Origin of the sequence: Streptomyces sp. NPDC001868 (assembly GCF_040297125.1) — a bacterium.
In the GTDB taxonomy this organism is placed as follows: Bacteria; Actinomycetota; Actinomycetes; order Streptomycetales; family Streptomycetaceae; genus Streptomyces.
In genome coordinates this window covers 1-57,671 of record NZ_JBEOYO010000037.1, presented here as the reverse complement: position 1 = coordinate 57,671, position 57,671 = coordinate 1, and the positions used below count along the sequence as shown (strand labels likewise).

Annotated in this window: 35 protein-coding genes and 6 pseudogenes (1 of these 41 running past the window's edge); 32 read left to right on the top strand and 9 right to left on the bottom strand. The window is 70.8% G+C overall.

The features are described 5' to 3' along the window. The 8 genes from ABT147_RS32775 to ABT147_RS32740 form a co-directional block, all read left to right on the top strand. Window positions 1-1,532, top strand: partial view of a fatty acyl-AMP ligase gene (locus ABT147_RS32775; RefSeq protein ID WP_351413006.1) — the 3' portion only. Its footprint begins 214 nt before the window's first position; 1,532 of the gene's 1,746 nt are visible here — the last part of the coding sequence; its start codon lies beyond the left edge, outside the window; its stop codon occupies window positions 1,530-1,532. Next, the gene (locus ABT147_RS32770) at window positions 1,529-3,187 is read left to right on the top strand and encodes an acyl-CoA dehydrogenase family protein (protein WP_351412953.1); all 1,659 of its coding nucleotides are present in this window, start codon (window positions 1,529-1,531) and stop codon (window positions 3,185-3,187) included. The genes ABT147_RS32775 and ABT147_RS32770 overlap by 4 nt, the downstream gene beginning before the upstream one ends. After that, window positions 3,184-4,902: an acyl-CoA dehydrogenase family protein gene (locus ABT147_RS32765; RefSeq protein WP_351412951.1), complete on the top strand. Its 1,719-nt coding sequence runs from the start codon at window positions 3,184-3,186 to the stop codon at window positions 4,900-4,902. Before ABT147_RS32770 ends, ABT147_RS32765 begins: the two co-directional genes overlap by 4 nt. 184 nt (window positions 4,903-5,086) lie before the next feature. Then, a complete protein-coding gene (locus tag ABT147_RS32760) occupies window positions 5,087-5,371 on the top strand; it encodes an acyl carrier protein (protein ID WP_351412949.1) in 285 nt (94 codons plus the stop codon). A 2-nt stretch (window positions 5,372-5,373) separates the two neighbouring features. Continuing rightward, window positions 5,374-21,726 carry a non-ribosomal peptide synthetase gene (locus tag ABT147_RS32755; protein WP_351412947.1) on the top strand — a complete coding sequence of 5,451 codons (16,353 nt, stop codon included), beginning with the start codon at window positions 5,374-5,376 and terminating at the stop codon, window positions 21,724-21,726. A 201-nt stretch (window positions 21,727-21,927) separates the two neighbouring features. Then, window positions 21,928-22,137 carry an MbtH family protein gene (locus ABT147_RS32750; protein ID WP_351412944.1) on the top strand — a complete coding sequence of 70 codons (210 nt, stop codon included), beginning with the start codon at window positions 21,928-21,930 and terminating at the stop codon, window positions 22,135-22,137. A 31-nt stretch (window positions 22,138-22,168) separates the two neighbouring features. Then, on the top strand, window positions 22,169-23,170 hold the full coding sequence (locus ABT147_RS32745) for a TauD/TfdA family dioxygenase (protein ID WP_351412942.1): 1,002 nt from the start codon (window positions 22,169-22,171) through the stop codon (window positions 23,168-23,170). Window positions 23,171-23,230: 60 nt separating this feature from the next. Beyond that, window positions 23,231-24,499 carry a diaminobutyrate--2-oxoglutarate transaminase gene (locus tag ABT147_RS32740; protein WP_351412940.1) on the top strand — a complete coding sequence of 423 codons (1,269 nt, stop codon included), beginning with the start codon at window positions 23,231-23,233 and terminating at the stop codon, window positions 24,497-24,499. 637 nt (window positions 24,500-25,136) lie between these two features. On the opposite strand, the gene ABT147_RS32730 is transcribed toward ABT147_RS32740, so the two are convergent. Both ABT147_RS32730 and ABT147_RS32725 read right to left on the bottom strand, forming a co-directional pair. Beyond that, window positions 25,137-26,129: an aldo/keto reductase gene (locus ABT147_RS32730; RefSeq protein ID WP_351412938.1), complete on the bottom strand. Its 993-nt coding sequence runs from the start codon at window positions 26,127-26,129 to the stop codon at window positions 25,137-25,139. Window positions 26,130-26,162: 33 nt separating this feature from the next. Next, window positions 26,163-26,375: pseudogene (locus ABT147_RS32725) on the bottom strand (IS5/IS1182 family transposase); the annotation flags it as partial. Between the two features lie 564 nt (window positions 26,376-26,939). Here ABT147_RS32725 and ABT147_RS32720 point away from each other — a divergent pair. The 7 genes from ABT147_RS32720 to ABT147_RS32690 all read left to right on the top strand — a co-directional run bounded on the left by ABT147_RS32720 (window position 26,940) and on the right by ABT147_RS32690 (window position 31,547). Next, window positions 26,940-27,155, top strand: coding sequence for a DUF6243 family protein (locus ABT147_RS32720; protein ID WP_351412937.1), 216 nt, complete (start codon window positions 26,940-26,942; stop codon window positions 27,153-27,155). Between the two features lie 289 nt (window positions 27,156-27,444). Next, entirely contained in the window at window positions 27,445-27,837 is a 393-nt protein-coding gene (locus ABT147_RS32715) for a SpoIIE family protein phosphatase (RefSeq protein ID WP_351412935.1), read from the top strand. A 15-nt stretch (window positions 27,838-27,852) separates the two neighbouring features. Further along, window positions 27,853-27,978 (top strand): ATP-binding protein, encoded by a 126-nt coding sequence (locus ABT147_RS32710; RefSeq protein ID WP_351412933.1) that lies wholly within the window; start codon window positions 27,853-27,855, stop codon window positions 27,976-27,978. Window positions 27,979-28,696: 718 nt separating this feature from the next. Further along, the gene (locus ABT147_RS32705; protein ID WP_351412930.1) at window positions 28,697-28,900 is read left to right on the top strand and encodes a cold-shock protein; all 204 of its coding nucleotides are present in this window, start codon (window positions 28,697-28,699) and stop codon (window positions 28,898-28,900) included. 346 nt (window positions 28,901-29,246) lie between these two features. Continuing rightward, complete coding sequence (locus tag ABT147_RS32700; RefSeq protein ID WP_351412928.1) at window positions 29,247-30,737, top strand: DEAD/DEAH box helicase; 1,491 nt, start codon at window positions 29,247-29,249, stop codon at window positions 30,735-30,737. Between the two features lie 46 nt (window positions 30,738-30,783). Next, entirely contained in the window at window positions 30,784-31,188 is a 405-nt protein-coding gene (locus ABT147_RS32695; protein ID WP_351412926.1) for a CBS domain-containing protein, read from the top strand. 50 nt (window positions 31,189-31,238) lie between these two features. Further along, the gene (locus tag ABT147_RS32690; RefSeq protein ID WP_351412924.1) at window positions 31,239-31,547 is read left to right on the top strand and encodes an SCO5918 family protein; all 309 of its coding nucleotides are present in this window, start codon (window positions 31,239-31,241) and stop codon (window positions 31,545-31,547) included. A 101-nt stretch (window positions 31,548-31,648) separates the two neighbouring features. Here the strand turns inward: ABT147_RS32690 and ABT147_RS32685 are convergent. Continuing rightward, window positions 31,649-32,006, bottom strand: a pseudogene (locus ABT147_RS32685) (hypothetical protein). A gap of 39 nt (window positions 32,007-32,045) precedes the next feature. Between ABT147_RS32685 and ABT147_RS32680 the strand changes: the two are divergent. The 5 genes and pseudogenes from ABT147_RS32680 to ABT147_RS32660 form a co-directional block, all read left to right on the top strand. Next, a pseudogene (locus ABT147_RS32680) lies at window positions 32,046-32,210 on the top strand (MerR family transcriptional regulator); the annotation flags it as partial. A gap of 251 nt (window positions 32,211-32,461) precedes the next feature. Then, complete coding sequence (locus tag ABT147_RS32675; RefSeq protein ID WP_030052720.1) at window positions 32,462-32,665, top strand: cold-shock protein; 204 nt, start codon at window positions 32,462-32,464, stop codon at window positions 32,663-32,665. 1,049 nt (window positions 32,666-33,714) lie between these two features. Then, window positions 33,715-34,297 (top strand): annotated as a pseudogene (gene trhA, locus ABT147_RS32670) (PAQR family membrane homeostasis protein TrhA). Window positions 34,298-35,434: 1,137 nt separating this feature from the next. After that, a complete protein-coding gene (locus tag ABT147_RS32665) occupies window positions 35,435-35,791 on the top strand; it encodes a PRC-barrel domain-containing protein (protein WP_283974520.1) in 357 nt (118 codons plus the stop codon). A 37-nt stretch (window positions 35,792-35,828) separates the two neighbouring features. Then, window positions 35,829-35,996 carry a hypothetical protein gene (locus ABT147_RS32660; protein ID WP_351412921.1) on the top strand — a complete coding sequence of 56 codons (168 nt, stop codon included), beginning with the start codon at window positions 35,829-35,831 and terminating at the stop codon, window positions 35,994-35,996. A 78-nt stretch (window positions 35,997-36,074) separates the two neighbouring features. Here ABT147_RS32660 and ABT147_RS32655 read toward each other — a convergent pair whose 3' ends face one another. Then, the gene (locus ABT147_RS32655; protein ID WP_351413004.1) at window positions 36,075-37,313 is read right to left on the bottom strand and encodes a PP2C family protein-serine/threonine phosphatase; all 1,239 of its coding nucleotides are present in this window, start codon (window positions 37,311-37,313) and stop codon (window positions 36,075-36,077) included. A gap of 1,369 nt (window positions 37,314-38,682) precedes the next feature. Then, window positions 38,683-38,961 (bottom strand): annotated as a pseudogene (locus tag ABT147_RS32650) (YhjD/YihY/BrkB family envelope integrity protein); the annotation flags it as partial. 309 nt (window positions 38,962-39,270) lie between these two features. Here ABT147_RS32650 and ABT147_RS47445 point away from each other — a divergent pair. The 3 genes and pseudogenes from ABT147_RS47445 (at window position 39,271) to ABT147_RS32630 (ending at window position 42,600) form a co-directional block, all read left to right on the top strand. Further along, a pseudogene (locus ABT147_RS47445) lies at window positions 39,271-40,366 on the top strand (IS110 family RNA-guided transposase). A gap of 560 nt (window positions 40,367-40,926) precedes the next feature. Continuing rightward, window positions 40,927-41,415, top strand: a complete 489-nt coding sequence (locus ABT147_RS32635; RefSeq protein WP_351412917.1) for a GNAT family N-acetyltransferase — start codon at window positions 40,927-40,929, stop codon at window positions 41,413-41,415. An 846-nt stretch (window positions 41,416-42,261) separates the two neighbouring features. Next, on the top strand, window positions 42,262-42,600 hold the full coding sequence (locus ABT147_RS32630) for a MerR family transcriptional regulator (RefSeq protein WP_031144137.1): 339 nt from the start codon (window positions 42,262-42,264) through the stop codon (window positions 42,598-42,600). Window positions 42,601-42,978: 378 nt separating this feature from the next. On the opposite strand, the gene ABT147_RS32625 is transcribed toward ABT147_RS32630, so the two are convergent. Beyond that, on the bottom strand, window positions 42,979-44,664 hold the full coding sequence (locus tag ABT147_RS32625) for a ribonuclease J (protein ID WP_351412915.1): 1,686 nt from the start codon (window positions 44,662-44,664) through the stop codon (window positions 42,979-42,981). A gap of 848 nt (window positions 44,665-45,512) precedes the next feature. Then, a complete protein-coding gene (locus ABT147_RS32620) occupies window positions 45,513-46,382 on the bottom strand; it encodes an NAD(P)-binding domain-containing protein (protein WP_351413002.1) in 870 nt (289 codons plus the stop codon). Window positions 46,383-46,408: 26 nt separating this feature from the next. Between ABT147_RS32620 and ABT147_RS32615 the strand changes: the two genes are divergently transcribed. The 5 genes from ABT147_RS32615 to ABT147_RS32595 all read left to right on the top strand — a co-directional run bounded on the left by ABT147_RS32615 (window position 46,409) and on the right by ABT147_RS32595 (window position 49,417). Then, on the top strand, window positions 46,409-46,840 hold the full coding sequence (locus ABT147_RS32615) for an MBL fold metallo-hydrolase (RefSeq protein ID WP_351412913.1): 432 nt from the start codon (window positions 46,409-46,411) through the stop codon (window positions 46,838-46,840). 504 nt (window positions 46,841-47,344) lie between these two features. Next, window positions 47,345-47,617 carry a tyrosine-type recombinase/integrase gene (locus ABT147_RS32610; RefSeq protein ID WP_351412910.1) on the top strand — a complete coding sequence of 91 codons (273 nt, stop codon included), beginning with the start codon at window positions 47,345-47,347 and terminating at the stop codon, window positions 47,615-47,617. A gap of 72 nt (window positions 47,618-47,689) precedes the next feature. Next, window positions 47,690-48,283, top strand: a complete 594-nt coding sequence (locus ABT147_RS32605) for a ferredoxin (RefSeq protein ID WP_351412906.1) — start codon at window positions 47,690-47,692, stop codon at window positions 48,281-48,283. A gap of 320 nt (window positions 48,284-48,603) precedes the next feature. Further along, complete coding sequence (gene panD, locus ABT147_RS32600) at window positions 48,604-49,023, top strand: aspartate 1-decarboxylase (RefSeq protein ID WP_351412903.1); 420 nt, start codon at window positions 48,604-48,606, stop codon at window positions 49,021-49,023. A 49-nt stretch (window positions 49,024-49,072) separates the two neighbouring features. Then, window positions 49,073-49,417: a GNAT family N-acetyltransferase gene (locus ABT147_RS32595; protein WP_351412901.1), complete on the top strand. Its 345-nt coding sequence runs from the start codon at window positions 49,073-49,075 to the stop codon at window positions 49,415-49,417. A gap of 535 nt (window positions 49,418-49,952) precedes the next feature. Here the strand turns inward: ABT147_RS32595 and gnd are convergent. Then, window positions 49,953-51,392 (bottom strand): NADP-dependent phosphogluconate dehydrogenase, encoded by a 1,440-nt coding sequence (gene gnd, locus ABT147_RS32590; RefSeq protein WP_351412899.1) that lies wholly within the window; start codon window positions 51,390-51,392, stop codon window positions 49,953-49,955. Between the two features lie 335 nt (window positions 51,393-51,727). Here gnd and ABT147_RS32585 point away from each other — a divergent pair, with 335 nt between their 5' ends. After that, on the top strand, window positions 51,728-52,870 hold the full coding sequence (locus ABT147_RS32585) for a transglycosylase family protein (RefSeq protein WP_351412897.1): 1,143 nt from the start codon (window positions 51,728-51,730) through the stop codon (window positions 52,868-52,870). Between the two features lie 75 nt (window positions 52,871-52,945). Here ABT147_RS32585 and ABT147_RS32580 read toward each other — a convergent pair whose 3' ends face one another. Further along, on the bottom strand, window positions 52,946-54,094 hold the full coding sequence (locus ABT147_RS32580) for a DMT family transporter (protein WP_351412896.1): 1,149 nt from the start codon (window positions 54,092-54,094) through the stop codon (window positions 52,946-52,948). 228 nt (window positions 54,095-54,322) lie between these two features. Between ABT147_RS32580 and ABT147_RS32575 the strand changes: the two genes are divergently transcribed. The 3 genes from ABT147_RS32575 to glgC all read left to right on the top strand — a co-directional run bounded on the left by ABT147_RS32575 (window position 54,323) and on the right by glgC (window position 57,579). Continuing rightward, window positions 54,323-55,063, top strand: coding sequence for a (2Fe-2S)-binding protein (locus ABT147_RS32575; protein WP_351412894.1), 741 nt, complete (start codon window positions 54,323-54,325; stop codon window positions 55,061-55,063). Between the two features lie 96 nt (window positions 55,064-55,159). Continuing rightward, window positions 55,160-56,311, top strand: coding sequence for a glycogen synthase (gene glgA, locus ABT147_RS32570; protein ID WP_351412892.1), 1,152 nt, complete (start codon window positions 55,160-55,162; stop codon window positions 56,309-56,311). 47 nt (window positions 56,312-56,358) lie between these two features. Next, window positions 56,359-57,579 (top strand): glucose-1-phosphate adenylyltransferase, encoded by a 1,221-nt coding sequence (gene glgC, locus ABT147_RS32565; protein ID WP_351412889.1) that lies wholly within the window; start codon window positions 56,359-56,361, stop codon window positions 57,577-57,579. Window positions 57,580-57,671 lie beyond the last annotated feature (92 nt).

The window sequence follows — 57,671 nt, the reverse complement described above, 5'->3', positions numbered from 1 at the left end:
TCTCCGCCTGTGTGTACGCCGGAGTCATCGCCGTGCCGGCCCCGCTGCCGGGCCGCTACCGGCACGAGCGCCGTCGCCTCGCCGCCATCGCCCGGGACGCGGGGGTGCGCGTCATCCTGACGCAGCGCGGCGATCTGCCGGACGTCGAGAAGTGGGTGGCCGAGGAGGGCATCCTCGGCGCGGTCTGCCACACCACCGACACCGGCGAAGGAGACCCGGACGCCTGGACCGCTCCCGAGGTCTCACCCGACACCCTGGCACTGCTCCAGTACACCTCCGGATCGACCGGCGACCCCAAGGGCGTCATGGTCACCCACGGCAATCTGGTCGCCAATGTCGAGCGGATGGTGGACGCCTTCGGCAACGACAGCGGCACGAGGTACGGCGGCTGGATCCCCCTCTACCACGACATGGGCCTGATCGGTCTGATGCTGCCCGGCATCCTGTGCGGGAACGGCTATGTGCAGATGGACCCCATGTCCTTCCTGCGCCGCCCGTACCACTGGCTGCGGATGCTGGACGCCTGCGGTGTCGGATTCACCGCCGCGCCCGACTTCGGCTACGAGATGTGCGTCCGCCGCGTCACCGACGAGCAGCTCGCCGCGCTCGACCTGTCCCGGGTCAAGTTCGCCGACGGCTCCGAACCGGTCCGCGCCGACGTGGTCACCGCCTTCACCGAGCGGTTCGCCGCGGCCGGACTGCGGCCCGACGCGCTCATCCCGGTGTACGGCCTGGCCGAGGCGACCCTGCTGGCGTCGGGCACCTCTGGGCGGCCACCGCTGCGGACCACGGTCGACGCCACGGCACTGGAGAACCGGGTGCTCAGGCCGGCCACCGGCACGGAACCGTCCCGTGTGCTCGTCGGATGCGGGGCGCCGTCGGGGTCCGACGTGCTGATCGTCGACCCCGACACCGGGGAGGCCCAGCCCGACGGCCGGATCGGCGAGATATGGCTCAGCGGCCCGTGCGTCACCGCGGGCTACTGGGAGAACGGGCGTGCCACCGACGCCACGTTCCGGGCACACACCGACGACGGACGCGGACCGTTCCTGCGCACCGGCGACCTCGGAACCCTGTTCGACGGTGACCTGTACATCACCGGCCGCAGCAAGGACGTCCTGGTCCTGCACGGGCGCAATCTGCACCCCTCGGACATCGAGTACGAACTGCGCTCCCAGTACGAGGAGTTGGAAGGCCTGCACGGTGCCGTCTTCATGGTCGGTGACGACGACGGAGCGGACATCGCCCCCTCGGTGGTAGCCGTCCACGAGATCCGCGCCCACTGGGGTGCGGAGCGGCTGGGCCAGATCGCCGTCGACATGAAGCAGACCGTGGCCCGGGAGTTCGGCGTCCCCGTCGCGGCGGTCGCCCTGGTCCGGCCCGGCGGCGTCCGGCGCACCACGAGCGGCAAGGTGCAGCGCGCGGCGATGCGCGCCCTCTACCTCGCCGGGGAACTGGACACCCTCCACCTCGGCGAGGACCAGCTGCTCACCGCCGCCCTGGCCGAACACCGGCGGGTGACCGCGCGATGACCACCACGGCCGACCTGGAGACCCTCCTCACCGCCCACGAGAGCGCCGCCTTCTCGCCCGCCGCGCTCGCCGGGCTCGACGACGGGGAGGAGTTCCCCGACGGTGCCGTCCGCGTCCTCGACGACGCCGGGCTGCCCGCCCACTATGTGCTGACCCCGGTCGGCGACTTCAGCGAGACGGTACGGCTGCTGCGATCGGTCGCCCGCCGCGATCTGACCGTGGCCATCGCCCACGGCAAGACGTTCCTCGGGGCGGCACCGGTGTGGGTGGCCGGCACCCCGGAGCAGGCCGCGCGGCTCGCCGCACGCGTACGCGCCGGCGAACCGGTCTGCTGGGGACTCACCGAGCGCGACCACGGAGCCGATCTGCTCGCGGGGGAGTTCGCGGCGGTTGCCGATGCCGAGAGCGGCGTCCATGGCGGAGGCTGGCGGCTCACCGGCGAGAAGTGGCTCATCAACAACGCCACCCGCTCCACCCTCGCCTGCGTTCTGGCCCGCACCGACCCGGCGGGCGGCGGACGCGGCTTCAGCCTCTTCCTCGTGGACAAGCGCCGGCTGCCCGAGGGCGCCTGGCGGAACCTGCCGAAGGTCCGTACGCACGGCATCCGTGGTGCCGACATCAGCGGCTTCGCCCTCGACGGAGCCCCGGTGCCCGCCGACGCCCTCGTCGGCGAGGAGGGCGAGGGGATCCCGGTGGTCCTCAAGACGCTCCAGCTCACCCGCGTCGCGTGCACGGCGCTCTCCCTCGGCGCCGCCGACCACGCCCTGCGGCTGGCCCGCGACTTCGTCACCGAACGCGAACTGTACGGCCGCCGCCTCGCCGACGTCCCGCACGTGCGCCGCATCCTCGGCCGGGCGGCCGCGGCCGCGCTGACCGCCGAGGCGGTGAGCGTGCTCTCCGCCCGCTCGGTGCACACCCTCCCCGGGGAACTGAGCGCGATCTCGGCGCTCACCAAGGCGTACGTCCCCACACTCACCCAGGAGACGCTCGGCTCGCTCGGCGAACTACTGGGCGTACGCGGCTTTCTCACCTCACCGCCCGGTCGCGGCTTCGCCAAGCTGGAGCGCGACCACCGCATCTGCGCGATCTTCGACGGCAGCACGGTCGTCAACCGCGCGGCCCTCCTCAACCAGATGCCGCGCCTGGTCCGCCAGTTGAAACGCCGCCGGGCCGACAGCGAAGGCCTGCGGGCCGCCGCCGACCTCACCGCCCCCCTGCCCCCGTTCGCACCGGACCGTCTGACGCTGCTCTCCGTCACGGGATGCAGTGCCGTACAGATGCTGCCGGACACGGCGGCACGCATGGAGGAGGAAGGGCCGCCGGAGACGGGCCCGCTCATGGCCCGGATGCTCGCCGAACTCGCCCTGCTGGAGAGGGATTCGGTGGACTTCGTGCCGATGACGGGCGGACTGCCCAGCACGGCCTTCGGCCTTGCCGAGCGCTACGAGCGTGCCTACGCCGCTGCCGCCTGCCTGCTGCTGTGGCTGGAGAACCCGCCGCTGCGCACGGGACGGCTCGGTGCCGACGGTCTGTGGGTGCGGGCCTGCCTGACCTCCCTGCTCGGCGAGGACGACAGCGACGTGTTCGGCGCCCTGGCCGACGTCGTACTCGGCACGTCCGCAGGGGAGTTCACTCTGTGGAGAGGTGTCGTATGACCGACACGACCGGCCTCGCACCCAAGCGCGCCGACGAACTGGAGCGCTTGCTCGGCAGCCTCTCCGATCCGGCCAATCCCACCGGTGCGACCGCGATCCTCGCCGCCGACGAGCGTGCGGAGATGCTCTCCGCCGGAGAGTCACTGCTGGACTCCTACGGGCTGAACGCCGAGTTCGTACCCCCCTGGCTGGGCGGCCGGCTGGAGCGGGCCGACCACCTCGCCGAGGTCATGCGTGCGCTCTACCGACGCGACCCCGCGCTCGGCCTCGGCTACGGGGCCAGCTCTCTCATCGCGGGAGTCACCCTGTGGACCGCGGGCGACGAACAGCAGACCGGGCATGCCGCCCGTCTGCTCCTGGACGGCCGGCGTATCGCCATCGCATTCCACGAACTGGCCCACGGCAACGACATGGCGGGCACGGAGTTCACCGCCGCCGCGACTGCCGAGGCCGACGGCCCGCTGCGGCTGAGCGGCCGCAAGGAGGTCGTCACCAACATCGCGCGCGCCGACGCCATGGTGGTCCTCGCGCGTACCGATCCCCGGTCCGGTCCGCGCAGCCACTCCCTGGTCCTCGTCGACCGGGCGAATGCCGACCCCGCGCGCCTGACCGACCTGCCGCGCTTCGGTACCGTCGGGATGCGGGGAGTCCAGCTCGGCGGCCTGCGCTTCGACGAACTGTCCGTGCCCGCCTCCGCGGTCCTCGGCCCGCGGGGCTCCGGCCTGGAGACCGCGCTGAAGGCGCTCCAGATCACCCGCACTGTCCTGCCCGCGATGGCCAGCGGCATCCTCGACACCGGACTGCGCATCAGCGTGGACCACCTGACACGGCGTCGGCTCTACGGCGGCCCGGCGACCGCCCTCCCGCACGTCCGTTCGGTGCTGGCCGGTGTCTTCGCCGACCTGCTGCGTGCCGAGGCGCTCGGCGCGGTCGGCGCCCGCGCGCTGCACGTGGTGCCCGGCTCGTCGAGCGTGTACGCCTCCGCGGTCAAGTTCGAGGTGTCCCGGCTGCTGCTGGAGGCCATGGACCGGCTCGCGGAACTCCTCGGCGCCCACTTCTATCTGCGCGAGGGCCCGACCGCGCTGTTCCAGAAGCTGCTGCGCGACCTCGCCCCCGTCGGGTTCGGGCACATCGCGCGGGCCGCCTGCCAGATGAGCCTGTTGCCCCAGCTGCCGCTGCTGGCCCGCCGCACCTGGGCCCGCCCCGGCACCGAGGCGCCGGACGACCTGTTCGCGCTCGCCGAGCCGCTGTCGCCCCTGCGGTACGACCGGCTGGCCCTGCACGCCGCGGGCCGCGACCCGGTCATGGGCTCCCTCCACGCCCTGGCCGACGCGCCCTGGGCGCCCGAGCACGACGACCTACGCGCGATGCTCCGGGGCGACCACGCCGAACTGGCGGAACTGGCCGCCGTATGCGGGCAGTTGTCGCCGGTGGAACTCGGTGTCGACGCCCGCCCCGAGCACTACGACCTGGTCACCCGGTATGTGCGCGTCCTGTCCCGCACCGCCTGCGCGCAGGTGTGGCGGCACGCCCGGCCGGAGAGTTTCCTGGCCGACCCCGCCTGGCTGCGCGCGGCCCTGTGCCGCTCGGCGCCGGGCCCGCACCGGCCGGGTCCACTGCCCGCCCAGGTCGAGGACACGCTCTTCGCCGAACTCCTGGACCGCCGGGACACCGGTCGCTCCCTCGGCCTGACCGGGAGGCCGCTCGCCGTGTGAGAACGGCCGGCGACACCGCCCGAGGTTCGCCCACCATCCGAACGCCGTATGCCGTAGGCGTCGGACAACCCTCACTCGTGACGGGCGGCGCCCGTCCGACGTACGGCCGCCGAGTACCCGACCCCGCCGCTGCTCCGCGCTCCGGCCTCCTGTCTCTCCCTCCGCTCAAGAAAGAGAACCCCCCATGACCGCTGGCAACCGAGACGTGCACACCTGGTTGACGGAGCGCGTGGCGACCTACCTGCGCCGTTCGCCGGAAGACATCGACACGTCCGTCCCGCTGGCCGACTACGGTCTGGACTCGCTGACGGCGCTGGCCATCACCGCCGACATCGAGGACGAGTTCGAGGTGACCGTCGACGACGCGCTGACCTGGGACCACCCGACGGTCGACGCGTTGAGCGCGGTCCTGTCCGAGCTGGTCGGCGGGCAGCCGGCAGCGGCACCGGCGAGCGAGAAGCAGGTCTGACCATGAACGACGCCGCTTCGACGAACCCGGGCCTGCCGCTCACGTCGGCCCAGCACGGCGTGTGGGTCGCCCAGCGCCTCGCCCCCGACAGCCCCATGTACACCTGCGGCATCTACTACGACGTCCCCGCACAGGTGGACCGCGCCCTGCTCGCCCATGCCGTGGAGCGGGCCGTGGCCGAGACCGAGGCGCTGCGGGTCCGCTTCCACGACGACGGGGTGACGGTCCGGCAGACGGTCGACCCGTCCGTCACCGGGGAGTTGGAGTACGTCGACCTGAGCGGCGAGGCCGATCCGGCCGGGGCCGCCCGGGCCTGGATCGACGCCGACCAGGCCAGGCCCGTCCCGGTCATGGGCGACCGGTTGTTCCGGCACACCCTGCTGCGACTCGGCCCCGACCGGCACTGGTTCCACTTCCGCTACCACCACATCCTCCTCGACGGCTACGGCCAGGTCCTGCACTGCCGCCGCCTGCTGGAGGTCTACACGGCCTTCGCCGCGGGCGAGGAGCCGTCCGCGAGCGGCTTCGGCACCCTGCGCGAGGCCTTGGCCGAGGAGAACGCCTACCTCGGTTCCGCCCGCCGGGAGCGTGACCTCGCCCACTGGCAGCGGGAGTTCGCCGATCTGCCGGAGTCCACCGAACTCGGCTCCGGCGCCACCGGACTCGCGCCCAGCCTCCCCAGTGCGACCGGCCGACTGCCCGAGGCCGCTGCCGCGCGGGTGCGCGGGCTCGCCGGGTCCCGCTGGTCCCTGCCGGTGATCGCCGCCATGGCGGCCCACACCCACCGTGTCACCGGCGCCCACGACGTCCTCGTCCGCGTCTTCATGGCCGCCCGGCTCAGTCCGCACGCCCTGGCGACGCCCGCCATGCTCGTCAACGACGTCCCGCTGCGGATACCCGTCGACGGCTCCACCACCTTCGCCGAACTGCTGGACCGCGTCGCCGCCCGCCTGGCCGAGGCGAGCCGCCACCAGCGCTACCCGCACGACGAGTTGCGCCGCGATCTATCGGCCTCGGCCCACCCGGGCACCCTGAGCGGCCCGTCCGTGAACGTCCTCTCCTTCGCCGCCGCCCGTCTGCCGTTCGGCCCCACCGAGGCCGAGGCGCACCAGCTCGCCTCCGGCCCGGTCCGCGACCTCGCCCTGCACGCGTACGGCGACTTCGAGGCGGGCGACGGCATCGAGCTGACCGTCAACGCCCATCCCGGTCGCTTCACCCCCGAGACGGCCGCCGCCCACCGCGACCGCTACACCCGCCTCCTCACCGCCGCCACCGAGCGGCCCGACCTGCCCATCGGCGCCCTCGACCTGCTCGACGACGCGGAGCGGGAGCGCTTCCACGCCCGCAATGACACGAGCCACCCGACGGACCCGCGCTCCCTGGTGGAACTCTTCGAGGCCCAGGACCCGGCTGCCGAAGCCGTCGCCTTCGAGGGTGAGCGGCTGACGTACGGCGAACTGGGCGCCCGCGTCAACCGTCTCGCGCACGCCCTGCGCGGGCGGGGCGTGGGACCGGAGTCGCGGGTGGCGGTGGTGCTGCCCCGCTCGCTCGACCTGATCGTCGCGCTGTGGGCGGTGCTGAAGACCGGTGCGGCGTACGTGCCCGTCGAGACCGGCTACCCGGCCGACCGGATCGCGTACGTCCTCGCCGACTCGCGCGTGGCCTTCGTGCTCGACGAGGACAGCGTGCGCTCCCTCGGCGAGGGCGAGCCCGACACGAATCCCGGCGTCGCCGTGCGGGGCGACAACGCCGCGTACGTCATCCACACCTCGGGCACCACCGGTCGCCCCAAGGGCACCGTCGTCACCCACGCCGGCATCGCCAACATGCTCGCCTGGATGCAGGACGAGTACCGGCTCACCCCGGCGGACCGGGTCGTGCACAAGACGCCGGTCGGGTTCGACGTGTCGGTGTGGGAGGTGTTCTGGACCCTCACCCGGGGCGCGACCCTCGTCGTCGCCCGCCCCGACGGTCACCGCGACCCGGCCTACCTGGCCCGGCTGGTCCGGGACGAGGGGGTCACCGTCATCCACTTCGTCCCGGCCATGCTCGGCCCGTTCCTCGACGAGTACGAGGAGTTGCCGACCGCATCCCTGCGCATGGTCAGCTGCGGCGGCGAGGCCCTGCCCGCCGGGCTCGCCGACCGCTTCCACCGCGAATGCGGCGCCCGGCTGCACAACTCCTACGGCCCCACCGAGTTCTCGGTGACCGCCACCTCCCACGCCTGCGCGCCCGGCGAACCCGTCACCATCGGCACGCCCACCCACAACTCACGTGCCTACGTGCTCGATCCGGCCCTGCGACCGGTGCCGGACGGTGTCACCGGCGAGCTGTACCTGGCGGGCGTCCAGCTCGCGCGCGGCTATCTGGACCGGCCCGCGCAGACCGCCGCGCGATTCGTCGCCGACCCCTACGGCCCGGACACCGGCACCCGTATGTACCGCACCGGCGACCTCGTGCGCCGACGGGCCGACGGCGCCCTGGAGTTCGTCGGACGCGCCGACGACCAGATCAAGATCAACGGACAGCGGGTCGAACCCGCCGAGGTCGAGGCCGTCCTGGCGTCGGTGCCCGGCGTCGAACAGGCCGTGGTCCTCGTCCACGACTCCGAAGCGGGCGCCCGGCAACTCGTCGGCTACGTCACCGGCACCCCGGAGACCGACCCCCGGGCCCACCTCGCGGCCCTGCTGCCCACCCACATGGTGCCGGTGACCGTGTTCGTCCTGCCGTCGATCCCGGTGACCCCGAACGGCAAGACCGACCGCGGCGCCCTGCCCGTTCCTACCCGGCCGGTGAGCGGACGTGCCCCCGCGACCGCCACCGAGCACATCCTGCACACCATCGCCGCCGAACTCCTCGGCCGCTCCGAACTGGGCGTGGACGACAACCTGTTCGCCCTCGGCGCGGACAGTATCCACGCCATCCAGCTCGTCAGCCGCGCCCGCCGCCAGGACCTGCTTCTCACTCCCCAGGACGTCTTCGACCACCCGACGGTCGCGCGGCTGGCCGTCGTGGCCACGGCGGCCCCGGCGGCCCCGCCCGTCGAGGACGACCCGGTCGGCGAACTCCCAGGGACACCCATGTCCCGACGCCTCGCCGAACGCGGCGGACCCACCGCCGGCTACGCCCAGTCCCTCCTCCTCGCCGCCCGGCCCGGACTGTCGTACGACAGGCTGTCCGCAGCTCTTCAGCGGGTGCTCGACCGCCACGACGCCCTGCGCATGCGCGGCCGGCACATCCGGCCCGTGGGCGCCGTACGGGCCGAGGACTGCCTGACCCGCGCCCGGGACGAGGACGTGGCCGGGCAGAAGGAGGCCGCCCGCCGCGCGCTGTCGCCGGACGACGGTGTGATGGTGCGGGCGGTGTGGTTCGAGTCGGGCCGGCTGCTGCTCGTGCTCCATCACCTGGTCGTCGACGGTGTGTCCTGGCGCATCCTGCTGACCGACCTCGCCGAGGCGCTCGCGGGCGCCGAGCTGTCCCCGCCCGGGACCTCGCTGCGCCGCTGGGCCGGACACCTCAGTGCCCCCGACGAGGAACTCCCGCTGTGGACCGACCTGTTGTCCACCCCGGAACCCGTCCTCGGCACCCGGCCCCTCGACCCGGCCCGGGACTGCCACGGTACGGCCCGCTCGGTCACCGTCACCGTCCCGGCCGACCTCACCGCCACCCTGCTGGCCACGCTGCCCGCCGCCTACCGGGCCACCCCGGACGACATCCTGCTCGCCGCGCTCTCGGCGGCCGTACAGCGCCACCGGGGTGAGGGACCGCTCCTGGTCGACCTGGAGGGCCATGGCCGCGACCACCTGCCCGACGGCACGGACCTGTCCACCACCGTCGGCTGGTTCACCCGCATCCACCCGGTGCGGCTGGGCCCCGGCACCGAGACCGGCGCCCACCTGATCAAGCGCACCAAGGAGGAGCTGCGCGCGATCCCGCACGGCGGTCGCGGCCACGACCTGCTGCGCGACCGGCTCACGGGGCTGTCCACGCCTCAGATCGCCTTCAACTACCTGGGCCGCCTGGACGCGACCGACCTCGGCGGCTGGCACCTCGCCGACGGCGAGGCTGCCGTGGAACTCCTCGCCGACGACGGCCTCGCGCTCACCCACACCCTCCAGATAGACGCCCACGTCCGGGACGGTGAGCTGACCGCCGAGTGGACCTACCCCGCCGGTGTCCTCACGGAGACCGACGTACGCGCCCTCGCCGAGGCGTGGACGGGAGCCCTGGCCGAACTGGCCGCGCACACGCGAGGCGGGCTCACCGCCTCCGACGTGCCCCTCGTCCGGATCACCCAGGAGGAACTGGACAGGTTCCGCGGCGCCACGGACGTCCTGCCGCTCTCCCCGCTCCAGGAGGGCCTGCTCTTCCTCGCGCTGTACGAGCCCGACGACCCCTATGTCGGCCAACTCGTCCTCGACATCGACGGCGGCTTCGACCGCGACCGGATGAAGGCCGCCGCGGCGGCGCTGCTGCACCGGCACCCGAACCTGCGCGCCGGCTTCCGCACCCGCCCGACGGGCGCCCCCGTCCAGGTCGTTCCCGCCGACGTGAAGGTGGCGTGGAAGGAGGAGCGGGAGGGGACCGGCCTGGAGGAGTTCCTCGCCCGGGACCGGGCGCGCGGCTTCAGCGTCGTGAGGCCGCCGCTGATCCGGTTCACCGCGCTCGGCGACCGTCTTGTCGTCACCCACCACCACCTGCTGGTGGACGGCTGGTCGCTGCCGCTGCTGGTGCGCGAGCTGTTCACCCTGTACGGCGGCGGCGAGCTGCCCCCGGCCCCCGTCTACCGCGACTACCTGGCCTGGCTCGCCGAGCAGGACCTGGACGCCTCGGCCGAGGCCGTGCGGGAGCGGCTCACCGGCCTGGCCGCACCCACCCTGATCGCCCCCGCCGGGCACGCCCCCGAGGGATACGGCTCCCACGAGGTCGTCCTGCCCGACGCGCTGACCGACGCGCTGACCTCCGTGGCCCGCGCGCACGGGCTCACCCTCAACACCGTCTTCCAGGGCCTGTGGGCGCTGCTGCTGGGCGGGCTGACCGGACGGGACGACGTCGTGTTCGGCGCGACCCTCTCCGGCCGCCCGCCCGAGCTGCCCGGCGTGGAGTCGACGATCGGGCCGTTCATCAACACCCTCCCGGCCCGGGTCCGGATCGAGCGGGAGGAGCCGCTGGCGGCGCTGCTGGCCCGGTTGCAGCGGGAGCAGCAGGCGCTGCGGCCGCACCAGCACGCCTCCCTGGCGAAGGTCACCCGCTCGTCCGGCTTCGAGTCGCTGTTCGACACCATCATCTTCTTCGAGAACTACCCGACGACCGACGGCATCGAGGCCGGCGGACTGCGCCTGGCCCACGCCGACCTCCACGAGCGCACCCACTACACCGTCAGCCTGTACGTCTTCCCCGGCGAGCGGCTGCGGCTGCTGTGGGGCTACCGCAGCAGCGTCCTCGGCCTTGAGGCCGTGACACGGCTCGCGGACCGCCTGACCGAGCTGCTCGGCGAGGCGGTGGCCGGACTCGACGTACCGGTGGGGGAGTTGACCGCCGTGTCCGAGGAGGACCGGCTGCTGATCATGGGCGACCGCGCCACCGATCTGCCCGACGGGCGGGAGACCACCGGGCCGGGCCGGGCCGGGGTTCCCCGCACGCCGCAGGAGGAGATCCTGTGCGGCATCGTCGCCGAGGTCCTCGGCGTCGAGGAGGTGGGTGTCGAAGACGAGTTCTTCGCGCTCGGCGGCACGTCGATCCTGATGATCCGACTGGTCCACCGCGTGCGCGACGAGTTCGGCGTCGACCTGTCCCTGCGGGATGTGTTCGCCGCCCCGACCGTCGCCGGGGTCGCCGAGCGGCTCTCGGACATCGGTCCGCAGGCCAAGCGCATCACGGCGGACGAGCGGCCGGCCCGCGTCCCGCTGTCGTTCGCGCAGGAGCGCATGTGGTTCCTGCAGCGGCTCCAGAGCGGCTCCGGCTCCTACAACGTACCCATCCAGATCCGGCTGACCGGCCCCCTGGACGCGGACGCGCTCGGCGCCGCGCTCGCCGACCTCGTCGCCCGTCACGAGGCGCTGCGCACGCTCTACCGGGAGGACGACGAGGGCCCGCACCAGGTCGTGCTGCCCCCGGACACGCCCTTCGCCATGGAGGTCGTACGGGACGCCGGCCCCACCCCCGACCTGGCCGTCTCCGCCGGCCGGCCCTTCGACCTGGCCCGTGACCTGCCGATGCGGGCGACGCTCTACCCGACCGGCCCGGACACCCACGTACTGCTCTTCGTGGTGCACCACATCGCCACCGACGGCGCCTCGCTGCGCCCGTTGACCGAGGACCTGTCCGCCGCCTACCGCGCCCGGCTCGGCGGCAGCGCGCCCGACTTCTCCGAACTGTCCGTCCAGTACGCGGACTTCGCGGTGTGGCAGCGCGACACCCTGGCCGGGGACCTGCCCCGGCAGATCGACTACTGGAAGCAGAACCTGGCCGGACTGCCGCCCGAGGTCACCTTCCCCGGAGACCGGCCGCGCCCGGCGGTGGCCACACACCGTGGCGACCACGTGGAGTTCTCCGTCGCGCCGGAGCTCTATCAGCGGGTCCTCGACCTGGCGGGCCGCACCCGCTCCACCCCGTACATGATCCTCCAGGCGGCCGTGTCGACGCTGCTGTCCCGGCTCGGCGCGGGCGAGGACATCCCGCTCGGCGGCATCATCGCCGACCGGCCCGACTCGGTGCTCGACGACGTGGTCGGCGTGTTCATCAACACCCTCGTCTACCGCGTCGACACCTCCGGCGACCCCCGCTTCGAGGACCTGCTGGACCGCGTCCGCGAAACCGGACTCGCCGCCTACGCGCACCAAGGGGTGCCGTTCGAACGCCTGGTGGAGGAGCTCAACCCGGAGCGGTCCCGGTCCCGGGCCGCCTTCTTCCAGGTGATGCTGGCCTGGCTGGACCTCACCGAGGCCCGCATCGAGCTGCCCGGCGTCACCGCCGAACCCGGCCCGGTGACCAGCGGTACGTCCAAGTTCGACGTGCACTTCGACTGCCATGTCGAGGGCGACGGGCTGCTGTGCCGCCTGGAGTACACGACCGACCTGTACGACCGGCGCACGGCCGAGAGCTTCGCGGCCCGCTTCGTCCGCGTCCTGGAGACCGTCACCGCCGACCCGGCGCTGCGCCTCTCCGAGGTCGACGTGCTCGGTGCGGACGAACGCGCCCGGGTGCTCACGGGCTGGAACGACACCGCCGTGGCGTTCGACGGCGAGGGCTCGGTGGTGGAGCTGTTCGAGGCGCACGCGCTCCGCAACCCGGACGCCGAGGCGGTCCGCTTCGAGGGCGAGGGGGTCACGTACGGCGAGTTCAACGCCCGTGTGAACCGGCTCGCGCACGCCCTGCGCGAGCGGGGTGTCGGACCGGAGTCACGGGTCGCCGTGATGCTGCCGCGCTCGGTGGAGCTGATGGTGGCCCTGTGGGCGGTACTGAAGGCGGGCGCCGCGTACGTGCCGATCGACACCGGCTACCCGGCCGACCGGATCGCGTACATCCTCGCCGACTCCGGCGCCCGGCTGCTGATCTCCGACCGGGACGCGGACGGCTTCGAGCGGATCGCACCCGACGCCGAGGGGCCCGTGGAGAACCCGGAGGTGACGGCCCACGGCGACAACGCCGCGTACGTCATCTACACCTCCGGCTCCACCGGCCGCCCCAAGGGCACGGTCAACACCTACGCGGGCATGGCGAACCGCCTGTGGTGGATGCAGCGCGACCACCGGCTCACCGAGGGCGAGCGGGTGCTGCAGTCCACCCCGGTCAGCTTCGACGTGTCGGTGTGGGAGGTCTTCTGGACCCTCATGTACGGCGGCACCCTCGTCGTGGCCCGGCCCGACGGCCACCGCGACCCGCTCCACCTGGAGCGGCTGATGCGCGAGGAATCCGTCGCCGTCGTCCACCTCAGCGCGTCCATGCTCGGTGCCTATCTGGCCGAGACCCGGCTGCCGGACTCCGTCCGCCTGGTCGTCTCCGGCGACGAGGCCCTGCCCGCCGAGCTGGTCCGCCGCTTCCACGACGACTCCAACGCCGTGCTCCTCAACGCGTACGGCCCGACCGAGGCCGCCGTCGACGTCACCGCCTGGGCCGCGCCGGCGGACGCCGAGACCGTGCTGATCGGCGGGCCCGTCGCCAACACCCGCGCCTACGTGCTCGACGCGACGCTGGCGCCGGTCGCCCCCGGCGTGCCCGGCGAGCTGTACATCGAGGGCGTCCAGCTGGCCCGCGGCTACCTCGACCGGCCCGCGCTGACCGCCGAGCGGTTCGTCGCGAGCCCGTACGGGCCGCCCGGGGCGCGGATGTACCGCACCGGGGACGTGGCGCGCTGGACGGCGAACGGCGAACTGGAGTACCTGGGCCGCGCCGACAACCAGGTCAAACTGCGCGGCTTCCGGGTCGAACTCGGCGAGATCGAGGACGCCATGGCCGACCACCCGGCCGTCGCCCAGGCCGCCGCGGCCGTGCACGGGCAGTGGCTCGTGGGGTACGTGGTCCCCGCCGCCCCTGTGGCTGTGGACGACCTGCGCGACCGGCTCACGGCCCGCCTGCCCGAGTACATGGTCCCGGCCCAGATCGTCACCCTGGACGTGCTGCCGCTGACCCCGAACGGCAAGCTCGACCGCAAGGCCCTGCCGGTCCCCGACGTCGCGCACACCGCCGGGCGAGGGCCGCGCACCCCGCAGGAGGAGATCCTGTGCGGCCTGTTCGCCGAGGTCCTCCGCGTGCCCGAGGTCTCGATCGACGACGACTTCTTCGCGCTCGGCGGCCACTCCCTGCTGGTGACCCGGCTGGCGAGCCGCATCCGCGCCGCCCTCGACGTCGACATAGAGCTCTCCGTGCTGTTCGAGGCGACGACCGTGGCGAAGCTCGCCTCCCGGCTCACCGGGAGCGGACCGCGCCGCTCCGGCGTCACGGCACAGCCGCGCGAGGGGCGCCTGCCGCTGTCGTACGCCCAGGAACGGCTGTGGTTCCTGCACCGCTTCGAGGGACCGTCCCCCACGTACAACCTGCCCGTCGCGCTGCGGCTGACCGGTGACCTGGACGTGGCCGCGCTCACCGCCGCCCTGGAAGACCTGGCGGGGCGGCACGAGGCACTGCGTACGGTCTTCGCCGAGGACGGGAGCGGCCCCTACCAGGTGGTCCTGCCCTCCGCGCCGCCGCTGAGCATCCTCCGTACCGACGAGGACGCTCTCGACGAGCGGCTCGCCGACGCCGTCCGCACCCCGTTCGACCTCACCGCCCAACCCCCGCTCCGCGCCACCCTGTTCGACCTCGGCGCGGGCGAGCACGTACTGCTCCTCGTCCTGCACCACATCGCCGGCGACGGCGCCTCCATGGCCCCGCTCGCCCGCGACCTCGCCACCGCGTACGCGGCCCGGACCAGGGGAGCGGAGCCCGACTGGGCTCAACTGCCCGTCCAATACGCCGACTTCGCGGTGTGGCAGCGGCAGGAGCTGGGCGAGACCGACAACCCGGACAGTGCCCTCTCCCGGCAGCTCGACCACTGGCGCACCACGCTCACCGGGCTCCCCGAGCAGATGGAGCTGCCCTTCGACCGGCCCCGGCCCGCCGTGCCCACCCACCGCGGTGACACGGTGCCCTTCGCGGTCGGGCCCGAGGTCCACGCGGCACTGGTCCGGCTCGCCCGTGAGCACCACACGACCGTCTTCATGGTCGTACACGCCGCCCTGGCAACCCTCCTGCACCGGCTCGGCGCGGGCGACGACATCGTGATCGGCTCACCGGTCGCGAACCGCACGGACGAGGCCCTCACCCCCCTGGTCGGCTACTTCGCCAACAACCTCGTGCTGCGCACCGACCTGACCGGCGACCCCGACTTCACCGAGGTGCTGCGCCGGGTGCGGGCCGCCGACCTGGCCGCCTACGCCCACCAGGACGTGCCGTTCGAGCGGGTCGTGGAGGCGGTCAACCCGGCCCGCTCCACCGCCCGGCACCCGCTGTTCCAGACCGGCCTGAACTTCAACAACGCCGACCAGCAGACGGCCCTCGACCTCGCCGTCGACCTGCCCGGCCTCACGGCACGCGTGCAGCGGGTCGCGTCTCCTGCCGCCAAGTTCGACCTGTCGTTCTTCCTCACCGAGCGGCCCGAGGGCGGGGTGCACGGGCTCCTGGAGTTCGCCACCGACCTGTTCGACCGTGACTCGGCCGCCCGCATCGCCGAGCGCTTCACCCGTCTGCTCACCGCCGTCATCGCCGAACCCGGCCGGCCGGTACGGGAGTTCGACGTCGTGGACGCCGACGAGCGACGGCTCCTGCTCACCGAGTGGAACACCACCGGCCGTGAGGTGCCGTCCCTGACCCTCACCGACCTGATCGAGGCCCAGGCCGCCCGCACCCCGGACGTCCCCGCCGTCGCCTTCGGCACCACGGAGCTGTCGTACGCCGAACTCGACGCCCGTGCCAACCGGTTGGCTCGCCATCTGCTCGACCTGGGCGCCGGCCCGGAACGCTACGTCGCCGTGCTGATGCCGGTGTCCGAGCACATCCCGGTGACGCTGCTGGCCGCCCTGAAGACCGGCGCCGGCTATCTGCCGCTCGACCCGGCCCACCCCGCCGACCGGCTCGCCTTCATGCTCGGCGACATTGCCCCGGTCGCGGTCGTCACCACGGCCGAACTCGCGGCGACCGTCGGCTCGTTGACGGAAGCACCCGTCGTGCTGACGGACGATCCCGAGATCGCGGAACGGCCGTCCGGCCCGCTCACCGCGGTGATCCGGCGGCCCGAGCACGCCGCGTTCGTCATCTTCACCTCGGGCTCCACCGGACGGCCCAAGGCGGTCGTCGTCGAACACCGCTCGCTGGTCGCCTATCTGGCCTGGGCCACCCACGAGTACGAGAGCCTGCGCCGACGCGTCCTGGTGCACTCGCCGGTCTCCTTCGACCTCACCGCGACCGGTATGTTCGGCCCGCTGATCTCCGGCGGCACCGTGGAACTGGTCCGCTGGACCGCGAGCGGGCCCGACCCGGACGCGGCCGTCACCCGACCCGACTTCGTCAAGGCCACCCCCAGCCATCTGCACCTGCTGGGCGTGGTGCCCGAGGAGTACTCGCCCGGCGGACAGCTCGTCCTCGGCGGCGAGTCCCTCCTCGGCGACGTGCTGGACGCCTGGCGATCCCGGCATCCCGGAGTGACCGTCCTCAACGAGTACGGCCCCACCGAGACCACCATCGGCTGCAGCCTGTTCCGCATCGAACCCGGCGACCCCGTCCCGCCCGGCGTCATCACGATCGGCACCCCCGCCTGGAACACGCAGATGTACGTGCTGGACGCGCTGCTGCGCCCGGCACCCGTCGGCACCGCCGGCGAACTGTACGTCGCGGGCGACCTCGTCACCCGCGGCTACCACGGGCGCCCCGGCCTGACCGCCGGACGCTTCGTCGCGAGCCCGTTCGGCCCGCCCGGGTCGCGGATGTACCGCACGGGCGACCTGGCCCGTTGGACGGCCTCCGGGCGGCTGGAGTTCGTCAGCCGCGTGGACGACCAGGTGAAGATCCGGGGCTTCCGTATCGAACTCGGCGAGGTGGAGGCCGTCCTCACGGCCCAGCCGGGCATCGACGCCGCCGCCGTGGTCGTCCGCGAGGACACCCCCGGCGACAAGCGCCTCGTCGCGTATGTGGTGCCGGAGCAGGGGCACCCGGCGGACCGGGCCGCCCTGCGCGCCGCAGCGGCGCGGGCCCTGCCCGACTACATGGTCCCGGCCACGTTCGTCGTGCTGGAGACCCTGCCCCTGACCGCCAACGGAAAGATCGCCCGCAAGGCGCTGCCCGCTCCCGACCTCTCCGCCGAGGGCTCGGGCAGGCCGCCCGCCGAGGGCATGGAGCGGCAGGTCGCCGACGTGTTCGCGGAGGTCCTGGGCGTGCCCGAGGTCGGCGCCGACGACGACTTCTTCCGCCTCGGCGGCCACTCCCTGCTCGTCGCCCGGCTGGTCAACCGGATCCGCACCGACCTCGGAGCGGAGCTGTCCATCCGGGAGGCGTTCGAGCACGCGACCGTCGCCGGCCTCGCGGAACTGCTGTCGGGCCGCCCGACTCAGACCTCCTTCCGGCCCCCGCTCGTCCGGCGCGAACGGCCCGAGCTGGTGCCCCTGTCGGCGGCACAGCGGCGGATGTGGTTCCTCGACCGGCTCGACGGCCCCTCGCAGACGTACACCATCCCCGTCGTCCTGCGGATGACCGGCACCCTCGACCGGGACGCCCTGCGCGCCGCCTTCGGCGACCTGGTGCGGCGGCACGAAGCGCTGCGCACGGTGATCGCCGAGGGCCCCCAGGGGCCGTACCAGGTCGTCGTCGACACGGAGCCGCGTTTCGAGGTCCGGTCGTCCGACCCGGCCGACTTCGACGCGGGGGTGGCGGAGGCCGCCCGGACGCCGTTCTCCCTCGACCACCAACTGCCCGTTCTCGCCGTGCTGTTCACCGACGGGGAGCGCGAACACGCCCTGCTGCTGCTCCTGCACCACATCGCGGGCGACGGCGCGTCCATGCGGTCCCTCGCCGAGGACCTCTCCACGGCCTACGCCGCCCACCTCGCCGGCCGCGCCCCCGACTGGGCTCCGCTGCCCCTCCAGTACGCCGACTACGCCCTGTGGGAGCGGGAACTCCCGGCTGACCGGCTCGACTTCTGGGCCGAAGAGCTGGCCGGGATACCCGACCAGATCGAGCTGCCCGCCGACCGGCCCCGGCCCGCCGTCGCCTCCCAGCGCGGTGGCACGGTGCCCTTCGCGGTGCCGGCCGGACTGCGCGGCCGGGTCGACGCGCTCGGCCGGGACCGGGGCGCCAGCGCCTTCATGGTGCTGCACGCCACGCTCGTCACCCTGCTGACCCGGCTGGGCGCCGGCGACGACATCGTGATCGGAACGCCCGTGGAGGGCCGCCCGGACACCGCGCTCGAAGACCTCGTCGGCCTGTTCGCCAACACCCTGGTGCTGCGTGCCGACACCTCCGGCGACCCCACGTTCGAGGAACTGCTCGACCGGGTGCGCGCGGCGGACGTGGCGGCGTACGACCACACCGACGTGCCGTTCGAACGGCTGGTCGAGGCCCTCAACCCGGTGCGCTCACGCGCCCGGCACCCCCTGTTCCAGGTCATGCTGACGGTCAATCAGGAGGTGATCGCACCCACGCTGCCCGGACTGGAGGTGACCGTCGGGGACGTGCAGGGCGACCACGCCAAGTTCGACCTGTCGCTGACGCTCACAGAGAGCGCCGAGGGCGGCTGGTCCGGATCGGTCGAGTACGCCTCGGACCTGTTCGACCGACCCACCGCAGAGAGCGTCGCCACCCGCTATCTGCGCCTGCTGGAGGAGGTGACCGCCGACCCGGCGCGTCCCCTGCACGCCCTGCCCCTGCTCACCCCCGCCGAACGCGACGACGTGCTCGTCCGGCGGGGCGGCACCGCCGGGCCGCTGCCGCAGGCGTCGCTACCGGAGATGTTCGAGGCCCAGGCGGTGCGCACCCCGCACGCCGTGGCCGTCGTCGCGGACGGTACGGAGTTCTCGGACGGTACGAAGCTGACGTACGAGGAGCTGAACCGCCGCGCCAACAGGCTCGCCCGGCACCTGGTCGCGCTCGGGGCCGGACCGGAGACCGTCGTCGCCGTGGTCCTGCCCCGCCGCCCGGAGGTGATCGTGGCGCTGCTCGCGGTCCTGAAGACCGGGGCCGCCTACCTGCCGATCGACACGGCCAACCCGCAGGCGCGGATCGACGCGCTGGTCGCCGACGCGGGCGCGCGGATCGTGCTCGACGAGGAGACCTCCCCGGCCGCCCTGGACCATCTCCCCGACAGCGACCTGGGCCTGCCCGTCCACCCCCACCAGGCCGCCTACCTGATCCACACCTCCGGATCGACGGGCCGCCCGAAGGGAGTGGTCGTCGAACACGGCTCGCTCGCCGCCTATCTCACGGAGGCCGCGGCGATGTACCCGGCCGCCTCGGGCGAGTCCCTGGTCCACACCTCCCTCGCCTTCGACATGCCGGTGACCACGCTGTTCACGCCGCTGATCACGGGCGGCCGGGTGCGGTTCGGGGAACTGGACGAGGACACACCCACCCCCGACCTGCTCAAGGTCACCCCGAGCCATCTACGGCTGCTGGAGTCGCTGCCCGACCGCGTCAGCGACACCCGCAACCTGGTCATCGGCGGCGAGGCCCTCGACGGCACCGCCCTCCAGGCGTGGCGCGAGCGGCATCCCAAGGCGGTGGTGGTCAACGAGTACGGCCCGACCGAGGCGACCGTCGGCTGTGTCGTCCACCGGCTCGAACCGGGCGACGACCTCGGCGCGGGACCGGTGCCCATAGGCCGCCCCATCGCGGGCGCGCGCGTCCACGTGCTCGACGACCACCTCCAGCCCGTCCCCGACGGGGTGTGGGGCGAGCTGTACCTCGCCGGCACCGGCCTCGCCCGCGGCTACGCCGGTCGGCCCGGCCAGAGTGCCGAACGCTTCGTCGCCGACCCGTACGGCCCGCCCGGCTCCCGCATGTACCGGGTGGGCGACCGGGCCCGCTGGAACCGCGCCGGGGTGCTGGAGTACGCCGGACGCGTCGACGACCAGGTCAAGATCCGGGGCTACCGGATCGAGCCCGGCGAGATCGAGAGCGCGCTGACCGCGCTCGACGGGGTGGCCCGAGCCGCCGTGATCGCCCGCGAGGACCGTCCGGGCGACCAGCGGCTGGTGGCGTACTTCGTCGCCGAAACACCGCTTGTGGCCGACGAGTTGAAGGCCCGGCTCGCCACTGTCCTCCCCGCCCACCTCGTACCGTCCGCGTTCGTCGAGGTCGACGCGATCCCGCTGAACGCCAACGGCAAGCTCGACCGCAGGGCACTGCCCGCCCCGCCGGACACCGCCGCCGGTACCGGCCGGGCGCCGCGGACCGAACGGGAGGCCCTGCTGTGCGGGCTGTTCGCCGAGGTGCTGGGGGTGCCCGAGGTCTCCGCCGACGACGACTTCTTCGCGCTGGGCGGTCACTCCCTGCTCGCCGTCCGTCTGGCCGGCCGGATCGGTGAGACGCTGGCGGTCCGCTTCAGCCTGTCGGCGCTTCTCGAAGCACCGACCCCAGCGGGACTGGCCAGCCACCTCACGGAGGGCGGCCCACACGCTTCGTCGTGGGTGCCGGACTCGGAAGCCGAGCTGAGTCCCGCCCTGCGCTTCCAGTCCGGCACATCCCCCGTCGGCCCACCCGACGTGCCGCATGCCGACCCGCATGCCGGTGGTCCTCAGGAGATTCTGCTGACCGGGGCCACGGGGTTCGTCGGAGCCTTCCTCCTGGCCGAGCTGCTGCACCGGACATCGGCGCGGGTGCACTGCCTCGTCCGTGCGCGGACCGACGCCGAGGCGGGCGAGCGGCTGACCGGGGCCCTGCGGCGCTACGCCATCGACCTCGGGCCGACGCCGGACGATGCGCGGTTGAATGTCGTCCGGGGGGATCTGGCGGCAGTGGACCTCGGCCTCGAACCCGCGGACTGGGCGAGGCTGCGCGAGCGGGTCGACACGATCGTCCACAGCGGCGCGCACGTCCATCACCTCTCGCCGTACACCCGGCTGAAACCGGCCAACGTGGAGGGCACCCGGACCCTGCTGCGCCTGGCCGCCGAAGGCCGGCCGAAAGCGTTTCACCACCTCTCCACCCTCGGTGTGTTCGGGCTCGGCCAGGACTCCCGGCTGGTCACGGAGGATTCACCGATCGGCGGTGAGAAACACCCGTTCGGAAACGGGTACGCGGCGAGCAAATGGGTCGCGGACCGGCTCGTGGAGCGTGCCTTCGAGCGGGGGGCCGCCGGCGGCATCCACCGGCTCGGCCGCGTCTGGGCGCATACCTCGACCGGTGCCGTCAGTCCGGACGACATGTTCTCCCGACTGCTCACCAGTTGCGCCGCGCTCGGCTGCCATCCGGTCGGACCGGATCTGGAGGAAGCGCTGCTCCCCGTCGATGTCCTGGCCCGCGCCGTCGTGGGGCTGATCCTGACCGGGACGGGAACCGCCCGTGTGCACCACCTCCACCACCCGCGCAGGGTCGGAGCCGGTGTCTTCATGAGCGGCTACGACCGGATGCGCGGAACGGTCTCCGAAGCGGTCCCGCTCACCGTCTGGCTGCACCGCCTGCGGCGCGCGAGCGAACGGGGACGCGACCTGCCGATCCTGCCCTACCAGGCGTATCTCGAAGAGCACGCGAGGAACGCGCCGGACCCACAGCGGCCGACCCTGGAGTTCGAGAACGACAGGACGCTTCAGCGCCTGCGGGATCTGGCGGTCGCGATCCCGGACATCGACGAGGCCGCCATCTCCCGCTACTGGGACTTCGTCGAACGGTGAGGCGAGCCGCGCGGACCGGCCTCGGTGGCGCGGCTTCCTCCGAACACCCCTCCGGCCACTCGCGCCGACCGCCGGTGACGGCTCGCGCGAGCCCCTGATGACCGGCCACACCGCCCGGACCACCGGCCGGAACCGTGGCCCCACTTCCCCACAGCGGGAGGCGCAGCGCCTCCCGGCTCCCGAAAGGAACACCGATCCGTCATGACCAACCCCTTCGAGAACCCCGACGGCACCTACCGGATCCTGGCCAACGACGAAGGCCAGCACTCGCTGTGGCCCGACTTCACCGCCGTGCCCGCCGGCTGGACCACCGTCTTCGGCCCGGACAGCCGCACCGCCTGCCTGGAGTACGTCGAGCGCGAGTGGACCGACCTGCGCCCCAAGAGCCTCGTCCGGGCCATGGGCGAGTGACGCGGACGCAGCGGACGAAGGGAACACGCACGTGAGCAGCGTCGACATGACGCAGGCACCGTACGCCCCGGCGAGCGCCGACGGCACGGTGCGGTACGGCGCCCCCACCTTGGCCCGGCTCGGCCATGTGGCGGCGGAACTGCTGGACCAGGCGGGCGACCGGGTCGACGACCCGGCATGGGTGGCCCTCGCCCGGCACGCCTGGGAGGACGTCCCCGCCGAAATACGGCGCACCGTCAGGGAGTTCCGCAGGCATTCCGGCCCCGACGGCGCCCTCGTCCTCAGGAGGCTCCCCATCGGTGCCGCGCACCTGCCGCCCACCCCCATGGTGAAGGGCTCGGTCCAGCACGGCCCGTCCCTGCCCGCGGCGACGCTGCTGCTGTTCGCGGCCGGGCTCGGCGACCCGGCCGCGTTCGCGGCGGAGAAGTCCGGCGCCCTCGTCCAGGACGTCGTGCCGGTGCCCGGCCAGGAGACCGTCCAGGGCAACGTCGGCTCGGTCGAACTCACCTTCCACACCGAGAACGCCTTCCACCCCCACCGCCCCGACTACGTCATGCTGCTGTGCCTGCGCCGCGACCACGAGGGCACGGCCGAACTGCGCACCAGCTGCGCCCGACGCGTCCTGCCGCTGCTGACACCCGGCACCCGGGAGGCGCTCGGCAGGCCCGAGTACATCACCGAGGCACCGCCGTCCTTCGGCCCGGCAGGCGAGGGCACCGCGCACGCCGTGCTCACCGGCGACCCGGACGACCCCGACTGGTGCCTCGACGAGGCGGCCACCAAGGCGGTGACCCCCGAGGGCCGGGCCGCTCTCGCCGAACTGGCCGAGGTGGCGCACCGCACGTACACCGGGGTGCTGCTGCGCCCTGGCGACCTCGCCGTCGTCGACAACCGGACAACCCTGCACGGCCGTTCGGCGTTCACGCCGCGCTACGACGGCCTCGACCGCTGGCTCCAGCGGACGTTCGCCTTCAGCGACCTGCGCCGTTCCCGCGACCACCGTCCCGGTGACGGAACGGTGCTGGTCAAGTGACCCCTCAAGTGACGTCGGCCCGCGACGCGTTACGAGAATCGATGAAAGGTACGTGCTGACATGACCGAGACAGACCGGACGCCCCTCGCGGTGTTCGAACGTCACGAGTCGAACGTACGCAGCTACTGCCGAGGCTTCCCGGTGGTCTTCGAACGAGCCGCCGGACACCATCTGTGGGACACCTCGGGGCGCCGCTATGTGGACCTGCTGTGCGGGGCCGGCTCGCTCAACTACGGCCACAACCCGCCCGAGATCGTCGAACGGGTGACGGCCTACCTCGCGGCCGGCGGCCCGGTGCAGTCGCTGGACCTGCACACCACGGCCAAGGCCGACTTCCTGGAGCGGTTCACCGGCCTCGTCCTTGAGCCGCGCGGCCTCGGCGACCACGTCGTCCAGTTCCCCGGACCGGCCGGAACGCTCGCCGTCGAGGCCGCCCTGAAGCTGGCCCGAAAGGTCACCGGCCGCACCGAGGTGATCGCCTTCACCGGAGGCTTCCACGGCGCGTCCCTCGGCGCCCTCGCCGCCACGACCTCCCCCCTGCTGCGCGGCGCGGCGGGCGTACCTCTGACCGACGTCACGATCCTCCCGTACGGCGACGCGGCCGAGCCCGATCCGTTCGCCTCCCTGGAACACGCCCTCGGCCCGGGCGCGGCGACGGCCCCGCCCGCCGCGGTCCTGCTGGAGACGGTCCAGGGCGAGGGCGGCCTGCACACGGCTCCCCGCGCGTGGCTGGCCCGGATCCGTGAACTCGCCGACGCCACCGGCGCGTTGGTCATCGTGGACGACATCCAGGCGGGCTGCGGACGCACCGGTACCTTCTTCAGCTTCGAGGACGCCCCCGAACTCCGCCCCGACCTGGTCTGCCTGTCGAAGTCCCTCAGCGGAATGGGGCTACCGATGGCGGCGCTGTTGATCCGGCGCGAGATCGACCGTTGGGCCCCCGGCGAGCACAACGGCACGTTCCGTGGCCACAACCTCGCCTTCGTGGCAGGCTCCGCGGCACTGGACCACTGGACCGACCCGCACTTCACCGACCACACCGCCGAACTGACCGCCGCGATCCGCACCAGCCTCGCGAGCATCACCGACGCCCTCCCGGTGGGTGCCGCCGAAGTCGTCGGCAAGGGAGCGATGAGCGGACTGAGATTCCCCGCCCCCGGGACGGCCGAGCGGATACGGGAGGCGTTGTTCCGCGCCGGCATCGTCGCCGAGACCTCGGGGTCGGGGCATGTACTGAAGCTCCTGCCACCCCTGACGATCTCCCTCACCGAGTGGAAGGAAGTGGCGGACACCTTGGGCGCCACCGTCCAGGTACTCGCCACGGCGTAGTCGCCCGACGCCCTGGGGACGAGCCAAGCCGAGCGGCCGCGGCCCGTCCCCAGGGTCGGGGTGCGTTCAACCCGGAGCCGTGGAGACCGGCGCTCACCCGGGGGCCCCTATGACTTCGGTCAAGCGGTGATCGGGGTTGGTGGTTCGTGGAGGGTGCCGTCGTGGAGCATGGCGAAGAGCACGTCGGCTCGGCGGCGTACGAGGCAGAGGACGGCCTGGGTGTGTGCTTGCCCTGGGTGATCTCTTGATCTTCCGAAAGGCATCCTGGTCCGGCCGGTCAGGCATCCGTCCGAGATCAGGCCGTATGTCGCGGTCCTCGGCGAGTTCACCAGCCGTACCTGGACCGTGGCCGACGTCGTGCTGGTGCGCAGCAACCTGCCGACGTCCGGTGTGGCGGGCGAACAGCCCTCCCTACGAGGCGGTCGCCCGTCGGCCGCTCGGAGGGGCCGGTCAGGCTCGGTCCCGTGAACCCCGAAACCCGGAACCGGATCATGGCCGGTGCGCTTGTGCTGATGTCCGTCCAGGTCGCGGTGGCGGCGGCGCTCGGACAATAGCCGTGACAGCCGCGCCGTAGGCCGAGCGCCGCCCCCGTCCCGACGACGGCGGCGGCGACTGCGAACGAATGCGGCTGCGACCGCTACCAGGCGAAGGCCTCCGGAGACGGTCCCGGTCCCGGGAAGATCTCGTCCAGCCCGGCCAGCAGCTCCTCGCTCAGATCCAACTCGGTGGCGCGCAGGGCGGATTCGAGCTGCTCCGCCGTACGCGGACCGACGATCGGGCCGGTCACGCCGGGACGGGTGAGCAGCCAGGCCAGGGCGGCCTCGCCGGGCTCCAGATCGTGCTTGTCGAGCAGGTCCTCGTACGCCTGGATCTTCGCGTGTACGTCAGGGCCGGACATGGCGCCCGCGGCTCGCCCCTCGCTGCGCCGACCGCCCTCGACCTCCTTCTTCAGCACGCCACCGAGCGCACCGCCGTGCAGCGGCGACCACGGGATGACGCCGAGGCCGTACTCCTGCGCGGCAGGGATGACCTCCATCTCGGCGCGGCGCTCGTAGAGGTTGTAGAGGCACTGCTCGCTGACGAGGCCGATGGTGTTGCCGCGCCGGGCGGCGATCTCATTGGCCTGGGCGATCTTGTAGCCCGGGAAGTTGGAGGAACCGGTGTAGAGGATCTTCCCCTGCTGCACCAGGACGTCGATGGCCTGCCAGATCTCCTCGAACGGGGTGTCCCGGTCGATGTGGTGGAACTGGTAGACGTCGATGTGGTCGGTCCGTAGCCGCTTGAGCGACGCGTCCACGGCGCGCCGGATGTTCACCGCCGACAGCTTCTCGTGGTTGGGCCATGCCTCGTCGTCCGCGCCCATGTTGCCGTACATCTTGGTGGCGAGGACGACCTTGTCGCGCCGCTCGCCGCCCTTCGCGAACCAGTTGCCGATGATGCTCTCGGTACGGCCCTTGTTCTCGCCCCAGCCGTACACGTTCGCCGTGTCGAAGAAGTTGATGCCCGCGTCCAGTGCCGCGTCCATGATCGCGTGGCTGTCGGCCTCGTCGGTCAGCGGACCGAAGTTCATGGTGCCGAGGACGAGTCGGCTGACCTTGAGTCCAGTGCGTCCGAGCTGCGTGTACTTCATGGACTGCACGCTATGGCCTGTGTGATGTTGTGATCAACCGGTTGCCGTCAGCAGGTCGTTGACCCAGATCGTGGAGGCGCGGAGGCGGAGGCCGGCGAGGTGACTTTCGGGTGTCTTGTCGTATCGAGTCGCGATGCCCCGCCATGCTGTCAGCTTGTTGATCAGGCGCTCGACGGTGTTCCTCTCCTTGTGGAGATCGGTGTCGAGGCGTGTGGGCCGGCCGCCCCGGCTGCCTTTCTTTGCGCGCCCAGGACCGGCCGAGGGCGCTCAGGTGCCGCTTGTGTCCTTCGGTCTTGTTACCAGCGACGGCCATGCTTGAGGCGGTACCGGTATTCGCACAGTTCCAGGTGCTCCGGGGAAGTGGCTCGTCCTACGCCTCTCATGTTCCTGATGTGCCGTCAGGTCGGTCGGCATCTGATCAGCATCAGCCCTCGCACATTCCTAGACGGGCGTTCGAGCAGGCGCCTGGTCGGCGGCCTCACGACAGCCTGGTTCGCGCGGAAACGCAGGCAGGGAGACTTCTCGCCGGAGTGAAGCGATGTTTCTCACCATCGTCGGGTCCTGGCGCACAGTTGTACAGTGAAGAACGCCCTTGACCTGCAGCAAGCAGGCAGGGAGCCGTCTTCCAGGAGTCCGACATGCTGCGTACCATGTTCAAGTCCAAGATCTAGCATCTGGGTAGTGTCATGTTCTTCCAGACGCCGATTTACGAGTGAGAGCTGACGGGCCCCTGCTGACGTCCTTCGATGTCGCCGCCCGTCCCCCACCGATGAATCCGTAGATCACTTCACATCATTACCGGGAGAACCCGTGACCGTGAGCAAGAACATCAACAATCCCGTGGGCATGGGCGGCGGCCAGCGCAAGAAGCTGTCCCGCGCCGAACGGCAGAGCAACGGTCCGTACCGCAATCTCGACCGCCAGGGTGCAGCCGACCAGAAGGCGGAGCTGGTGCGCAAGATGCGCGAGAAGGCAGGCGCAGCCGAGGGCGCCGGGCAGACGAGCGACGACACCGCACAGAGCTGACGCACCGCTGCCGCAGGGCGGCACCGCATGGCGGAGGGCACCGGCACCTTCGGCGCGGGCCTGTCCCGCCACCTGCTGGCTCAGCACGTCCAGGTGTACGAAGTGAACCGGCCCGACCGCACAGCCTGCCGTCTGCTCGGGAAGCTGGACCCGCTCGATGCGCAGGCTGCTGTGCGGCTGTGCTCAGTGGTCGCGCCCGGGCCCGGGCAAAAGCCAGCGACGGTCCGGTGCACAGCGCTCGTATGTTGTCCCTGCCGGCAGGGCGCACGGCGCGACGTGCCTGTACGCCGTGTACGACCCGATCACCGGCCACTGCGTACTGGCCAGTGCGGGACACCCTGGGCCGGTGCTGGTCTCGCGGGGCGGCGCCGAAGCCGACATGGTATCCGTGCGTCCGGGGTTGCCCCTGGCGGAAGGCGCGGAGCCCTTCGAAGCCACCGAGCTGCAACTAAGCCCGGGTGATGTGCTGTCCTTCTACACCGGTGCGCTGACGCGAGATCCGTTCCACACGCGCGGACTGACCGTGGTGCTTCTGCAGGAGCCCTTGGACGACGATCTGGCACTTCTGGTGACCCAGGTGCGCCGACTTCCCGAAGATGCCACTGCCGCCTGGGAGCTGGCCGCCGACCCCAGCATCGTCGCAGGGATACGCCGTCAAGTCGCCGACCAGCTGACCTCCTGAGGGCTGGAACATTTGGTGTTCACCACAGAGCTGATCGTCAGCGAGCTGGTCACCAACGCCATCCGCTACGGCGGCGCCCCAGTGGGCCTGCGGCTGATTCGGGATCAACGTCTGATCTGCGAGGTCTCCGATCCCAGATGACCCATCGCTGGGGCAGCCGGTACACCGTTGCGGGCAAAACCATCTGGACCGAACAGCTGTTGGAAGAAGTGTCCTGACCTATCGGCCCGGTTGTCTCATGTGATGCGGGCGCTTCAGCCGACGGTCATCAGCACAAGTCGCACCGGCGGCCTGCCTGGCCACTCTGTCGGAGTAGGCACTCGAAGACGTCCCGTGCGCATGCGCGGGAGTACGAACGGCTCAGCCTGATCACCCGGGCCGCCATCACCCTCACGACCAGGCACCTCACCCGCACTGAGGAGGTGGGCTCGCTCATCCGGGACCGGGAACGGCAGCCGCTGCGTGGTCATCCCCACAGTCTCGCAGCTGCTTTTCCTGGGCGGCAGCGGCTTTTCCCCGGCTGTCGCGCAGCGTGCCGGCTGGCAACTCTTCCTGAGACGTTGAACTCCGAGTGAATCAATATCTGTTCCCGAGGGATCAGATTTTGGGGGGCCGTGCAGCGGGAGTTTTTTGCCGCGAAGAGCAGAGTGGAATTATTCAACACGCACGGCCCGTTCCGGCGTGCTACTGTCGATCCAAGTTGCAGTTGTGGTTCCCAAGACTTCAAGTGCCCCCACCAGGCTTCTGCCGGTCGGGAGCACTTTTATATTTCCGGTCATTTCCGGGCGGGGTAATCATCGCGGCGACACGGCGTCCGCGCAGTGCGGACGCCGATGCACTGCCCCAAAGGAGATATGACATGGCTGCTGGTACCGTGAAGTGGTTCAACGCGGAAAAGGGCTTCGGCTTCATCGAGCAGGACGGTGGCGGCGCCGACGTGTTCGCCCACTACTCGAACATTGCCGCGCAGGGCTTCCGTGAGCTGCTCGAGGGCCAGAAGGTGAAGTTCGACATCGCGCAGGGCCAGAAGGGCCCGACGGCCGAGAACATCGTTCCGGCCTGACGCTCACGCGCAATCCGTAGCTGGGGCCCGCATCCTTCGGGGTGCGGGCCCCAGCTGCACGCGTATCCCGCAGCGGATTTCACCCGCGGGACGCCCCGGATGAATCCGCAGTACCACCACCAGCGGTTCCTCCCTCAGGACGCAGACGCACCCTGAAGCGCTGCCCCGCATCCGGCGCCCGGATCGCAAGTTCCCCCATCGCGTCACCCATTTCCGCACCTGTGCCCACGGATGTTTCCGCCGGCCAGATCTGCTTTCTTTTGCCACCGGTCCATACTTGTAATTCTCCATGCCATTCATCGCAGCGGGAATTCCTTGATATGTGCCCCATCGAGGAAGGTTCCGCATGAACCGCACGTACACGAACGACCGCCCCGCCCGCACCCGTGACGGCCGTGCCGACGCCGGAAGGGGCGGCGGCTACGGCTCGCAGGCATCGCGCCGTACCGGCGGGCCCGTCCGCTCCGGCGGTTACGGCCGTCGGCCCGCCGCAGTGCAAGGTGAGTTCGCGCTGCCCAGGACGATCACCCCCGCGCTGCCCGCCGTCGAGGGCTTCGCCGATCTCGACATGCCCGAGCAGCTGCTGGCCGAACTCGGCAGGCAGGGTGTGACCGCACCGTTCCCGATCCAGGGAGCGACGCTGCCGAACTCCCTGGCGGGCCGTGACGTCCTGGGCCGCGGCCGCACCGGTTCCGGCAAGACCCTCGCCTTCGGCCTCGCCCTGCTCGCCCGCACCGCCGGACAGCGTGCCGAGCCCCGCCAGCCGCTGGGGCTGATCCTCGTACCGACGCGTGAGCTGGCCCAGCAGGTGACCGACGCGCTGACCCCGTACGCCCGCTCCGTGCGGCTGCGGCTGGCCACCGTGGTGGGCGGCATGTCGATCGGCCGGCAGGCCAGCGCGATGCGCGGCGGAGCCGAGGTCGTCGTCGCGACCCCGGGCCGGCTCAAGGACCTCATCGACCGCGGCGAATGCCGGCTGAACCATGTCGGTATCACCGTGCTGGACGAGGCCGACCAGATGGCCGACATGGGCTTCATGCCCCAGGTCACCGCGCTGCTCGACCAGGTGCGCCCGGAGGGGCAGCGGATGCTGTTCTCCGCCACCCTGGACCGCAACGTCGACCTTCTGGTACGCCGCTACCTGACCGACCCCGTCGTGCACTCCGTCGACCCGTCCGCCGGTGCGGTCACGACGATGGAGCACCACATCCTGCACGTCCACGGCGCCGACAAGCACGCCGCCACGACCGAGATCGCCGCCCGCGACGGCCGCGTGATCATGTTCCTGGACACCAAGCACGCCGTCGACCGGCTGACCCAGGACCTGCTCAACAGCGGGGTACGGGCCGCCGCGCTGCACGGCGGCAAGTCGCAGCCCCAGCGCACCCGCACACTTGCGCAGTTCAAGACCGGGCACGTCACCGTGCTGGTGGCGACCAACGTCGCGGCGCGCGGCATCCACGTGGACAACCTTGACCTGGTCGTCAACGTCGATCCGCCGACCGACCACAAGGACTACCTCCACCGCGGTGGCCGTACCGCCCGCGCCGGCGAGTCCGGCAGCGTCGTCACCCTCGTCACGCCGCACCAGCGCCGCGGCATGGTCCGTCTGATGTCGGACGCCGGCATCCGGCCGCAGACCACCCAGATCCGCTCGGGCGACGAGGCCCTGAACCGGATCACCGGCGCCCAGGCCCCGTCCGGCATCCCGGTCGTCATCACCGCACCGGTGGTCGAACGCCCCAAGCGCAGCGCCACCTCCCGAGGCCGCCGCCGCCCCACCTCGGCGACCAGGCGCACCCCCGTACGCCAGTCCGGCTTCGGCGCGGTGGCCTAGAACTTTGGTAATCAGGAAGCCGGCCCATCTCTGCAGGAGGCACCTTTTGACGCTGGTTCAGACGCAGCCCCGCCCGGCGGACGCCAACCCCGCGCACAGGACGGCGATGGAGGTCATGGACCCGGCCGGACCGCAGGTCTGTGACGACATGAGCGTCGAGGTGGCGCTGGCCGTCATGGCGGCCGCCCGCACGGGCCGACTGCTCGTCTGCGATCAGGACGGCCAGTGCACCGGCCTGGTCACCCGGACCGAACTCACCGCCGTCCGTGACAGTTCCGGTTACACGGACCGTGTCCGCCTGCGCGACATCCTCGGCGACCACGGTTCGTTCGCCTCACCCGTGACCACGATGGCCGAAGCCGAGCACGCGATGCGCACCCGTCGGCTCGGTGCCCTGCCGGTGGTCGACGAGCAAGGCAGCGCCCTGGGCATCCTCGCCCTCTCCCGCTGAAACACCTCGCCCCTGGTCGGACCGTTCTTTCCTTCTCTCTGTGAGGTCACATGCGCTGCGTCATCGCCCGCTTCCCCTTCGAGCTCACCAAGGGCGGCGTGCTGGAATCGATGAAGGGCATCAAGCCCGAACCGGCCACCAGCGACTCGGTGATCATCGGCCGTCGCCACTACCCCGTCAAGCAGGTCGGCCAGGTCATCACACGCCAGGACCGTCGTGACTTCAGCGCCGGCGAAGTCCTGCGGGCCATGGCTCAGCTCGGCTTCACCTGCCGCGCCGTTCCCAAGGCAGCGCCCCTGGGCATTCTCAGCCCGATGCAGCACGCCTCCGCGATGCTCGGCACCCCCGTCACGGTCTGACCGGGTAAACAGACACGAGCCGACACCTGACCAGCAGTGTGGGCCCGACCGGTACGCCGGTCGGGCCCACACCGCGTGCAGCCGGTTCCCGTCGGCGTCGCTCAGTGGCCGGAACAGCTGAAGTCGCCCACGGTCCAGGCGCTGACATCCTCGATCGCAACCCGGTACCTCCCACCCGTCCCCGGACCCCCAGGGTGCCCCGCGGGATCCGGGCGACTTGGAAGTGCAGACGCGTGGGCGGCCCGTCCTTCTTCGCGGGGGAGTCGAAGACGGCGGCGAACTCGTCCAGGTGGGCGGAATCCGTCAGGACATCCGACACCCTCTGCCTTCACGTGGCTGCGACAGCCCATCGACCGGTGATGACAGCGCCATTGGTGACCACGGTCAGGGACTCTGATTGCTCTGGTCGGACTCCACCGGGGCGCCGACGTCAGCGAGCAACTCGTCAGGCTGCGACATGACGCGGACCGTATTCGCTGGCCATCCGGCTGCTTGAGCCAGCTGCGCGTTGTCGCCCGCGCCCGGGAACTCGTCGACCAAGGCACCCCCATCGAGGCCGCCTGCCGCATCGTCATCCTCGAAGACCAGCTCGAAGAAGCCCAGCGCATCAACGCCGAATACCGCCGCGCCGCCGAATCGGCGAACCCGGCGGCAGCAGCATGAGATGAGCGTGCCCGTCAGCCTCGACGGGCACCGCACGCACGGTCTCGGTGTGCGGTGTGCGGTGTGATCATTTCCTATGGTGACGCGATGTGCGGGCGTGTAGCGTCTGCGTCAGCTGTCGTGGTTCGGAATTCCCTCTTGCCCACGCCTTCGGTGTGGGCGTTTTGCTGTGCTGTGCCGCAGGGACCAGGGCGATCACCTCCGTCTGCCACAAGGGGTGGGAGGCGTTCATCGACTGGAAGGCATGAGACATGGCTACGGGAACTGTGAAGTGGTTCAACGCGGAGAAGGGCTTCGGCTTCATCGCCCAGGACGGCGGCGGCCCGGATGTCTTCGCGCACTACTCCGCGATCAACTCCACGGGCTTTCGTGAGCTCCAGGAGGGCCAGGCCGTGACGTTCGACGTCACTCAGGGCCAGAAGGGCCCGCAGGCCGAGAACATCAACCTGGCCTGACCTCGCAGACCTGCCCGAGAGATCGCGCACGCCGCGTCCAGGTGGCCGCCGCCCCCGCGGGCCCTGCCACCCACCCGGACGAAGGCGCCTGCTCTCGTGCCGGGCCGGCAGGATCAGGGGCCGCGCAGCAATGGCTGCGCGGCCCCTGATCTGTGCAGGGCCCCGGGCCGGTGCGACTTCGGCCCGGAACCTCCCCACCTCAGTCGCTGCAAGCGTCGTCGGGCACGGGAGCCGCATCTCCCGCGCGGCTGCCGTGCAGCTCGAAGGAGCCGACGCTCAGACACTCGTCCAGGCGTCGAGGAAGGCTTTCCGTCCAGCCGGATCGTCCGACCTGCGGTCTGCGTGCAGGACGCGCCAGGTGGTGAGCTCGATATCTCGGAACCACAGTTCTCCGATGACCTGTGTCTTGACGACCTGCCGGCCAGGGCGGTTCCCTCTCCTGCCAGGGAACGCAGCACCGGAGCCTTGATGTTGACGGGCAGCAGGTACGCGGTGCCCGACGACCACCACAGGTCCGACCAGAAGCGTTCTCCTGCCTTGATGGGGGCAGGCAGCGCGGCCAGCAGCCCGAGGAGGTGGCCGGTGGCGCATAGCCATCGGCGTGGGCGGCGGCGACCACCGCAATCCCGGCGACGCCCTCCACGTCGAGCTGGCCGGCTTCGAGATGCGGAGCAAGGTCCAGTTGGTGTTCCAACTGGTCTGCGAGGGCGGTGGATACGCGGGGGCGGACCTCAGGAAGCATCGGCGATCCTTGCGCGTAGGCGAGCGGAGATGCCCGTTCGGAAGCCCTGATCGTTCCCATGACCAGCCGTTCTGCTCGGCTTCGGCAAGCCCAATTGGCGGTAGCGCCAACGGGGCTGGAGCTCACACGGCGGCGAACCGGCCCGCGCCCGGCGACGTGGCTCTGGGGTTCTGGACCGACCTCCCGTCACGTATCCGGGTGAGGTTTTCCAGCATGGGGGACTCACTCGGTCGCTGCTCTGGTGGAGCGGGTGGCCGACCTGGCCGAACCGATCAAGCCGAGGTTGCGTGGCTGGCTCCGTGCCGGAATGGTCCCCGCCGCGCTGATCGCAGGCGTCGTGCTCATCTGCCTGGCCCGTACTCCGCAGGCGGTCGTGGCCTGCGCCGTGTACTCGGTCTCCGCCTGGCTGCTGTTCGCAACGAGCGCCATTTGCCACCGCGGCACCTGGGGATCGCTCGGCGAGGCTCTTCTGCGACGCCTCGACCACGCCAACATCTTCCTGATCATCGCCGGCACCTGCACCCCCCCTGGCTGTGATCCTCCTCCCGCCGGACCAGCGGTCCGTGCTGCTGTGGATCGTCTGGACGGGAGCGTTGGCCGGCATCGCGTTCTGGGTCCTGTGGGTCGGAGCCCCGCGCTGGCTGTACACCCCGTGCTACCTGGCGCTGGGGTGGGCACCGGTGAGCTACCTGCCCGACTTCCTGTACACCGGCGGAGCGGCCGTAGTGGTCCTGATCGTTGTCGGCGGTCTCCTCTACGGCGCGGGCGCGGTGGTCTACGCCCTCCAGCGGCCCGACCCCGCACCCCGCTGGTTCGGCTTCCACGAGGTCTTCCATGCGCTGACCGTGGTGGCCTTCACCGCGCACTACACCGCCCTCGCCACCTACTGACCCCGCGAGAGTGTTCCGGTCCGCCGCTCATCGCCCACGTCGCCGCGTGCTGGACCGCGGCGGACCGGGCGGTCGCCGAGGCATCGCCCCGCGCATGAAAGTCGAGGCGGAAGACATCAGGGGGATGGTATTCCTGGGGCAGGTGAGCCGGGTCGCCCGGGACGGTGATCTGTACGGTGATCGGCCGGGACGTGCCTGCGGCAAGGAACTGGTCGTTCTCGGATTCCAGGTATGCCTTGGCATGCTTACCTACGCCGCAAGCGCTCTCTGTGTCCGTTCGAACGCGATGAGCCACCTGTGTCCGGCGCGTCCCGGAGGATCGCCACCGGACCAGAACTCCGAGCGCAGCCCCTCGGCACTCCAGCCGCTGGGCCCTGCAGCCGCCGGTCGGACCGCACCAGGCGATATACCGAGTTCGCGGCCTCCGCAGCCGTGATGGTTCACCAGCCTCACCCGGAGCACCGTGGTGGCGATCGCGGCCAAGAGGGACACACAGCTGCTGACATTGCAGCCCCGAAGGATGCCCGTTACTGCAGGGCGAGCAGCAGGTGGTCTGCGGAGCCACCGCCCTGCCGTGAGAGGAATAGCTCCCACCGCGAATGCGTGGACGGGTACCGGCTGCCCGCCCCCACCTCTGCCCCACCGACGTCCCCCGCCTCACCCCGCCGCCACGCTGACGCGGCGGGGAGCGGGGCGGCCCCGACCGACGTGGCCACCTCACCATGCCCGCTCAGTGCGCTCCGCCCAAGCGTCCACGTCTGCCTCCAACCGCCACCGCGGCATCCACTCGCCCCGCGGGGTACGCCGCTGAAGGGCCAAGCTTCCGAGGTTCCGTCAGCCCGCGACCTCTCGGAGCGTGCCCTCTCCGGTGTGTGTCGGCTGTGCGGTCGCCACCTCGGGGGGGAGAAGAGGTGCCCGCGCCTGCTCGCGGCGGAACGTGTGGGCGATGGCGCGTGCCTCGATGCCCGCTTGGCGAAGGACGCCCGTGGAGGGGCCCCGGATAGAGGTTGTACGCGCCGCTGTCCGCCCTGAAAGTTGGCTGCTCTCCAGGGTGTGACGCTCCGTAAGCAGGTAAGGAGGGAGGAGCGAGAGAAAGACGACAGCGGTCTTCAGCTGACCTGAGACAGAGGGGGCTCCGTGTTCGAGGCGCAGGACATCAGGGAATGGCGAGGCCACGACGTGGTCGACCACGAGCGGCACAAGATCGGCGTCCTGGAGGCGGTCTACGTCGACACGGCCACAGACCAGCCCGCGTTCGCGACGGTGACGGTCGGCCTGCCGACCCGACACCGGCTGGTGTTCGTCCCCCTGGGCGACGCGACGGTCGGTCCCGGTTACCTGAAGGTCGCCTACGACAAGAAGCAGGTCAAGGAAGCGCCCTCGATCGGCACGGACGGCGAACTGCTCGCGGAGGACGAGAAGACGGTCTTCGCGCACTACGAGCTCGCCTACCGAACGGGTGCGGGCGGCGAACGTCGCCTCGCCCGCCGCTGATGCCCTCACGAACGTCCCCCACCATGAGGTGACACCAATGGCTCTCTTCCTCCTGCTGCTCATTGTGGCCATCGTGCTCGGCATCATCGGTGTGGTGGCGAAGGGCCTGTTCTACCTGTTGGTCATCGGCGTGGTGGTTCTGGTCGCCGACCTCGTCCTCCTCGGCCTACGCCTGGGCCGCGGCCGCAGGCGCCTCCCCCGGTGACGCGGTCAGCCGGGCAAGCGGCCCCACGGCCGCCCGCCCGGGGACCGGACGCAGCGGGGTGTCGGAGCAGTCGTCGAGTCATCGCCCAGGAGTGGTCCGCCCCGTCCGCGACGGGGCGGAGGCGTCGGTGAGGTCGGCGCCGGTGTCGGCGTCCCGCTCGGAGTGGCCGACGCCGTGCCAGTCCAGGCACATGACGGTCGCGTCGTCCTGCAGGTGGCCGTGGTTGGCGTCGACGATCGCCGCGATGAGGGTGCGGGCGGCCTCGCGGGGATGCAGATCGCGGGTGCGCACGATCAGGTCGGACAGATCGAGGCTGTCGGCGTTGCGCTCCAGCATGCCGTCGGTCAGCATCACCAGCCGGTCGCCCGGCTGCAGGTCCAGCGACTGGACCCGGTAGGTGTGGGGGACCTGGAAGCCGAACGGCATATCGATCTTCGGAGTGATCTCCCGCACCTGGCCGCTCCGCATGCGCAGCGGCCAGGGGTGGCCGGCGTTGATGAACTCGGTCCTGCCGTCGGTCAGGCTGATGCGCAGGAGCTGGCCGGTGACGTAGCTCTGGCGACCGTGTTCACACATGGCCTGATCGGCCTGTCGGGCCTGTTCGGCGAGGTCGGCGCCGGCCCGCCGTGCCCGGCGAAGGGCGCCCACCAAGAGGGTGGCCAGCAGCGCGGCTTCGACATCGTGCCCCATGGCGTCGGTGACGGAGAGCTGGACTGTATCCCGGTCGATCACGTAGTCGAAGGTGTCGCCCCCGACGTGGTCGGCGGGCTCCAGTGCCCCGGCCACCGCGAACTGCGCCGCCTCGCACGCCAGCGACGCCGGGAGCAGCCGGTGCTGGATTTCCGCGGCCAGGCTCAGCGGGACGGTACGGCGGCCCCACTGGTACACGTCGGTGTAGGACCGGTTCGCGATGACGATGTATGCCAGGGCGTGTGCGGTCTCACCGATCTCCCGCATCACCTCCGCGTCCGGCGCCGCGGGCAGGAACAGTTCGAGGAGCCCGATGGCGTCCCCGCGGTTGGTCACCGGGGCGACGATCCGCACCAGCGCGCCCTCGCCCTCGTCCTCCACGCTCGGCCGCTGGGTGCGGATCACGTCGTCGTACAGGGTGCCCCGCAGCGTGATGCGCTGGGCGGGTTCATCGGTATCGATGCTGCCCGCCGCCCCCAGCCGTACGACCGAGCCACCGGTGAAGTCGGTGATGAGGAATGACACCGACGCGGCCCCGAGGCGCTCCTTGAGCATGCCCGCGACCACGTCGAGCGACTCCACAGGCGCCGCGGACTCCGCTGCGGCCAGCGTCCCCGCCAGGGTTATCGCCCTGCCCCGGCCATCCCCGTTCGCGGGAGTACGAGTGGTCGGCCCACCGTCCCCGTCAGGCCCGCGCACGGTCACGGTGACTCCTCGCTGCTCGCTGCTGCCCAGGGCTCCGGCCCGGGGATGCGAGGGGCTGGCGCCAAACCCCGATTCCCGGCAGATGTTAGTGCACCACAGAGCCTCTGAACGGATGCACCTGTCGGCCGGCTGTTCGTCGAACGGCCCGGCCACCGTCGCCGTGTGGAACGCCTGCACCTCGTAGTCATCCGGCCTACCCGCGTTCATGCCACGCTGGCACCGGAGACGACAAACAGTAGTGGGGCCCTAACGGTACGCCGTTCGGGCGCCCACCGTTCGACGTCTCCCAGGGCCAGAAGGGCCCGCAGGCCGAGAACATCAACCCGGCCTGACCTCGCAGCCTTGCCCGAGGGATAGTGCGCGCCGCGTCCGGTGACCGCGGCGGCCCGTGCAGGCCGTCCTTTCGGCCGAACAAGGGGGTCCGCTCCTGTGCCGGGCGCCGACAGGACCTGTGGTGCACAGGAGCAGGCCGCGCAGCAATGGCTGCGCGGCCCCGCTCCGTTGAGGTGCGTCCGGGGCGGCCCACCTCGGCCGGGCCCTTCCTGAACCCGGTCACATCAGGCGTTGTCCCGGGCTCGGCCGCCTCACCGTAGGTGTCGCAGTTCGTCGGCGACCAGGGTTGGTCGCAAGGTGCTGCAACACCGAACCGGAGCAGTAGGGATACGAGGCCGGGGTGCGCGCCAGGTGCCGACTCGGGCGCCGCATGCCTTGCACGGCTGCCTGGAGGAACAGTCGTTCAGGCGCTGGTCCAGGCGTCGAGGAAGGCTTTCCGCCCAGCCGAATCGCCCGACCCGCGGTCTGCACGCAGAACGCGCCAGGCGGTGAGCTCGAGATCTCGGAGCCCCAGTTCGGCCGATGACCTGTGTCTTGAGGCCGGGCAGATGGTCGGATTCGGCGAGGTCCGGAATCCCCGCCCCGCATGCTCGATGGGTGGTCCGACTCGACAGGGCCTGAGTGAGCGGACGCCCGGCGGGCCCGCGCCGGACCCGCACCCCGAAGCAGGAGGGGCACCGGTGGTTGCGCCTGATGTGCCTGCACGACGCCGACCGCTTCTCCATGCCCGGCTACCGACCTGGCATCGCCGCGCGCCCGCGGCCGGCCTGTGGTCTCCCCTCGCCACCCTGGCCCTGATTGCGCTGACCTTGTGCGCTGCCCTGCCGGTCCAGCGGCGGACGGCGCGCCGCGCGAGGCCAGAGGTCGCCACTGCCCACGCGGCCGCAGCGAACCGGTCCCAAGGGTACGGGCGGTCAGCCGCAGGTACGAGAAGACCGACTCATTCCCCAAGACCGGCTCATTCCCCGTGCGCAGGGTTCGTCAGCTCTGCGTTGAACTGAGCGCCGATCAGGAGGGCCAGATTGGAGAGCCACAGCCAGACCAGGAACACCACGACGCCTGCCAGTGAACCGTACAGACGGTCATAGGTGCTCACCAGGGAGGTGTAGACGGCGAATCCGAGTGAGACGGTCAGCAGGAGCGCCACCGCCAGTGTGCCGCCGGGCGCCATCCTCCGGACAGGGCGGGAGGACACCGGTCCTGACCGGTACAGGACGAGCACCAAGGCGACGGCTACGGTGATGTTCAGTGTTTCCGGGCGGGGATGCTGTGACGGGCGGGAGGATTGGCGGGTGCTGTCCCGGGTCCGGGGTCTGACTCATGACACCTTTGACCAGCGCGTCTGAATCACGCAGTGTCGGCCGTTGGCCGGGGATGGTGCGTTGTCGGTGCCGGGCCGGCGGGGCGTGTCCCGATAGGGGCCTGCCGATTGTTGTGGCGTCCTCACGATTCTGACCGCCCGACGCGGCTCGGTACCGGCAACGCGACGCGCCATGGGGCCGGAAGGGGAACGGGCATGTCCAGTTCGACCATGTCCAGTTCGACCATGTCCAGTACGCCGCGTGCTTCGCAGACTCGTCGTCGCCCGGTGGGGGAGGTGGTTTTGGGAGTGGGTACGCACCGGGACGCGCATGTGGCTGCGGTGCTCTCCGTGATGGGGACGGTGCTTGCCACCGGCGAGTTCCCGGTCACCGCGGCGAGGTTCCGAGATCTGCTGAAGTGGGCCAGGAAATGGGGAACGGTGAGGCGGGCCCGGGTGGAGGGGACCGGCTGCTACGGCGCGTCTCTGCCCCGCTATCTGCTGACGCAGGGCATAGACGTGCTTGACGTGAACCGGATGGACCGGGCAGATCGCCGTCTGCGCGGCAAATCGGATCCGCTCGATGCCCAGAATGCGGCGCGAGCCGTATTGAGCGGGCGGGCCCGTGCCCGGGCCAAAGCGGGCGATGGACCGGTGCAGATCGGGAGAATGTGCAAACTCACGAAGGCGTCGGCCGTCAAAGCCCGCACCCAGGCCATCAAGCAGCTCAAGTCCGTCCTCGTAACTGCCGACCCCGCTTTGCGGGAAGAACTGGCCGGACTGGGCAATGCCGAACTCTTCCGGACCTGTGCGCGGTTCGCCGACATGAACAGTCACGAGGAGGCCGGCGAGGAGTCGGTGCTGCAGGCCACTCGGATCACGCTGAGTCCGCTGGCTCACCGGATCGGCCAGCTCTCCGCGCAGATCCGCGATGTGGACGATCGTCTGACCCGGCTCGTGGAATGCTGTGCCCCGCAGCTGCTCGATGTGGTGGGGATCGGTCCGGACACGGCCGTCGCCTTGCTGATCACGGTGGGGGACAACCCGGAACGTCTGGACAGTGAGGCGTCCTTCGCCGCTTTGTGGGGTGAGTCCTGTCGAGCGTTCCTCGGGACGTCGGCAGTACCGTCGCCTCAACCGTGGTGGCGACCGTCAGGCCAATGCCGCGCTGCATCGCATCGTGTTCACCCGGCTGCGGATCGACTCGCGCACCCAGGACTATGACGAGCGCCGGATCAAGGAGGGTAAGACCCGGCGCGAAATCGTCCGTTGCCTCAAGCGCTACGCTGCTCGGGAGGTTTTCCACCTGGTCAAACAGCTACAGCCAGGACCCCGCTCATAGGGGCTGTTGTGACAGATGAGAGGCTCGGACGGGTGAGCGAGACACCACCGAACACCCTGCAATACCGCTTTGACGGGCCAGAAGACGCCCCTGTTCTGATCCTGGGGCCCTCCCTGGGTACCACATGGCACAGGTTGTAGAGATCGTCCGTGGGCGTCCAGGCCAGTCCAGGAAGAGCGCGTAATGCCAGGTCAGGGCATTCTGGTCCGGGTGCGCCGTTGCACTCGGACTCTCCTCTCTCGGGCACCCTGAGCAAGGACGCGGCGGCGACACCCGTTGTTACGGCCGATGCGCAGCATGCGACCCGGGAACTCTTCGCGACCAACCAGGTCGTTTCCTGCGCTCTCGCGAAGTCCACCGTCTGTGAAGGCGACAGGTCGAGGATGATCGGCCTCACGAGGCCGGCCCCGCAGTAGTCCTGCACGTGCTGGCTTCGCTGCGGCAGGCCCAGGGGAAGCAGCCGTCGACCACCCGTTCGTTCCCGGGAGTGGTGCAGGATCGACAGTCCGAGCAGCCGACCCGCCGCACGAAGGCACCACCCGGTGCGAAATACTCCCCCGGTGAGTTCACGCACTTCCCCGATCAGCCGGCCGATCACGATACGGAGGGCCGTCGCGCGGGATGCCAAACGGCTCACGCGGCTCGTGCGTGGCTCAGGCGCCTACGAGGGTAGGTACGCCGCCGCGGTCGCGGGCTACCGGGTCGGTCCTGATTACATCGAGGCCCACCGCGCCTTCGTGGCCGTCGGCGCCGACGAGCATGGAGGCCGGGTCCTCGGGTTCTACTCGCTCGTCCTCGCTCCACCGGAGCTCGACCTGCTGTTCGTCGCTGACGAAGCGCAAGGACGTGGTATTGGACGGCTGCTCGTCGCGCACATGCAGTCCGAGGCCCGTGCCGCCGGGCTCGACCGTGTCAACGTCGTGTCGCATCTTCCCGCCGAGGGCTTCTACCACCGCGTCGGTGCAGTGCGGACCGGGACCGCGCTCGCGAACCCGCCCGCCGTGCCGTGGGACCGTCCCGAATTCGAGTTTCGCATTCCTTCGGAATGACGCGTCCGCCGTGGCTCACTGGGCGACGCCACGCTCAGCCCGACGTGCTGCGCGGCGGTGGGGCACGGCGAGCGCCGGACTGAGCCTCGGAGCTGCTTGACCATCCAAGGACCACCGGTCGAGGCGGATTACCTCATCCTCGACCGCACGGAAATCTGTACCAGTCGAAGTAGACTTTTGACGGCGGTGTGGTTATGGTTTCTCTCGTAGCCGAGATCGAGCGAGCCCGGCAGACATGAACTGCCGGGCGGCAGTACGTAGTTGCAGTTCGCAGGACGGTGCGGTGGTGGAGTTCCGAAGCCAGAGCGGTTGCAGGACGGTGACGGGACTGACGACCGGACCGGGCGGCCCGCAGTGATCAGGGGCCGTCATGAGCAGTACCGCAGTGGCAGTACCGGTAAGTAAAGGTTCGCAGTACCCAGCAGTGAGCCAGTGAGCAGTACCTCGGTGAAGGCGTCGGCTGCGGGCGCGCGCACCGGGAGGTTCGGCAGTGGGGTTCTAAGCCAGAGCAGACGCAGGACGGGCGACGGGGCTGGCTGCCGAAGAGTGGCGCTGTTCGAGGTCACCAGTAGTGACTAGTTGGTCAAGAGGGAAGAACGGAGGAGCCGAGCGCCATCAGGATCGCCCGGGCGGAAGTTTTGGGCCCGGGTACCGCAGGACATCGATAGTGAGGTGGTCTCCGGTCAAGCAACCGCGATCCCCGCACCCCCGACAGCATTTCGGTCGGGTCTGCGGAAACAGAAGGCCGGTGCAGTATCAGGGCCGGCAGATGGTGTAGTAGTTCCTTCGGGGCCCTGGTGCCAATACGGCGCCAGGGCCCCTCAACGCGTTCCACAGAGAGGTGCAATGACAGCAGACGACACGTTCGGCCGTCTCGATGACGACGACTACCCCGCTTACACCATGGGCCGGGCCGCCGAGATGCTCGGCACCACACAGGGCTTCCTCCGAGCCATCGGCGAAGCCCGCCTCATCACCCCGCTGCGCTCCGCAGGCGGACATCGCCGCTACTCCCGCTACCAGCTGCGCATCGCCGCCCGCGCCCGGGAACTCGTCGACCACGGGACCCCCATAGAGGCGGCCTGCCGGATCGTCATCCTCGAAGACCAGCTCGAGGAAGCCCAGCGCCTCAACGCCGAATATCGCCGTGCCGCCGAATCGGCGAACCCAACCGCAGCAGCGTGAGATGAGCGTGCCCGTCAGCGTCGGCGGGCACCGCACGCTCGGGCTCGGTGTGCGGTGTGATCATTTCCCATGGTGACGCGCAGGCCGTGCGGTGTGTGCGTGTCGCGTCCGCGCAGCTGTCGTGATTCGGGATTCCCTCTTGCCCACGCCTCTGGTGTGGGCGTTCTGCTGTGCTGTGCCGCAGGGACCAGGGCGATCACCTCCGTCTGCCACATGGAGTGCCCGCTGCTGACCTGCGGGTTGTCGCGCCTCCAGTTCCTTGGTCCCGATGGTTCTTCATATGGAGTGCGTTGCCACCCCGGTCTCCTGGGGTGGCTGCTGACTCCCGTGCCCGACCTCGATGCCCGCTGGCCGCGGAACCGGGGACAGTGCTGTGGCTCAGGCGTCGATGATGACGGGGATGATGAGGGGCTTGCGGCGGTGCGTGCGGAACGCCCAGTTCGCCACGGCGCGGGCGACGAGTTGTTCGAGTTGGTGCGCGTCCCCGACGCCTTCCTCGGCCGCTGTGGCCAGGGTCTTCTCGATGACGGGGATGACCGACTCGAAGGTGGTGTCGTCGTGGACGAAGCCGCGGGCCAGGAAGTCGGGGGCCTCCGCGAGGGCGCCGGTGTCCGCGTCGACGATCGCCACGACCGTGACCACGCCTTCGGAGGCGAGGGTGAGGCGGTCCTTGAGGGACGCTTCTGTGGCGCCGCCGACTTCCATGCCGTCCACGTAGACGTTGCCGGCGGGGACCTTGCCGGTGATGGACGCGCGCCCGTCGACGAGGTCCACGACGACGCCGTCCTCGGCGATGACGACCCGGTCGGGGTCGACGCCGGTGCGGATGGCGAGGTCGCCGTTGGCTCGCAGGTGGCGCCATTCGCCGTGCACGGGCATCACGTTGCGGGGCTTGACGATGTTGTAGCAGTAGACGAGTTCGCCTGCGCTGGCGTGCCCGGAGACGTGCACCTTGGCATTGCCCTTGTGGACCACGTGGGCGCCCCAGCGGGTGAGTCCGTTGATCACCCGGTAGATGGCGTTCTCGTTGCCGGGGATGAGGGAGCTGGCGAGCAGGACGGTGTCGCCCTTGCCGATGCGGATCATGTGGTCACGGTTGGCCATCCGTGACAGCGCGGCCATCGGTTCGCCTTGGGAACCGGTGCACACCAGAGTGATCTTGTGGTCCGGGAGTTTCTCCAGCTCCTTCGTGCTGACGACGAGACCGGAGGGGACCTTCAAGTAGCCCAGATCACGGGCGATGCCCATGTTGCGGACCATCGACCGGCCGACGAAGGCGACCTTCCGGCCGTGCTGGTGGGCGGCGTCCAGGACCTGCTGGATGCGGTGCACGTGACTGGCGAAGCTGGAGACGATGACCCGGCGCGGTGCGGTGCGCATCACCTGCTCGATCGCCGGGTTCAGTTCACGCTCGGAGGTGGTGAAGCCGGGTACTTCGGCGTTCGTGGAGTCGGTGAGGAACAGGTCCACACCCTCCTCGCCGAGGCGGGCGAAGGCGCGCAGATCGGTGATGCGGTCGTCGAGAGGGAACTGGTCCATCTTGAAGTCGCCGGTGTGCAGCACCATCCCGGCCCGGGTGCGGATCGCGACCGCGAGGCTGTCCGGGATGGAGTGGTTGACCGCCACGAACTCGCAGTCGAAGGGCCCGAAGCCACGCCGGTCGTTCTCCCGCACCCGCACCGTGCGCGGCCGGATGCCGTGTTCCTTGAGTTTGGCCTCCAGGAACGCCAGCGTCAGCTTCGAGCCGACGACGGGAATGTCGGACCGCTCGCGCAGCAGGTACGGCACGCCGCCGATGTGGTCCTCGTGGCCGTGGGTGAGGACCACGGCCACGATGTCGTCCAGCCGGTCCCGGATAGAGGTGAAGTCCGGCAGGATGACGTCCACGCCGGGCTGGGTCTCCTCGGGGAACAGCACGCCGCAGTCGACGATGAGCAGCTTGCCGGCGTGCTCGAAGACGGTCATGTTGCGGCCGATCTCACCCAGGCCGCCCAGGGCGACGACCCGCAGCCCTCCTGCGGGAAGGGGCGGGGCGGCTTTCAGCTCGGGGTGCGGATGACTCATACCCTGACGGTACCCGGAGAGCGGGACGGCGTGATCCATTGCCTGTGTGATCTCTTCTTCCCGACGGAGCGGTGCGTCCGCAGCGGGTGCCCCGGGACGATCGGATCACGTCGGCGGACGGCCCGGGCAGGCACTCACGACCGCTGAAGCATCGAGGTTGCGTGTGATGTCGACCTTCGCGGGCCGTTGTGGTCGGCCGGAGTCGGATTCAGGGTGTTCCATGAGGGATCGTGCCTGTTCTGCGGTCCCGGGCCGGGGCCCTGACTGTGGGGAGAATTGGCGGGTGCTGTCCTGCGGCGGGGTCTGACTCTTGTGATCTCCTCTTCGAGGCGAGGTCGTCCTGGGTGTGGACACGCACGGCGAGGTCCCTGTCCCCGCCGTTCTCTGCCCACTGGGTCAGGTGCTGGGCACCAAGTTCTTTCCGGTCACGGCGCCGGGTATCGCCGGCTGCTCGTCCGGGGCGCAAGCTGGGGGCCGTGCGCCGGGCTGGTGTGGAGGGCACCGGCACCTTCGGTGCGGGCCCGTCCCGCTCCCTGCTGGCTGAGCACGTCCAGGTGTACGAAGTGAACCGGCCCGACGGTACAACCCGTCGTCTGCTCGGGAAGTCGGACTGGCGACGGCCCGGTGCAGAGCGCCAGGATGCCCAGGGAATAGCTCCAGCCACGAATGCAGGGACGGGTACCAGCTGCCCGCCCCTGCCTCTGCCCCACGGACGTCCCCCGCCCTACGTCGTCGCCCCGCTGCGCGGCGTGAGTGGGGCGCACCCACCGACGTGGCCGCCTCATACACGCCCGTGCAACGCGCTCCGCCGAAGCGTCCACCGCTAGGGCCAGGTTTCGGAATCCCCGTCAGCTCGGAGTATGCCCTTTGTGGAGAGTGTCGGCCGTGCGGTCGCCGAGGCGGGGGGCGAGCAGGGATGCCCGTGCTGTCTCACGCCGAAGTGCGTGGGTGATGGCGCGCGCCTCGATGCCCGCCTGACGAAGGACGCCCGTGAGGGGATTGGTGTACCCGGCGAAGTACAGGCGCGGGGCTTCCGGATGGGTCTGTGCCCCCACGGCGAGGGGTTGCCCGGCTTCGTCGAGTACGCCCAGGGACCCGACCAGGTCGTGCAGGCCGGGCCGGTAGCCGGTGGCTGCGATGACCGTGTCGGGTCGCAGTCGGGTGCCGTCGCCCAGTATCACGTCGGGGCCGTCGAACGCCTGGACGGCCGCGACCGGCTCGACCCGCCCGGACCGGACGGCGTCCACGAAGCCGTGGTCGAGCACCGGATTGACATCTTCGCGGGCATTGCGGGTGTACAGGCCCGTGCGGGGCCGCGGCAGTCCCCGTGACGTCAGGTCGGGCACGGCGAGACGCTGCGTGAGCAGGGAGATGCGGTCGCGCCACGCGAGCGGGAGGGCCTCCGTCAGCCGGCCGACCGCATGCCATCGGGCGCTGGAGCGGGGCAGGATGTTGGGTGGCGTACGGACCGCGATCCGTACCCGCTCGGCTCCGGCCCCGGCCAGGACGCTCGCGATCTCGGTACCGCTGTTGCCGGCCCCGACCACCAGGACGTGCTGCCCGCGGTAAAGCGCCGGAGAGCGGTACTGGGCCGAGTGCAGCAGCGTGCCGGTGAAGGTCGAACGCCCGGGCCACCGGGGGAGGTTCGGGGTATGGCAGCGGCCGGTGGCCACCACGACAGCGCCAGTGGGCAACGGACCGTCAGGGGTGTGGACCAGCCACAGTGCTCCCCGACCGGGCAGGTTTGGGCCGTTACCTGCTCCGCCACCCCACCGCGCTGCGAGTGCCCCTGCACCTGGCTCGGTCGGGAGCGTTCCGCACCCCGGCCGTCACCTCGGCCAGCCCCTTCGGTGACGGCATGACCCTGGACGTCCCCGGACGGCCGCACGTGGTGGCCGTACCCGGGCACACACCCGGCAGCGTGGCATTCCATCTGCCCACGCAGGGCGTGGTGTTCACCGGGGACGCTCTGGTCACCCACGACGGTCTGTTGGGCCTCACCGGCACCGGGCCCCAGATCATCGGCCCGGTATTCACGCATGACACGGCGCAGGCGCGAACGTCGCTGGCGGCGTTGACCTCGTTGGACGCGGGCCTGGTGCTGCCCGGTCACGGCGACCCGTTCCACGGCGCCGTGGCCGATGCCGTGGCACAAGCTCGACACACCCCGTCCTGATCCGGCGTTCCCAAGGTTCTCGGTGTGTCCGGGTGAACGATCGGTCGAGGTGTCCGCCGGGGTACGGGGGGGGCGAGGCACCGCGAGCCCGTGAGCTTCTTCGCCCAGGCCGGTTCGGCGAGGACCTGGAGCCGGCCGTGGATCTCTCGCCGCAGGGCCGGAGCTGGCGGGTAGTCGCAGGCGAAGACCGTCCGAGCACCGCGCGAGCATGTCCAGTCAGGCATGAGAAGGGTCAACTACGCACCGGATGCCCGGCCTTGGGACCGCGAGTTTCTCGAGTTCGAGTCGCTGCCGGAAGAGTGGATGCATTGGGCTCTGAAGCACGGGCGCGTACGCGGTGGAAAGGCCCACTCCGCTCGGAGTGACCAGCGTGGACATGAGCCTTGCTCGGCTGAAGGACGCTCTGAACCGAGCTGTGACGTGTCGGCTGGTGACCATGAACGTGGCCCAGCACGTGATCATTCCGCGAAGGGCACACAAGGAAGAACGGAAGAGAAGGAGGAGGTGAAGCCCTGGTACGTCCAGGAGGTTCAGACATTCGTTCATGGCGTCAAGAGAGAACGGCTCTACGCCGCGCTTTTGCTGCGCCTCATGGGTCTACGTCCGGCTGAAGTCTGCGGACTCCGGTGGGAAGATGTCGACCTGGACAACGCCACGATCATCATCGCCAACACGCGCACGATGGTGGGCAACCGATACGTGGTGGAGAAGGACACCAAGTTGCTGGCCGGTGAGCGGGAACTCCCGGTGCCCGCTCCGGTGCTGGCTGCGCTCTAGTTGTTCAAGGCCCTCGACGGGATACCCTCGCCACGTTCTCGCAGGGAATGCAAGGACAGGCAAGAGGTGGGCATGAACGATCACGCTGGATACTGGGATCCGCTCCCGGTGGCCCGGGCTGCTGCCGACACTCCAGTGCCCGAAGCGGTACCCAACCTGGTCCTGGCATTGCCAAGCCCCGAGACCTATCTGACGGGCTGTTGGGCGGAACGAAACTGGCGCAACGTGCCCGGACCGTTCTACGGCGCCGATACCGACACCTGCTGGACCGGGCGGATGGCGGCACCCGATCACGTCCTCTACGACGATTCGACGGGTCAGGAGTTCGTCTACCGCCAGCCCAAGAACGCTGTCGAGGTCGATCGCCTGCTCTTCGCCGCCTGGAACGACCCCTTCAGCGGCTACGGCTGGGACGGAGACCAGCACTGGACTGCCGACTCCGTCCGCATCTGGTGGCACGAACGAGCCCGTCTGCAGGAATGGGCCACCGATCTCAAGGCCGCCTGGTCAGTCCATGCTGATGAACACCACCAAGAGGCGGCCTCAGGACTGAACGACCTCCTCGCGTACCTCGACGGCGATCTCGAAACCGACCTGCGGCTCTACCTCTACTGGCTCGAAGAACGCCGCTCTCCGCGCCCCACAGAGGCGCTACCCGAGCTGTAACCACGCGGGGCATTCGGATCTACTCGTCCAAATGCTCCGGGGAAGTGGCTCGTCCATGCCCTCATGTTCCTGATGTGCCGTCGGGTAGGTCGGCATCTGATCAGCATCAGTCCTCGCACATTCCTAGACGGGCGTTCGAGCAGGCGCCTGGTCGGCGGCGTCACGAGAGCCTGGTTCGCGCGGAAACGCAGGCAGGGAGACTTCTCGCCGGAGTGAAGCGATGTTTCTCACCATCGTCGGGTCCTGGCGCACAGTTGTACAGTGAAGAACGCCCTTGACCTGCAGCAAGCAGGCAGGGAGCCGTCTTCCAGGAGTCCGACATGCTGCGCACCATGTTCAAGTCCAAGATCCACCGTGCCACCGTCACCCAGGCCGACCTGCACTACGTCGGGTCCGTGACCATCGACGCCGACCTGCTGGACGCCGCCGATCTGCTGCCCGGCGAACTCGTGCACATCGTCGACATCACCAACGGGGCGCGTCTGGAGACGTACGTCATCGAGGGTGAGCGCGGTTCGGGGGTCGTCGGGATCAACGGGGCCGCCGCTCATCTCGTCCATCCCGGGGATCTTGTGATCATCATCAGTTACGCTCAGGTCTCCGACGCCGAGGCCCGCGCCCTGAAGCCCAGGGTCGTGCACGTGGACAGCGGGAACCGGATCGTGGCCCTGGGCGCGGACGCCTCCGAGCCGGTGCCCGGTTCGGACCAGCGGCGCAGCCCGGGGGCCGTCACCGTCTGAGGTCACCAGCGGCCCGCCCGGCGTCCCCGATCCGCACGCGAGGAGTGCTATGAGCGACGTACAGATCCGCGACGACCGGGCGGTCGGCCGCCTGGAGGCCTTCGCCGGCGACGAACTGGCCGGTCACATCCAGTACTTCGTCCTCGAATCCCCGCAGGGCGCGCTCGTCCCGGTCCATACGATCGTCGAGCCCGCGTACGAGGGCCAGGGCGTCGCGGGCTCTCTGGCCAGGGAGCTGTACGGCATCGCGGCCCGCGAGGGCGTCGTCGTCGCGCCCCTGTGCCCGTACGTCGTCAGGTGGGCCGAACGCCACCCGGAGGAGGCCCCGGCCGCCGATCCGGAGCTGCTGCGGGCCGCCAAGGACTGGCTGATCGCCCACCCCGAAGGCTTCTGAGGAACCCGTCGGCGGGCAGCGGTCACCCGTCGGCGCGGGAGAGGTGACCTGTGGGCGCGGGAGAGGTGACCCGTCGGCGGGCGGCGGTCACGCGGCTCCGCCGCTCGGGTGACTGCCCGCGCGGGCGACGGGTACCCGTGGTACCAGTCCATCGCCGACGTACCCCAAGGCTGGAGGACGCGATGACACACCCAGACCCGGACCCCGTGCGCCCCGGCCCCACCCCGGGCCCCGGCCCCGACCGCCCGGAACCCTTCCCACAGCCCCCGTTCCCCGACCCCGTCCCCACACCGGACCCCCGACCCACCCCCACCCCGGACCCGGTCCCGAACCCCCCGGGCCCCGACCCGGTACCGGGCGAGCCGAGGCCGGGCCCGCTGTCGTAGGGGAGCGGCGGAACACATGAGTGCGGCCCGGCGTGGACTGATCCACACCGGGCCGCAGCAACACCCTCAGGGGCGCGGGGAACTGCGCGACCAGCCACGTACGACCCGCGGCCGCCGACCGATCAGCACCCCCACCCCCTCAGGCGCCCTCAGGCTTCGATCTCACCGCGGCCCTGTCCCCACAGCGTGTGGAACGACCCCTCCCGGTCCACCCTCCGGTACGTGTGCGCCCCGAAGAAGTCCCGCTGCCCCTGCGTCAGCGCCGCGGGCAACCGCTCGGCGCGCAGCGCGTCGTAGTACGCCAGCGCCGCCGCGAACCCGGGCGTCGGCACGCCCTGCCGCGTCGCGGCGACCAGCACCTCGCGCCAGTCGTCCTGCGCCGCCGCGATCTCCTGGGCGAACGTGTCGTCGGAGAGGAGGCTCGGCAGGTCGGGCCGGGCGTCGTACGCGGCCCGGATCCGGTCGAGGAAGGCCGCGCGGATGATGCAGCCGCCCCGCCAGATCGAGGCGACCTTGCCGAGGTCGATGTTCCAGTCGTACTCGTCGCGGGCGGCATCGATCTCGTGGAAGCCCTGGACGTACGACACGATCTTGGACGCGTACAGCGCCTGCTCGACCCGGTCGGCGAAGGCACCGGCCTCGGCCGCGCTCAGCGGCGTGGCCTTGGGGCCGGCCAGCGAGCGGGACGCGTCGCGCAGCGCGGCGTGGCCCGACAGGGAGCGCGCGAAGACGGCCTCGGCGATACCGGAGACCGGAACGCCCAGGTCCAGCGCGATCTGGACGGTCCAGCGGCCGGTGCCCTTCTGCTCGGCCTGGTCCACGACCACATCCACGAACGGCTTGCCGGTCGCCTCGTCCACGTGCGCGAGCACCTCGGCGGTGATCTCGATCAGATACGAGTCGAGGCGCCCGGTGTTCCAGGTACGGAAGATCTCCGCGATCTGCGCGGGCGTGTAGCCGGCGACATCGCGCAGCAGCTGGTAGGCCTCGCCGATCAGCTGCATGTCGGCGTACTCGATGCCGTTGTGGACCATCTTCACGAAGTGCCCGGCGCCGTCGGGACCGACGTGCGTGACACAGGGCGCGCCGTCGGCGGCCTTCGCGGAGATCTTCTCCAGCATCGGGCCGAGGGAGTCGTACGACTCGACCGGGCCGCCCGGCATGATGCTCGGACCGTTGAGTGCGCCCTCCTCGCCGCCGGAGATGCCGGCGCCGACGAAGTGGATGCCCTGCTCGCGCAGCGCGGCCTCACGGCGGCGGGTGTCGGCGAAGTGCGCGTTGCCACCGTCGATGATCATGTCGCCGGGCTCCAGGAGCGGTGCGAACTCCTCGATCACCGCGTCCGTCGGCCCGCCCGCCTTCACCATGACGACCAGGCGCCGGGGCCGCTCCAGCGCCTGGACGAAGTCCTTGGCGGTCTCGGCCGCGATGAAGTCGCCCTCGTGCCCGTGCTCCTTGATCAGCGCGTGCGTCTTCGCCGCGGAGCGGTTGTGGACGGCGACCGTGTAGCCGTTGCGGGCGAAGTTGCGGGCGAGGTTGCTCCCCATGACCGCGAGGCCGGTGACGCCGATCTGGGCTGAAGTGCTCATACGGTTGGCTCCTATGGATCCTGATATCGGTGGTGCCGTTCCTGCCCGCCAGTATTGTCCTTCCGGCCATCCTGACGTGCACCGGCCCCGTCCGCACTGCGCGGCCTGCCGGGCTTGAGTACGCACGGATGGCCCTACCTGCCTCAATGGGGCGCGCAACCCGAGGCCTTGCGCGCCGTCCCTGCTCACTCATGCGCCGGACGGGGGCACTTACGCGCCGGAGCAGGTCGCTAACCCGCCACTCACGGGACTGGAGCGGCTGGTTTTTCGTCTTGTCATGGCCGGTTCGGCGCGCTTACTTTTGCGGCTCATGGCATAGGCGAGGGGGCTTTTCCATGGCCGTACGCGGTCGGCACCGCCGGTACCAGCCGAACAGGATCAATCGCGCCTCACTCACCGTCACGGCGGGTGGTGCCGGGATGGCGCTCCCGCTGATCGGCACCGGGGTCGCGGAAGCGGCCGATGTCGAGACCTGGGACAAGGTCGCGGCCTGTGAGTCCACCAACGACTGGAACATCAACTCCGGGAACGGGTACTACGGCGGTCTCCAGTTCAGCCAGTCCACCTGGGAGGCCTTCGGCGGTACGGCCTACGCCGCCCGCGCGGACCTGGCCACCAAGGAACAGCAGATCGCGATAGCGGAGAAGGTCCTCGACGGACAGGGTCCCGACGCCTGGCCGGTGTGCTCGCAGCGCGCGGGCCTCACCCGCGGCGGCGACGGGCCCACCCGTCAGATCGAGGACGTGAAACCGCAGACCACGCCCCAGTCGCAGGCGGGCAAGGTCGAGATGTACACGGTGATCCGGGGCGACACCCTGTCCGAGATCGCCGACTCCGAGGATGTCAGGGGTGGTTGGCGGGGGCTCTACGAGGCCAACCGCAGGACCATAGGGTCCGACCCGGACGTGATAATCCCCGGGCAGCGGCTGAGCCTCGACACGGCGGGCCGGAAGAAGGAACAGAAGCAGGAGAAGAAACAAGAGCAGAAGCAGGAGAACAAGCAGGAAAAGAAGAAGGTCCAGAAGGAGCAGAAGCAACAGAAGCAGCAGGCGTCCGAGAAGCGGCAGGAGTCGGCGTCCTTCGTCGCCCCGGTCAGCGCCTCCCTCGGCACGCCCTACCGCGCGTCGGGCTCCTCCTGGTCGAAGGGCTACCACACGGGTGTCGACTTCCCCGTGGCGACCGGCAGCTCCGTGAAGTCCGTGGCGGCCGGCGAGGTCGTCACCTCGGGCTGGGGCGGCTCCTTCGGTTACCAGGTGGTGATCCGGCACGCCGACGGCCGCTATACGCAGTACGCCCATCTGTCGGCGATCTCCGTGAAGGCCGGCCAGAGCGTGGGCGCGGGCCAGCGCATCGGCCGGTCCGGCTCCACCGGCAACAGCTCGGGCCCGCATCTGCACTTCGAGGTGCGGACGGGGCCCGGCTTCGGCAGTGACATCGATCCGATCGCCTATCTGCGGGCGGGCGGGGTCCGGATCTGACGCGCCGAGGGTGACTCGACGTGGTACGGGAGGTCCGGACGGGCCTCCCGTACTCCCGTGCAGCGGATGTCCCGCTCAGGACTTCACGCGGTCGTGATGCCGCTCGAGGAGCGATCTGGGCACATACAGCTCGCCGTGGAAGGGCTGCAGCAGCAGTGCGGGCGGAGCGTCCTCCTCGCCCGCCGCGCTCCTGCCCAGGAACGGGGCCGGTACGACCACCCGCTTGTCCAGGCCGAGCACGTCGCCGGTCTCCGGGACCCCCGCGACCTGCCGGGGAAGCCCCGCGAGCAGTTCCGCCAGGGCCAGGGCCTCCCGGTCCCGGTCGGTGACCGGAACGGTGACGTCCGCGCCGGCCGCCTCGGCCCGCGCCAGCTCGGCCCGCTCCGCCACGGCCTCGTCGCCGAGGCGCTCGGTGGTCAGCAGGATCAGACCGCCCGCCGCGACGACACCGCAGCCCAGCGCGAGGAGGGTGCCGGCCGTGCCGTAGCGGAAGGTCTCGCCGAACATCGTGATGCCGACCGCCGCCGCCACCACCGGGTTCACCACGGTGAGCGTGGCGAGCGGGGCCGCGAGGCCGCCGCTCCGGTAGGCCGCCTGGGACAGCAGCAGCCCGGCCGTCGCGAAGACGCCGATGACCGCGAGGGTCGGCAGGTCGGCGAGCGTGACGCCGTCCGTCCAGTCGACGGCGACCGTCTTCGTGAAGACCGAGGACATACCGAACGCGACACCGGAGGCGACCGCCAGCAGGATGCTGCGAACCGCCGGATGCCGGTGCGCGGCGTGGCCCGCCACCATCAGCGCGGCCACGGCGCCACCGCTGACCACGGCGACCAGCACCCGCTGGGTGGTGTCCAGCGACTGCGTGTCGGCCGAGCCGACCAGGGAGAGCAGGCCCGCGAGACCCACCGTCGCCATGATGGCGCCCCGCCAGGCCGTCGCACCGGCTTTGCGGCCCACGAAGAGCGCCGCCATGGGCAGGGCGAAGACGATGGTCAGCGCGCCCAGCGGCTGCACCAGGCTCAGCGGGCCGTAGGCCAGGGCCACCACGTGCAGCAGCCCGCCCAGGCCGTTCAGCCCGACGGCGGCCCACCAGACCGGCCGGCGCAGCGGCGCGTAGGCCTGGCCGGGGGAGGACACCGCGACACGCTCCTGGACGATCGCCCCGCCCGCATACGCGACGGCGGAGACGAACGACAGCAGCACGGACAACGCGAGGGCACTCATGCGCGGCTCCTCAGCGCAGCGCGAGGGCTCCGGGCCCGGCGCGGTGAACGCTCGGCTTTCATAATGACCACGATGCCTCGCGAAAGCGTTCACGTCGTCGTACCTGAGCACTCAATAAGTCCTACTGCCGTTGGAGTACGACGAACCCCACGTCATACCCAAGGTGGGCGACACGGAGTGCAAGCCCCCAGGTGAGCGCGCGTACACGCCCTGGTACTACTCGTCCTCGTGGATCACGACCCCGGCCTCACCGCGCTCTCGGCCCTCGGCGGCTTCTTCGTACTACGTACGGGAGAACCCCCGCACGGCCCGCTGCCCACCCTCGCGGAGGCCTACGCGGCACGGGATGCCGACGAGGAACGGGAGGTTTACGCGAATCCCGTAATTTTCCGTGTCCGGAAGGTCGCCCGAAGTGTCCGGGCGCCCGAGCCGCGTGTGGCCGCCTCCATCGCCCACCTCGGCTTCGCCGCCCGCCTGTGGTCGGTGGCCCTCGGCGCGGCCGCCCTGTACGACCGCGTACCCGACCTCGACCCGAGCCTGCTGCGCTGGGACGCGGACGCGAGCGCCCCGGACGAGCTGTGGCTGACCGAGGTACGGAGCCTGCCCGCCGAGCGGATCGGCGAGGTCGTACGGGACGGCCATCTCGTACCGCTGGCGGCGGCTCTGCGCGCTCAACTGCCCGTATCCGAGCGGCTGTTGTGGGGGAACGCGGCATCCGCGCTGATGGGCGCCGTACGCCAGATCGACCGCTGGGCCGCCGCCAACGGCCGCACGGAGGCGGCGAGTCGGGCCCGCGCGCTCGCCGCCGGCCTGTTCGCGCACCCCGGTCTGGCCGGCACGCTCGACCCGGTGACCCACCGCCGCCGCAGCTGCTGTCTCTACTACCGGCTGCCCGGCGGCGGACTCTGCGGCGACTGCTGCTTCGACCGGCCGCCCGGCACGCGCCCCCTCGGCGGACCGCGCACCTGACACCGGGCGCGCCCCCGCGCGCGAAATCGTGGTCTTCCCCAACCGTCCCTTCTGGGTGACCATGTGGGAACCAGCCGCTGAGACAGGGGGTTCCGGGTGCGAGTCGGCCTGCTGACCCGGGAGTATCCGCCCGACGTCTACGGTGGCGCGGGCGTCCATGTCGAGTTCCTCGCCCATGAGTTGAGGTCCCTGATCGACCTGGACGTGCACTGCTGGGGCGAGGGTGCGGGCGGCGGCGTCGTACGCCACCGGCCCTGGTCCGCGCTCGACGGCGCCAACGACGCGCTGCGCACCTTCTCCGTGGACCTCTCCATCGCGGCCGGACTCGAAGACCGCGAACTGGTCCACTCGCACACCTGGTACGCCAATCTCGCAGGCCACCTCGGCAAGCTGCTGCACGGCATCCCGCACGTCGTGACCGCCCACTCGCTGGAGCCGCTGCGCCCCTGGAAGGCCGAGCAGCTGGGCGGCGGCTACACCCTGTCCAGCTGGGCCGAGCGCACCGCCGTCGAGTCCGCCGACGCGGTGATCGCCGTCTCCGGCGCCATGCGCGACGACATCCTCGGCTGCTACCCCGCCCTGGACCCGGCGCGGCTCCACGTCGTGCACAACGGCATCGACACCTCCCTCTATCGGCCGGACCACGGCACGGACGTCCTCGACCGGATCGGCGTCGACACCGGCCGCCCGTACGTCCTGTTCGTCGGCCGCATCACCCGCCAGAAGGGCGTGCCCCACCTGCTGCGCGCCGTACGGGACATCGACCCGGCCGCGCAGGTCGTGCTCTGCGCGGGCGCGCCCGACACCCCGGAGATCGACCAGGAGTTCCGCGAGCTCTTCGCGGAGCTGAGCCGCGTACGCGAGGGCCTGTTCTGGATCCCGCAGATGCTGCCGCGCCCGGAAGTGATCCAGCTCCTCACGCACGCCGCCGTGTTCGTCTGCCCGTCGGTGTACGAGCCGCTGGGCATCGTCAACCTGGAGGCCATGGCCTGCGGAACGGCCGTGGTGGCCTCGCGGGTCGGCGGTATACCGGAGGTCGTGGAGGACGGCGTCACGGGCCTGCTCGTGACGGCCGGGGACGGCTTCGAGGGCCGGCTGGCCGGCGCCCTCGACTCGGTCCTCGCCGATCCCGCGACGGCCGCCCGGATGGGCGAGGCCGGACGGGAGCGCGCGGTGCGGGAGTTCGGCTGGGACGCGGTCGCCCGGCGGACGGTCCGGCTTTACGAGGAAGTCCTCAAACAGGGGTAACCAAGGAACAGAGTTCGGCACAACCGGGCGGGCAGAGGGGCGGCGGTATGCGGCGAGGTGGACCTTCGGTGCTGGGAATCGTACTGGCGGGCGGGGAGGGCAAGAGGCTGATGCCCCTGACCGCCGACCGTGCGAAACCAGCGGTGACTTTCGGCGGAACGTACCGCTTGGTGGATTTCGTCCTCTCCAATCTCGTCAACGCGGACATCCTGCGCATCTGCGTGCTCACGCAGTACAAGTCGCACTCGCTGGACCGGCACATCACCACGACCTGGCGGATGTCGAGCCTGCTGGGCAACTACGTCACCCCGGTCCCGGCCCAGCAGCGGCTCGGCCCGCGCTGGTACCTGGGCAGCGCGGACGCGCTCCTGCAGTCCCTGAACCTGGTGCACGACGAACGGCCGGAGTACGTGGCCGTGTTCGGCGCCGACCACGTCTACCGCATGGACCCCCGCCAGATGCTGGCGCAGCACATCGAGGGCGGCGCGGGCGTGACGGTGGCCGGCATCCGGGTGCCGCGCACGGAGTCGTCGTCCTTCGGTGTGATCACGCCCGGCTCCGACGGCCGGACCGTCGAACGCTTCCTGGAGAAACCGGCCGACCCGCCGGGCCTGGTCGACGACCCCGAAAGTGTGTTCGCCTCGATGGGCAACTACATCTTCACCACCAAGGCCCTGGTGGAGGCGCTCCAGCGGGACGCCGAGGACGAGGACTCCGTCCACGACATGGGCGGCTCGATCCTGCCCCAGCTCACCGACCGGGGCGAGGCGCAGCTGTACGACTTCAGCGCCAACCACGTGCCCGGCGAGACCACCCGCGACCAGGGCTACTGGCGGGACGTCGGCACGCTCGACGCGTACTACGACGCCCATATGGACCTCATCGCCGAGCGCCCCGCCTTCAACCTCTTCAACCGCAGCTGGCCCATCTACACCAGCTCCGGCCAGCTCTCGCCGGCCCGGTTCAACGCGGGCGGCATCGCCAGCGAGTCGATCATCAGCGCGGGCTGCCTGATCCGCGGCCAGGTGACCCGGTCCGTCCTCTCCCCGGGGGTCGTCGTCGACCCGGGCGCCGTCGTCCAGGGCTCGGTCCTGCACGACAACGTCCACATCGGGCGGGGCGCGGTCGTACGCGGCGCCGTGCTCGACAAGAATGTCCAGGTGCCGCCGGGCGCCACCATCGGCGTCAACCCCGAGCGGGACGCCGAGCTGTACACGGTGTCCCGGGGCGGCGTGATCGCCCTGGGGAAGGGGCAGCAGGTCCCCTAGGCCGTGTTTTGAAAGTCGGCTCTGCTTCTCGTCCCGCATCGCGATGATCTCGGTGTGGGACGAGGGGATCTTTCTGACGATCAGTGGGCTGT

What these genes read in the sequence shown, in the direction of transcription:
- ABT147_RS32750 (WP_351412944.1), top strand. Translation starts at nt 21,928, where the DNA reads ATGACCAACCCCTTCGAGAACCCCGACGGCACCTACCGGATCCTGGCC.
- ABT147_RS32595 (WP_351412901.1), top strand. Translation starts at nt 49,073, where the DNA reads ATGAGCGACGTACAGATCCGCGACGACCGGGCGGTCGGCCGCCTGGAG.
- ABT147_RS32760 (WP_351412949.1), top strand. Translation starts at nt 5,087, where the DNA reads ATGACCGCTGGCAACCGAGACGTGCACACCTGGTTGACGGAGCGCGTG.
- ABT147_RS32580 (WP_351412896.1), bottom strand. Translation starts at nt 54,094, where the DNA reads ATGAGTGCCCTCGCGTTGTCCGTGCTGCTGTCGTTCGTCTCCGCCGTC.
- gnd (WP_351412899.1), bottom strand. Translation starts at nt 51,392, where the DNA reads ATGAGCACTTCAGCCCAGATCGGCGTCACCGGCCTCGCGGTCATGGGG.
- ABT147_RS32625 (WP_351412915.1), bottom strand. Translation starts at nt 44,664, where the DNA reads ATGAGTCATCCGCACCCCGAGCTGAAAGCCGCCCCGCCCCTTCCCGCA.
- ABT147_RS32605 (WP_351412906.1), top strand. Translation starts at nt 47,690, where the DNA reads ATGAACGATCACGCTGGATACTGGGATCCGCTCCCGGTGGCCCGGGCT.
- ABT147_RS32770 (WP_351412953.1), top strand. Translation starts at nt 1,529, where the DNA reads ATGACCACCACGGCCGACCTGGAGACCCTCCTCACCGCCCACGAGAGC.
- glgC (WP_351412889.1), top strand. Translation starts at nt 56,359, where the DNA reads ATGCGGCGAGGTGGACCTTCGGTGCTGGGAATCGTACTGGCGGGCGGG.
- ABT147_RS32700 (WP_351412928.1), top strand. Translation starts at nt 29,247, where the DNA reads ATGAACCGCACGTACACGAACGACCGCCCCGCCCGCACCCGTGACGGC.
- ABT147_RS32585 (WP_351412897.1), top strand. Translation starts at nt 51,728, where the DNA reads ATGGCCGTACGCGGTCGGCACCGCCGGTACCAGCCGAACAGGATCAAT.
- panD (WP_351412903.1), top strand. Translation starts at nt 48,604, where the DNA reads ATGCTGCGCACCATGTTCAAGTCCAAGATCCACCGTGCCACCGTCACC.
- ABT147_RS32765 (WP_351412951.1), top strand. Translation starts at nt 3,184, where the DNA reads ATGACCGACACGACCGGCCTCGCACCCAAGCGCGCCGACGAACTGGAG.
- ABT147_RS32730 (WP_351412938.1), bottom strand. Translation starts at nt 26,129, where the DNA reads ATGAAGTACACGCAGCTCGGACGCACTGGACTCAAGGTCAGCCGACTC.
- ABT147_RS32740 (WP_351412940.1), top strand. Translation starts at nt 23,231, where the DNA reads ATGACCGAGACAGACCGGACGCCCCTCGCGGTGTTCGAACGTCACGAG.
- ABT147_RS32755 (WP_351412947.1), top strand. Translation starts at nt 5,374, where the DNA reads ATGAACGACGCCGCTTCGACGAACCCGGGCCTGCCGCTCACGTCGGCC.
- ABT147_RS32675 (WP_030052720.1), top strand. Translation starts at nt 32,462, where the DNA reads ATGGCTACGGGAACTGTGAAGTGGTTCAACGCGGAGAAGGGCTTCGGC.
- ABT147_RS32705 (WP_351412930.1), top strand. Translation starts at nt 28,697, where the DNA reads ATGGCTGCTGGTACCGTGAAGTGGTTCAACGCGGAAAAGGGCTTCGGC.
- ABT147_RS32690 (WP_351412924.1), top strand. Translation starts at nt 31,239, where the DNA reads ATGCGCTGCGTCATCGCCCGCTTCCCCTTCGAGCTCACCAAGGGCGGC.
- ABT147_RS32630 (WP_031144137.1), top strand. Translation starts at nt 42,262, where the DNA reads ATGACAGCAGACGACACGTTCGGCCGTCTCGATGACGACGACTACCCC.
- ABT147_RS32660 (WP_351412921.1), top strand. Translation starts at nt 35,829, where the DNA reads ATGGCTCTCTTCCTCCTGCTGCTCATTGTGGCCATCGTGCTCGGCATC.